Annotated in this window: 49 protein-coding genes, 5 tRNA genes, 6 rRNA genes, 1 other RNA gene, 1 pseudogene and 1 other annotated feature (1 of these 63 running past the window's edge); of the genes and pseudogenes, 54 read left to right on the forward strand and 8 right to left on the reverse strand. The window is 42.8% G+C overall.

The genetic code is table 11. The features are described from left to right. Positions 1 to 120 precede the first annotated feature (120 nt). The 11 genes from dnaN (at position 121) to rrf (M1D81_RS00055) (ending at position 13299) form a co-directional block, all read left to right on the forward strand. Positions 121 to 1257 carry a DNA polymerase III subunit beta gene (gene dnaN, locus M1D81_RS00005; protein WP_024424074.1) on the forward strand — a complete coding sequence of 379 codons (1137 nt, stop codon included), beginning with the start codon at positions 121 to 123 and terminating at the stop codon, positions 1255 to 1257. A 150-nt stretch (positions 1258 to 1407) separates the two neighbouring features. Then, positions 1408 to 1623, forward strand: a complete 216-nt coding sequence (gene yaaA / locus M1D81_RS00010; RefSeq protein WP_008360916.1) for a S4 domain-containing protein YaaA — start codon at positions 1408 to 1410, stop codon at positions 1621 to 1623. 16 nt (positions 1624 to 1639) lie between these two features. Continuing rightward, positions 1640 to 2752, forward strand: a complete 1113-nt coding sequence (recF, locus tag M1D81_RS00015) for a DNA replication/repair protein RecF (protein WP_456265965.1) — start codon at positions 1640 to 1642, stop codon at positions 2750 to 2752. A 17-nt stretch (positions 2753 to 2769) separates the two neighbouring features. Further along, positions 2770 to 3015 carry an extracellular matrix regulator RemB gene (gene remB / locus M1D81_RS00020; protein ID WP_056766786.1) on the forward strand — a complete coding sequence of 82 codons (246 nt, stop codon included), beginning with the start codon at positions 2770 to 2772 and terminating at the stop codon, positions 3013 to 3015. Positions 3016 to 3072: 57 nt separating this feature from the next. Continuing rightward, positions 3073 to 4989, forward strand: a complete 1917-nt coding sequence (gyrB, locus tag M1D81_RS00025) for a DNA topoisomerase (ATP-hydrolyzing) subunit B (protein ID WP_456267177.1) — start codon at positions 3073 to 3075, stop codon at positions 4987 to 4989. 232 nt (positions 4990 to 5221) lie between these two features. Further along, positions 5222 to 7720 carry a DNA gyrase subunit A gene (gyrA, locus tag M1D81_RS00030; RefSeq protein ID WP_456265964.1) on the forward strand — a complete coding sequence of 833 codons (2499 nt, stop codon included), beginning with the start codon at positions 5222 to 5224 and terminating at the stop codon, positions 7718 to 7720. Positions 7721 to 8282: 562 nt separating this feature from the next. Continuing rightward, positions 8283 to 9831, forward strand: a 16S ribosomal RNA gene (locus M1D81_RS00035). Between the two features lie 95 nt (positions 9832 to 9926). Beyond that, positions 9927 to 10003: transfer RNA gene (locus M1D81_RS00040), tRNA-Ile, on the forward strand. A 14-nt stretch (positions 10004 to 10017) separates the two neighbouring features. Beyond that, positions 10018 to 10093: transfer RNA gene (locus M1D81_RS00045), tRNA-Ala, on the forward strand. 98 nt (positions 10094 to 10191) lie between these two features. After that, positions 10192 to 13122 (forward strand): 23S ribosomal RNA (locus M1D81_RS00050). Between the two features lie 61 nt (positions 13123 to 13183). Then, positions 13184 to 13299 (forward strand): 5S ribosomal RNA (gene rrf / locus M1D81_RS00055). The 16S, 23S and 5S rRNA genes sit together here with 2 tRNA genes alongside, the layout of an rRNA operon. Before the next feature lie 11 nt (positions 13300 to 13310). Here the strand turns inward: rrf (M1D81_RS00055) and M1D81_RS00060 are convergent. Continuing rightward, a complete protein-coding gene (locus M1D81_RS00060; RefSeq protein ID WP_456265963.1) occupies positions 13311 to 14279 on the reverse strand; it encodes a YaaC family protein in 969 nt (322 codons plus the stop codon). A 121-nt stretch (positions 14280 to 14400) separates the two neighbouring features. Between M1D81_RS00060 and guaB the strand changes: the two genes are divergently transcribed. Both guaB and M1D81_RS00070 read left to right on the forward strand, forming a co-directional pair. Further along, positions 14401 to 15867, forward strand: a complete 1467-nt coding sequence (guaB, locus tag M1D81_RS00065) for an IMP dehydrogenase (protein WP_024426749.1) — start codon at positions 14401 to 14403, stop codon at positions 15865 to 15867. Positions 15868 to 16027: 160 nt separating this feature from the next. Beyond that, entirely contained in the window at positions 16028 to 17353 is a 1326-nt protein-coding gene (locus M1D81_RS00070) for a D-alanyl-D-alanine carboxypeptidase family protein (protein ID WP_456265962.1), read from the forward strand. Positions 17354 to 17411: 58 nt separating this feature from the next. Here M1D81_RS00070 and M1D81_RS00075 read toward each other — a convergent pair. Beyond that, positions 17412 to 18562 (reverse strand): IS3 family transposase gene (locus M1D81_RS00075; RefSeq protein ID WP_456265364.1). Its coding sequence is split into 2 segments (ribosomal slippage): positions 17412 to 18289 and positions 18289 to 18562, totalling 1152 coding nucleotides; the frame shifts between segments, so codons are not numbered across the junction. Positions 18563 to 18683: 121 nt separating this feature from the next. After that, the gene (gene pdxR / locus M1D81_RS00080; RefSeq protein WP_456265961.1) at positions 18684 to 20162 is read right to left on the reverse strand and encodes a MocR-like pyridoxine biosynthesis transcription factor PdxR; all 1479 of its coding nucleotides are present in this window, start codon (positions 20160 to 20162) and stop codon (positions 18684 to 18686) included. 247 nt (positions 20163 to 20409) lie between these two features. Between pdxR and pdxS the strand changes: the two genes are divergently transcribed. The 5 genes and pseudogenes from pdxS to M1D81_RS00105 all read left to right on the forward strand — a co-directional run bounded on the left by pdxS (position 20410) and on the right by M1D81_RS00105 (position 24651). Then, positions 20410 to 21294 (forward strand): pyridoxal 5'-phosphate synthase lyase subunit PdxS, encoded by an 885-nt coding sequence (gene pdxS / locus M1D81_RS00085; RefSeq protein WP_456265960.1) that lies wholly within the window; start codon positions 20410 to 20412, stop codon positions 21292 to 21294. Between the two features lie 19 nt (positions 21295 to 21313). After that, positions 21314 to 21904: a pyridoxal 5'-phosphate synthase glutaminase subunit PdxT gene (gene pdxT / locus M1D81_RS00090; protein ID WP_456265959.1), complete on the forward strand. Its 591-nt coding sequence runs from the start codon at positions 21314 to 21316 to the stop codon at positions 21902 to 21904. 53 nt (positions 21905 to 21957) lie between these two features. After that, positions 21958 to 22174, forward strand: a binding site (T-box leader). A 49-nt stretch (positions 22175 to 22223) separates the two neighbouring features. Then, positions 22224 to 23498: a serine--tRNA ligase gene (gene serS / locus M1D81_RS00095; protein WP_456265958.1), complete on the forward strand. Its 1275-nt coding sequence runs from the start codon at positions 22224 to 22226 to the stop codon at positions 23496 to 23498. A 596-nt stretch (positions 23499 to 24094) separates the two neighbouring features. Beyond that, a pseudogene (locus tag M1D81_RS00100) lies at positions 24095 to 24430 on the forward strand (methyl-accepting chemotaxis protein); the annotation flags it as partial. A 128-nt stretch (positions 24431 to 24558) separates the two neighbouring features. After that, positions 24559 to 24651 (forward strand) — tRNA-Ser (locus tag M1D81_RS00105). Positions 24652 to 24740: 89 nt separating this feature from the next. Here M1D81_RS00105 and M1D81_RS00110 read toward each other — a convergent pair. From M1D81_RS00110 to M1D81_RS00125, 4 genes are all read right to left on the reverse strand, one after another. Then, positions 24741 to 25400, reverse strand: coding sequence for a deoxynucleoside kinase (locus M1D81_RS00110; RefSeq protein ID WP_003218104.1), 660 nt, complete (start codon positions 25398 to 25400; stop codon positions 24741 to 24743). Next, positions 25397 to 26020: a deoxynucleoside kinase gene (locus M1D81_RS00115; protein WP_024425759.1), complete on the reverse strand. Its 624-nt coding sequence runs from the start codon at positions 26018 to 26020 to the stop codon at positions 25397 to 25399. The genes M1D81_RS00110 and M1D81_RS00115 overlap by 4 nt, the downstream gene beginning before the upstream one ends. Before the next feature lie 85 nt (positions 26021 to 26105). Beyond that, a complete protein-coding gene (locus M1D81_RS00120) occupies positions 26106 to 27353 on the reverse strand; it encodes a glycosyl hydrolase family 18 protein (RefSeq protein WP_456267176.1) in 1248 nt (415 codons plus the stop codon). 99 nt (positions 27354 to 27452) lie between these two features. Beyond that, positions 27453 to 28007 (reverse strand): isochorismatase family cysteine hydrolase, encoded by a 555-nt coding sequence (locus M1D81_RS00125; RefSeq protein WP_024426742.1) that lies wholly within the window; start codon positions 28005 to 28007, stop codon positions 27453 to 27455. Positions 28008 to 28086: 79 nt separating this feature from the next. Here M1D81_RS00125 and tadA point away from each other — a divergent pair, with 79 nt between their 5' ends. From tadA to rsmI, 25 genes are all read left to right on the forward strand, one after another. Next, positions 28087 to 28563: a tRNA adenosine(34) deaminase TadA gene (gene tadA / locus M1D81_RS00130; RefSeq protein ID WP_024426741.1), complete on the forward strand. Its 477-nt coding sequence runs from the start codon at positions 28087 to 28089 to the stop codon at positions 28561 to 28563. A gap of 76 nt (positions 28564 to 28639) precedes the next feature. Next, positions 28640 to 28904, forward strand: an RNA gene (gene ffs / locus M1D81_RS00135) — signal recognition particle sRNA large type. A gap of 330 nt (positions 28905 to 29234) precedes the next feature. After that, a complete protein-coding gene (dnaX, locus tag M1D81_RS00140; RefSeq protein WP_456265957.1) occupies positions 29235 to 30947 on the forward strand; it encodes a DNA polymerase III subunit gamma/tau in 1713 nt (570 codons plus the stop codon). A 26-nt stretch (positions 30948 to 30973) separates the two neighbouring features. Further along, positions 30974 to 31297, forward strand: coding sequence for a YbaB/EbfC family nucleoid-associated protein (locus M1D81_RS00145; RefSeq protein ID WP_008342011.1), 324 nt, complete (start codon positions 30974 to 30976; stop codon positions 31295 to 31297). A gap of 15 nt (positions 31298 to 31312) precedes the next feature. Beyond that, positions 31313 to 31909, forward strand: a complete 597-nt coding sequence (gene recR, locus M1D81_RS00150) for a recombination protein RecR (protein ID WP_003218094.1) — start codon at positions 31313 to 31315, stop codon at positions 31907 to 31909. Positions 31910 to 31927: 18 nt separating this feature from the next. Continuing rightward, positions 31928 to 32152 carry a YaaL family protein gene (locus M1D81_RS00155; RefSeq protein ID WP_024425764.1) on the forward strand — a complete coding sequence of 75 codons (225 nt, stop codon included), beginning with the start codon at positions 31928 to 31930 and terminating at the stop codon, positions 32150 to 32152. 66 nt (positions 32153 to 32218) lie between these two features. Next, positions 32219 to 32482, forward strand: a complete 264-nt coding sequence (locus tag M1D81_RS00160) for a pro-sigmaK processing inhibitor BofA family protein (RefSeq protein WP_024425765.1) — start codon at positions 32219 to 32221, stop codon at positions 32480 to 32482. 320 nt (positions 32483 to 32802) lie between these two features. Beyond that, positions 32803 to 34351, forward strand: a 16S ribosomal RNA gene (locus tag M1D81_RS00165). A gap of 95 nt (positions 34352 to 34446) precedes the next feature. Beyond that, positions 34447 to 34523: transfer RNA gene (locus M1D81_RS00170), tRNA-Ile, on the forward strand. A gap of 14 nt (positions 34524 to 34537) precedes the next feature. Then, positions 34538 to 34613, forward strand: a tRNA-Ala gene (locus M1D81_RS00175). A gap of 98 nt (positions 34614 to 34711) precedes the next feature. Beyond that, positions 34712 to 37642, forward strand: a 23S ribosomal RNA gene (locus M1D81_RS00180). A 61-nt stretch (positions 37643 to 37703) separates the two neighbouring features. Further along, a 5S ribosomal RNA gene (gene rrf / locus M1D81_RS00185) occupies positions 37704 to 37819 on the forward strand. Positions 37820 to 37990: 171 nt separating this feature from the next. Beyond that, the gene (locus M1D81_RS00190) at positions 37991 to 38182 is read left to right on the forward strand and encodes a sigma factor G inhibitor Gin (protein WP_024425620.1); all 192 of its coding nucleotides are present in this window, start codon (positions 37991 to 37993) and stop codon (positions 38180 to 38182) included. Positions 38183 to 38309: 127 nt separating this feature from the next. Continuing rightward, positions 38310 to 38924 (forward strand): 5-bromo-4-chloroindolyl phosphate hydrolysis family protein, encoded by a 615-nt coding sequence (locus M1D81_RS00195; protein ID WP_048239524.1) that lies wholly within the window; start codon positions 38310 to 38312, stop codon positions 38922 to 38924. A gap of 18 nt (positions 38925 to 38942) precedes the next feature. Next, entirely contained in the window at positions 38943 to 40007 is a 1065-nt protein-coding gene (locus M1D81_RS00200; protein ID WP_456265956.1) for a toxic anion resistance protein, read from the forward strand. A 77-nt stretch (positions 40008 to 40084) separates the two neighbouring features. Continuing rightward, a complete protein-coding gene (locus M1D81_RS00205; protein WP_456265955.1) occupies positions 40085 to 41494 on the forward strand; it encodes an aminotransferase class I/II-fold pyridoxal phosphate-dependent enzyme in 1410 nt (469 codons plus the stop codon). Next, positions 41491 to 42129 (forward strand): dTMP kinase, encoded by a 639-nt coding sequence (gene tmk / locus M1D81_RS00210; protein WP_048239529.1) that lies wholly within the window; start codon positions 41491 to 41493, stop codon positions 42127 to 42129. The genes M1D81_RS00205 and tmk overlap by 4 nt, the downstream gene beginning before the upstream one ends. Positions 42130 to 42208: 79 nt before the next feature. Further along, positions 42209 to 42538, forward strand: coding sequence for a cyclic-di-AMP receptor (locus M1D81_RS00215; protein ID WP_024425625.1), 330 nt, complete (start codon positions 42209 to 42211; stop codon positions 42536 to 42538). Between the two features lie 12 nt (positions 42539 to 42550). Next, positions 42551 to 42991 (forward strand): YaaR family protein, encoded by a 441-nt coding sequence (locus M1D81_RS00220; protein ID WP_456265954.1) that lies wholly within the window; start codon positions 42551 to 42553, stop codon positions 42989 to 42991. 11 nt (positions 42992 to 43002) lie between these two features. Further along, a complete protein-coding gene (holB, locus tag M1D81_RS00225) occupies positions 43003 to 43992 on the forward strand; it encodes a DNA polymerase III subunit delta' (protein WP_456265953.1) in 990 nt (329 codons plus the stop codon). A gap of 2 nt (positions 43993 to 43994) precedes the next feature. Beyond that, on the forward strand, positions 43995 to 44822 hold the full coding sequence (locus M1D81_RS00230; RefSeq protein ID WP_024425628.1) for a PSP1 domain-containing protein: 828 nt from the start codon (positions 43995 to 43997) through the stop codon (positions 44820 to 44822). A gap of 14 nt (positions 44823 to 44836) precedes the next feature. Continuing rightward, positions 44837 to 45190: a DNA replication initiation control protein YabA gene (gene yabA, locus M1D81_RS00235; protein WP_024425629.1), complete on the forward strand. Its 354-nt coding sequence runs from the start codon at positions 44837 to 44839 to the stop codon at positions 45188 to 45190. A gap of 55 nt (positions 45191 to 45245) precedes the next feature. Beyond that, positions 45246 to 45989, forward strand: coding sequence for a tRNA1(Val) (adenine(37)-N6)-methyltransferase (locus M1D81_RS00240; RefSeq protein ID WP_024427205.1), 744 nt, complete (start codon positions 45246 to 45248; stop codon positions 45987 to 45989). Continuing rightward, a complete protein-coding gene (locus M1D81_RS00245; RefSeq protein WP_456265952.1) occupies positions 45976 to 46275 on the forward strand; it encodes a GIY-YIG nuclease family protein in 300 nt (99 codons plus the stop codon). The genes M1D81_RS00240 and M1D81_RS00245 overlap by 14 nt, the downstream gene beginning before the upstream one ends. After that, positions 46250 to 47131, forward strand: a complete 882-nt coding sequence (rsmI, locus tag M1D81_RS00250) for a 16S rRNA (cytidine(1402)-2'-O)-methyltransferase (protein ID WP_024425632.1) — start codon at positions 46250 to 46252, stop codon at positions 47129 to 47131. The genes M1D81_RS00245 and rsmI overlap by 26 nt, the downstream gene beginning before the upstream one ends. Positions 47132 to 47176: 45 nt before the next feature. On the opposite strand, the gene M1D81_RS00255 is transcribed toward rsmI, so the two are convergent. Further along, positions 47177 to 47467, reverse strand: a complete 291-nt coding sequence (locus M1D81_RS00255; RefSeq protein ID WP_087975202.1) for an AbrB/MazE/SpoVT family DNA-binding domain-containing protein — start codon at positions 47465 to 47467, stop codon at positions 47177 to 47179. Between the two features lie 520 nt (positions 47468 to 47987). On the opposite strand from M1D81_RS00255, the gene metG reads away from it, so the two are divergent. The 11 genes from metG to ridA all read left to right on the forward strand — a co-directional run. Continuing rightward, positions 47988 to 49988: a methionine--tRNA ligase gene (gene metG / locus M1D81_RS00260; protein WP_456265951.1), complete on the forward strand. Its 2001-nt coding sequence runs from the start codon at positions 47988 to 47990 to the stop codon at positions 49986 to 49988. An 81-nt stretch (positions 49989 to 50069) separates the two neighbouring features. After that, the gene (locus tag M1D81_RS00265; RefSeq protein ID WP_034624441.1) at positions 50070 to 50837 is read left to right on the forward strand and encodes a TatD family hydrolase; all 768 of its coding nucleotides are present in this window, start codon (positions 50070 to 50072) and stop codon (positions 50835 to 50837) included. Between the two features lie 244 nt (positions 50838 to 51081). Continuing rightward, positions 51082 to 52284, forward strand: a complete 1203-nt coding sequence (locus M1D81_RS00270) for a ubiquitin-like domain-containing protein (protein ID WP_456265950.1) — start codon at positions 51082 to 51084, stop codon at positions 52282 to 52284. Between the two features lie 161 nt (positions 52285 to 52445). Further along, positions 52446 to 53006, forward strand: coding sequence for a ribonuclease M5 (gene rnmV / locus M1D81_RS00275; protein WP_017359323.1), 561 nt, complete (start codon positions 52446 to 52448; stop codon positions 53004 to 53006). Continuing rightward, complete coding sequence (gene rsmA / locus M1D81_RS00280; protein WP_456265949.1) at positions 52999 to 53877, forward strand: 16S rRNA (adenine(1518)-N(6)/adenine(1519)-N(6))-dimethyltransferase RsmA; 879 nt, start codon at positions 52999 to 53001, stop codon at positions 53875 to 53877. Before rnmV ends, rsmA begins: the two co-directional genes overlap by 8 nt. Before the next feature lie 134 nt (positions 53878 to 54011). Beyond that, positions 54012 to 54896 carry a sporulation peptidase YabG gene (gene yabG / locus M1D81_RS00285; protein ID WP_456265948.1) on the forward strand — a complete coding sequence of 295 codons (885 nt, stop codon included), beginning with the start codon at positions 54012 to 54014 and terminating at the stop codon, positions 54894 to 54896. Positions 54897 to 55110: 214 nt separating this feature from the next. Next, a complete protein-coding gene (gene veg, locus M1D81_RS00290) occupies positions 55111 to 55368 on the forward strand; it encodes a biofilm formation stimulator Veg (RefSeq protein WP_024425637.1) in 258 nt (85 codons plus the stop codon). 162 nt (positions 55369 to 55530) lie between these two features. Beyond that, positions 55531 to 55716 carry a small, acid-soluble spore protein, alpha/beta type gene (locus M1D81_RS00295; RefSeq protein ID WP_012008653.1) on the forward strand — a complete coding sequence of 62 codons (186 nt, stop codon included), beginning with the start codon at positions 55531 to 55533 and terminating at the stop codon, positions 55714 to 55716. Between the two features lie 146 nt (positions 55717 to 55862). Beyond that, positions 55863 to 56732, forward strand: a complete 870-nt coding sequence (gene ispE, locus M1D81_RS00300) for a 4-(cytidine 5'-diphospho)-2-C-methyl-D-erythritol kinase (RefSeq protein WP_019743558.1) — start codon at positions 55863 to 55865, stop codon at positions 56730 to 56732. Positions 56733 to 56787: 55 nt separating this feature from the next. Continuing rightward, a complete protein-coding gene (purR, locus tag M1D81_RS00305) occupies positions 56788 to 57621 on the forward strand; it encodes a pur operon repressor (RefSeq protein ID WP_034624436.1) in 834 nt (277 codons plus the stop codon). Positions 57622 to 57659: 38 nt separating this feature from the next. Then, a protein-coding gene (ridA, locus tag M1D81_RS00310; RefSeq protein WP_024425639.1) for a 2-iminobutanoate/2-iminopropanoate deaminase crosses the window boundary here: on the forward strand, positions 57660 to 57671 show its 5' portion. 366 nt of this gene lie beyond the right edge of the window; 12 of the gene's 378 nt are visible here — the first part of the coding sequence; it begins with the start codon at positions 57660 to 57662; its stop codon lies beyond the right edge, outside the window.

Consider the following 57671-nt stretch of genomic DNA (forward strand, 5'->3'; position numbering starts at 1 on the left):
GGCTGTCTTTCCTTTCTTTTTCTCGACTTATCCACATATTCACAAGCCCTACTATTACTTCTACGATTTTTATTAATAAAATATATATACATGTCATTAAGAAAATTTAGGAGGACCACTATGAAATTCACGATTCAAAAAGATCGTCTTGTCCAAAGTGTCCAAGATGTATTAAAGGCCGTATCCTCTAGAACAACGATTCCTATTTTGACAGGGATTAAAATTGTTGCGTCTGATGAAGGGGTTTCTCTAACAGGAAGCGATTCTGATATCTCAATTGAATCTTTCATTCCTCAAAGAGATGGAGATTTAGAGGTTATCACCATTGATCGTCCGGGAAGTATTGTGCTTCAAGCCCGCTTCTTTAGTGAAATTGTAAAGAAACTGCCTATGTCTACTGTCGAAATTGAAGTAGAACAAAATCATCTGACTATCATCCGCTCTGGTTCAGCGGAATTTAACTTAAACGGCTTAGATGCTGAAGAATATCCGCATCTTCCGCAAATTGAAGAGCATCATGCATTTCAAATTCCGACAGATCTGCTTAAAAACTTAATTCGTCAAACTGTTTTTGCAGTGTCCACCTCAGAAACACGGCCTATCTTGACAGGTGTAAACTGGAAGGTGGAAAAAGGTGAATTAATATGCACGGCGACGGATAGCCACCGTCTCGCTTTAAGAAAAGCGAAGTTAGATATTAACGAGGAAAGTTCGTATAATGTCGTGATCCCAGGGAAGAGTTTAACAGAGCTAAGTAAAATTCTTGATGATGGACAAGATCTTGTGAGCATCGTCATTACAGAAACCCAAGTTCTTTTTAAAGCACAAAACGTGCTGTTCTTCTCAAGGTTGCTGGATGGAAATTATCCAGATACAGCCCGTCTGATCCCGCAAGAAAGTAAAACGGATGTCGTGGTCAACACGAAAGAATTCCTTCAAGCCATTGATCGTGCATCACTTTTGGCAAGAGAAGGACGTAATAATGTCGTGAAACTGTCAGCTGATCCTGAACAAAGCCTTGAAATCTCTTCTAATTCGCCTGAGATCGGTAAAGTGGTGGAGACGGTTCAAGCAGATGACATTAAAGGGGAAGATCTTAAAATCTCCTTCAGTCCAAAATATATGCTGGATGCGTTAAAAGTATTAGAGGGAACAGATATTCATGTAAGCTTTACTGGTGCAATGAGACCGTTCCTGCTGCGTACGCCGAATGATGATTCTATCTTGCAATTGATTCTCCCGGTAAGAACGTATTAATTCAATCTAAAATGGCTGCTGTGTGAGTGCACAGCAGCTTTTCTTCTCGTTTTCCATGCTTTCTTTCATCCCAGTTCGCTTTCTCCCTTTCCTTCTTGTCTTGTTTTTTAGTACAATTAGATATTAGTGATATTGAAAGAGGTCGATACAATGCCTAATCTTATAACCATTGAAACAGAAATGATTACATTAGGGCAGTTTTTGAAATTAGCCGAAGTCATCCAATCTGGCGGAATGGCGAAATGGTTTTTAAGTGAACATGAGGTGTTCATTAATCAAGAGCCAGATAATAGACGGGGACGCAAACTATACCCAGGAGATGTTGTCGAGATTGAAGGTTACGGCACATTTCAAGTTGTGAATTAGAAACGGGTGACAATACATGTACATTCAAAGTCTGGTGTTAACTTCATACCGAAACTATGAACACACCGAGCTTCAATTCGACAATAAGGTGAATGTCATGATCGGTGAGAATGCCCAAGGTAAAACGAACTTGATGGAAGCGATCTATGTATTGTCGATGGCAAAGTCTCATCGTACGTCAAATGATAAAGAACTTATCCGATGGGACCAAGACTATGCTAAAATAGAAGGTAGAGTCATTAAAAAAAATGGCCCACTCCCAATGCAGCTCGTGATCTCAAAAAAAGGGAAAAAGGGCAAGGTCAATCACATTGAACAACAGAAGCTCAGTCATTATGTTGGTGCGTTAAACACCATCATGTTTGCGCCAGAGGACTTAAGTCTTGTGAAGGGCAGCCCGCAAATCCGCAGAAGATTCCTCGACATGGAGATTGGACAAGTTTCTGCTGTCTACTTGCATGATTTATCGCTCTATCAAAAAATCCTCTCTCAGCGGAATCATTACTTGAAACAATTGCAGACAAGAAAGCAAACGGATCAAGCGATGCTGGAGATTTTAACAGAGCAGTTGATTGATGCGGCAGCGAAAGTGGTCAAAAGACGACTGACTTTTACGAAACAGCTCGAAAAATGGGCGCAGCCGCTGCATTTTGGGATTTCTAGAGAGCTAGAAACACTCACGCTCCAATACCAGACGGCAATAGAGGTATCAGAAGCGTCAGACTTGTCGAAAATAAAGAATAGCTATGAAGAATCGTTTCAGAAATTAAGAGAGAGAGAAATAGACCGAGGGGTGACACTGTGGGGTCCTCACAGAGATGACCTGCTTTTCTTTGTGAATGGTCGGGATGTTCAGACATATGGTTCTCAAGGGCAGCAAAGAACAACAGCTCTTTCACTAAAGCTGGCAGAAATTGATCTGATACATGAAGAAATCGGAGAATATCCTATTCTTCTGCTTGATGATGTGTTATCTGAACTTGATGATTACAGACAGTCTCATTTGCTCCATACCATTCAGGGACGTGTACAGACCTTCGTCACTACAACAGGTGTTGAAGGCATCGATCACGCTACCCTGAAAGAAGCGGAAATTTTCAGAGTAGCCAGTGGAAAAGTAATTGACTGATAAATGAGGTGTGAGTCTTGTATATTCATTTAGGTGATGATTGTGTTGTTTCTACACGAGAGATTGTCGCAATTGTTGATTACAAAATGAGGTCGTCTTCTGTTGTAGAAGAATTTCTGCAAAAACAGGAGAAACATATCATTTCGTTATCACAAGGGACACCCAAATCCATTGTCGTCACAACTGAATCTGTTTATTACTCTCCTCTTTCCTCAAGCACGCTCAAAAAACGTGCTTCGTTTGTGGTTGAAATTGAAGTCTAAAAGCTCAATTCATATAAATATATCGTTTAAGAAAAGTGTAGGTGAATGTACGTGGCAATGGAACAGCAACATAATAGTTATGATGAAAATCAGATACAGGTGCTTGAAGGACTAGAAGCTGTTAGAAAACGTCCAGGAATGTACATTGGGTCAACCAATGCAAAAGGACTTCACCATCTTGTATGGGAAATTGTCGACAACAGTATTGATGAGGCATTAGCTGGTTATTGTACAGACATTACAGTGCAAATTGAAAAAGATAACAGCATTACAGTAAAAGATAATGGCCGCGGGATTCCTGTTGGAATTCATGAGAAAATGGGGCGTCCTGCCGTAGAGGTCATTATGACTGTTCTTCACGCTGGCGGTAAATTTGACGGCAGCGGTTATAAAGTATCTGGCGGTCTGCATGGTGTAGGGGCATCTGTTGTAAATGCATTATCTACTACCTTAGACGTGACTGTATACCGTGATGGGAAAATTCATTATCAGCAGTTTAAACGCGGTGTTCCAGTGGGAGATTTAGAGGTTATTGGTGAAACAGATGTAACCGGGACAACAACCCACTTTGTGCCAGATCCAGAAATTTTCACGGAAACCATTGAATTTGATTACGATACACTTGCTAACCGTGTTCGTGAGTTAGCTTTCTTAACAAAAGGTGTAAACATCATCATTGAAGACTTGCGTGAAGGCAAAGAACGGAGAAATGAATACTGCTACGAAGGCGGTATTAAGAGCTATGTAGAACATTTAAACCGTTCAAAAGAAGTCGTTCATGAAGAACCTGTGTACATCGAAGGTGAGAAAGACGGAATCACGGTTGAAGTGGCATTACAATACAACGATTCCTATACAAGCAATATCTATTCCTTCGCCAACAACATCAACACGTATGAAGGCGGAACACATGAAGCTGGCTTTAAAACCGGTCTAACGCGTGTCATCAATGACTATGCTCGTAAAAATGGCGTATTCAAGGATGGGGATTCGAATTTGAGCGGTGAAGATGTGCGAGAAGGCTTAACAGCCATTATCTCCATCAAACATCCAGACCCTCAATTCGAAGGACAAACGAAGACAAAGCTTGGGAACTCAGAAGCGAGAACCATCACAGACTCCCTTTTCTCTGAAGCACTTGAGAAATTCTTGCTTGAAAATCCTGATTCTGCGAAAAAAATTGTGGAAAAAGGACTAATGGCAGCTCGTGCAAGAATGGCTGCCAAAAAGGCTCGTGAGCTGACAAGACGTAAAAGTGCACTGGAAGTCTCCAGCTTACCTGGGAAACTGGCCGACTGTTCCTCTAAAGATCCTTCCATCTCTGAACTCTATATTGTAGAGGGAGATTCTGCGGGCGGATCTGCTAAACAAGGCCGTGATCGTCACTTCCAAGCGATCTTACCGTTAAGAGGGAAGATCCTAAACGTAGAAAAAGCTCGTTTAGATAAAATTTTATCGAACAACGAGGTTCGTTCAATGATTACAGCGTTAGGAACTGGAATCGGAGAAGACTTTACTTTAGAGAAAGCACGCTATCACAAAATTGTGATCATGACAGATGCCGATGTGGATGGAGCACACATTCGAACGCTGCTCTTAACATTCTTCTATCGCTACATGCGTGAAATCATTGAAAACGGTTATGTGTATATTGCGCAGCCGCCTTTATATAAAGTGCAGCAAGGAAAACGTGTGGAGTACGTGTATAACGATAAACAGCTGGATGAGCTGTTAAAATCACTTCCTCAAACACCAAAGCCTGGACTTCAGCGTTATAAAGGTCTTGGAGAAATGAATGCTGCTCAGCTTTGGGAAACAACAATGGACCCTGATGCGAGAACACTTCTTCAAGTCACACTTGAGGATGCGATCGATGCTGATGAGACATTTGAAATGCTGATGGGAGATAAAGTAGAACCGAGACGAAACTTTATCGAAGAAAATGCGCAATACGTGAAAAACCTTGATATTTAGATAGATCCCTCCTGAGAACAACCTTATTTCTTGTTTGGAATAAGGTTGTTTTTCAAGAAATAGGGGCGTGTAACGAATGTCCTGGTTTTCCGTGTTTTCGTTGATTTTCTAGTAAATAAATGTGTATAAAGCCGAGATTATTGATATAATGGAGAATAGTCTTGTGAAGATAAATACATATTTTACTCCCACATAATTTATTTCATGTGATACGTAAAGGGAGGTTCTTATAGTGAGTGAACAACATACACCAAATGTACGCGAAGTAAATATTAGTCAAGAAATGCGTACGTCCTTTTTAGATTATGCAATGAGTGTTATTGTTTCGCGTGCATTACCAGATGTGCGAGATGGCTTGAAGCCCGTGCATCGGAGAATTTTGTATGCGATGAATGACCTAGGTATGACAAGTGATAAACCATTTAAGAAATCTGCACGTATCGTTGGGGAAGTTATCGGTAAGTACCACCCTCACGGTGACAGCGCTGTATACGAAGCGATGGTTCGTATGGCGCAAGACTTCAACTATCGAAATATGCTGGTTGAAGGCCACGGGAACTTTGGTTCTGTCGATGGAGACGGTGCAGCGGCAATGCGTTATACTGAGGCGCGTCTATCTAAAATTTCAATGGAAATCCTGCGTGATATCACTAAGGATACGATTGATTATCAAGATAACTACGATGGCAGTGAAAGAGAACCAATCGTCATGCCTGCTCGTTTCCCGAACTTATTAGTCAACGGGGCAACAGGTATCGCTGTAGGGATGGCAACCAACATTCCGCCTCACCAGCTAGGTGAAGTGATTGATGGGGTACTGGCGATAAGTCAAAACCCAGAAATGACAACACAGGAACTAATGGAGATCATTCCAGGACCAGACTTCCCAACTGCGGGACAAATCATTGGCCGAAGCGGAATCCGCAAAGCATATGAAACAGGCCGGGGTTCTATTACATTACGTGCAAAGTCTATCATCGAAGAAACATCCAGCGGTAAGCAGCGGATTGTCATTAATGAAATTCCATATCAGGTCAACAAAGCACGTTTGATCGAAAAAGTCGCTGATCTTGTGCGCGATAAAAAGATCGATGGCATTACAGATCTCCGTGACGAGTCTGATCGTAATGGAATGCGGATCGTGATTGAACTGCGAAGAGACGCGAACGCCCACGTTCTATTAAACAATCTTTATAAACAAACGACACTTCAAACGTCATTTGGGATCAACTTATTGGCACTAGTTGATGGACAGCCGAAAGTCTTGTCCCTCAAACAATGTCTTGAATATTATTTAGAGCATCAAAAAGTGATTATTCGCAGAAGAACAGCATATGAACTTCGTAAAGCCGAAGCAAGAGCTCATATTCTAGAAGGTTTAAGAATTGCCCTTGACCACTTAGATGAAGTCATTGCATTAATTAGAAGCTCTCAAACTGCTGAAATCGCGAGAAATGGCTTAATGGAGAACTATAGCCTGTCCGAAAAACAAGCACAGGCCATTCTTGATATGCGTCTTCAGCGCTTAACTGGTTTGGAAAGAGAAAAGATAGAAGAAGAATACAAAGGACTTGTTGATTTGATTGCTGAGTTGAAAGCCATTTTAGCAGACAATGAGAAAGTTCTTGAAATCATTAGAGAAGAGTTAACGGAAATCAAAGAACGTTTCAATGATACGCGCCGTACTGAAATTGTGACAGCAGGTATTGAAACAATTGAAGACGAAGATTTGATTCCTGTTGAAAACATCGTGATTACGCTGACTCATAATGGTTATATCAAGCGTCTGCCTGCATCAACATACCGCAGTCAAAAAAGAGGCGGTAAAGGTGTTCAGGGCATGGGAACCAATGAGGATGATTTCGTAGAACAGCTGATTTCAACATCTACCCATGATACGATCCTCTTCTTCTCTAATAAAGGGAAGGTTTATCGTGCGAAGGGATATGAGATTCCTGAATTCGGACGGACAGCGAAAGGGATTCCGATTATTAACCTGCTTGAAGTAGAAAAGGGAGAGTGGATTAATGCCATTATTCCAGTAAGCGAATTTGATGAAGATTCGTATCTCTTCTTTACAACAAGACATGGTGTATCAAAACGAACATCATTGTCTCAGTTTGCCAACATTCGAAACAATGGACTTATCGCATTAAGTCTTCGTGACGAAGATGAACTGATGGCTGTCCGTTTAACCAATGGAGAAAAACAAATCATCATTGGAACGAAAAAAGGTATGCTGATTCGTTTCGACGAGACAGATGTTCGTGAAATGGGGCGTACGGCAGCTGGCGTGAAAGGAATTACGCTTTCTGAAGATGACATCGTCGTTGGGATGGAAATCCTTGAGCCAGATGCAAACGTATTGATCGTCACCGAAAAAGGGTATGGTAAGTTAACACCTGAAAAAGAATATCGTGTTCAAAGTCGGGGCGGTAAAGGTCTTAAAACATGTAAAATCAGTGACAACAATGGTCCGCTTGTCGCAGTGAAGGCGACGAATGCTGAAGAGGACTTGATGATTATTACAGGGAGCGGCGTGATCATTCGTATGGCCGTTTCAGACATTTCAACAACAGGTCGAGTCACTCAAGGTGTCCGCCTGATTCGTCTAGGTGATGACGAACATGTCGCTACAGTGGCATTAGTTGAACAATCACAAGAAGATGATGAAGAGAATAGTGAAAAAAACGCAGAAACGATAGAGTCAGATCAAGAGCAATCTGAGTAAAAATAAAGCCGGTTCTTCACCGGCTTCTGCGTGTAGACAAACCCTCGCATTCTTTGTCAGTCCTGCGCGCTGGTGCTCACGAATGTCAAATTCGCTCCGCAAAAGTAGCCGTCCTTCCTAGACTGCAAAGGTTTTCTATCACGCTGAAAAGAAGACAAAGAGCTAAAATAAAGATCATTATAGCCCTTTGTCAACAATCTGAAGCCGGTTCTTCACCGGCTTTATTTTTTTCTAAAAAAACATGAGTTTTTTTGAAATTTATAATGCTTTTTTCATAGATATGTGTTAATCTTTCAAAGGAGCAAAAAGAGGCTCTATTTTTTATCTCTTTTACAGTGGAAACTTCTTAAAAAAATAAAATGTTTTTCAAGAAAAATGTTGACTGTTGATAGAGATATATGATATATTTAAGTGGTCGCTTTGAGAGAGTGACACACAAGTTCTTTGAAAACTAAACAAGACAAAACGTACCTGTTAATTCGAGTTTTTATAAAAAAATCCTATGATACTTCATAGGTAGTCAGTCAAACGCTGACGAAAAACAAAACTTCGGTTTTGTACTTTTTCGGAGAGTTTGATCCTGGCTCAGGACGAACGCTGGCGGCGTGCCTAATACATGCAAGTCGAGCGGACAGAAGGGAGCTTGCTCCCGGATGTTAGCGGCGGACGGGTGAGTAACACGTGGGTAACCTGCCTGTAAGACTGGGATAACTCCGGGAAACCGGAGCTAATACCGGATAGTTCCTTGAACCGCATGGTTCAAGGATGAAAGACGGTTTCGGCTGTCACTTACAGATGGACCCGCGGCGCATTAGCTAGTTGGTGGGGTAATGGCTCACCAAGGCGACGATGCGTAGCCGACCTGAGAGGGTGATCGGCCACACTGGGACTGAGACACGGCCCAGACTCCTACGGGAGGCAGCAGTAGGGAATCTTCCGCAATGGACGAAAGTCTGACGGAGCAACGCCGCGTGAGTGATGAAGGTTTTCGGATCGTAAAGCTCTGTTGTTAGGGAAGAACAAGTGCGAGAGTAACTGCTCGCACCTTGACGGTACCTAACCAGAAAGCCACGGCTAACTACGTGCCAGCAGCCGCGGTAATACGTAGGTGGCAAGCGTTGTCCGGAATTATTGGGCGTAAAGGGCTCGCAGGCGGTTTCTTAAGTCTGATGTGAAAGCCCCCGGCTCAACCGGGGAGGGTCATTGGAAACTGGGAAACTTGAGTGCAGAAGAGGAGAGTGGAATTCCACGTGTAGCGGTGAAATGCGTAGAGATGTGGAGGAACACCAGTGGCGAAGGCGACTCTCTGGTCTGTAACTGACGCTGAGGAGCGAAAGCGTGGGGAGCGAACAGGATTAGATACCCTGGTAGTCCACGCCGTAAACGATGAGTGCTAAGTGTTAGGGGGTTTCCGCCCCTTAGTGCTGCAGCTAACGCATTAAGCACTCCGCCTGGGGAGTACGGTCGCAAGACTGAAACTCAAAGGAATTGACGGGGGCCCGCACAAGCGGTGGAGCATGTGGTTTAATTCGAAGCAACGCGAAGAACCTTACCAGGTCTTGACATCCTCTGACAACCCTAGAGATAGGGCTTTCCCTTCGGGGACAGAGTGACAGGTGGTGCATGGTTGTCGTCAGCTCGTGTCGTGAGATGTTGGGTTAAGTCCCGCAACGAGCGCAACCCTTGATCTTAGTTGCCAGCATTCAGTTGGGCACTCTAAGGTGACTGCCGGTGACAAACCGGAGGAAGGTGGGGATGACGTCAAATCATCATGCCCCTTATGACCTGGGCTACACACGTGCTACAATGGACAGAACAAAGGGTTGCAAGACCGCAAGGTTTAGCCAATCCCATAAATCTGTTCTCAGTTCGGATCGCAGTCTGCAACTCGACTGCGTGAAGCTGGAATCGCTAGTAATCGCGGATCAGCATGCCGCGGTGAATACGTTCCCGGGCCTTGTACACACCGCCCGTCACACCACGAGAGTTTGCAACACCCGAAGTCGGTGAGGTAACCTTTATGGAGCCAGCCGCCGAAGGTGGGGCAGATGATTGGGGTGAAGTCGTAACAAGGTAGCCGTATCGGAAGGTGCGGCTGGATCACCTCCTTTCTAAGGATATATGGAGCAGCGTGCGTTTTCGTCTTGTTTAGTTTTGAAGGAACTTGCAAAAGATCCTACAACATCATATCTTCGATATGAAAGATGGGCCTGTAGCTCAGCTGGTTAGAGCGCACGCCTGATAAGCGTGAGGTCGGTGGTTCGAGTCCACTCAGGCCCACCATCTTCTATTAAATCGGGGCCTTAGCTCAGCTGGGAGAGCGCCTGCCTTGCACGCAGGAGGTCAGCGGTTCGATCCCGCTAGGCTCCACCAACGTGTTCTTTGAAAACTAGATAACAATAAGTAATACATTCACATTGAATGCAATGCAAAGTTCATCACACATAGTGATTCTTTCTAAAGTAAGAAATGGTTAAGTTAGAAAGGGCGCACGGTGGATGCCTTGGCACTAGGAGCCGATGAAGGACGGGACGAACACCGATATGCTTCGGGGAGCTGTAAGCAAGCTTTGATCCGGAGATTTCCGAATGGGGAAACCCACTGCTCGTAATGGAGTAGTATCCATACTTGAATACATAGAGTATGAGAAGGCATACCCGGGGAACTGAAACATCTAAGTACCCGGAGGAAGAGAAAGCAAATGCGATTCCCTGAGTAGCGGCGAGCGAAACGGGAACAGCCCAAACCAAGAGGCTTGCCTCTTGGGGTTGTAGGACACTCTATACGGAGTTACAAAGGAATGATATAAGCGAAGAGGTCTGGAAAGGCCCGCCAAAGAAGGTAACAGCCCTGTAACTGAAATGTCATTCTCTCCAGAGTGGATCCTGAGTACGGCGGAACACGTGAAATTCCGTCGGAATCCGGGAGGACCATCTCCCAAGGCTAAATACTCCCTAGTGACCGATAGTGAACCAGTACCGTGAGGGAAAGGTGAAAAGCACCCCGGAAGGGGAGTGAAATAGATCCTGAAACCGTGTGCCTACAAGTAGTCAGAGCCCGTTAACGGGTGATGGCGTGCCTTTTGTAGAATGAACCGGCGAGTTACGATCCCGTGCAAGGTTAAGCAGAAGATGCGGAGCCGCAGCGAAAGCGAGTCTGAATAGGGCGCATGAGTACGTGGTCGTAGACCCGAAACCAGGTGATCTACCCATGTCCAGGGTGAAGTTCAGGTAACACTGAATGGAGGCCCGAACCCACGCACGTTGAAAAGTGCGGGGATGAGGTGTGGGTAGGGGTGAAATGCCAATCGAACCTGGAGATAGCTGGTTCTCTCCGAAATAGCTTTAGGGCTAGCCTCAAGGTAAGAGTCTCGGAGGTAGAGCACTGATTGGACTAGGGGCCCCTACCGGGTTACCGAATTCAGTCAAACTCCGAATGCCGATGACTTATCCTTGGGAGTCAGACTGCGAGTGATAAGATCCGTAGTCGAAAGGGAAACAGCCCAGACCGCCAGCTAAGGTCCCAAAGTATACGTTAAGTGGAAAAGGATGTGGAGTTGCTTAGACAACCAGGATGTTGGCTTAGAAGCAGCCACCATTTAAAGAGTGCGTAATAGCTCACTGGTCGAGTGACTCTGCGCCGAAAATGTACCGGGGCTAAACGTATCACCGAAGCTGCGGACTGTTCTTGCGAACAGTGGTAGGAGAGCGTTCTAAGGGCTGTGAAGCCAGACCGGAAGGACTGGTGGAGCGCTTAGAAGTGAGAATGCCGGTATGAGTAGCGAAAGACGGGTGAGAATCCCGTCCACCGAATGCCTAAGGTTTCCTGAGGAAGGCTCGTCCGCTCAGGGTTAGTCGGGACCTAAGCCGAGGCCGAAAGGCGTAGGCGATGGACAACAGGTTGATATTCCTGTACCACCTCCTCACCATTTGAGCAATGGGGGGACGCAGGAGGATAGGGTAAGCGCGGTATTGGATATCCGCGTCCAAGCAGTTAGGCTGGGAAATAGGCAAATCCGTTTCCCATAAAGGCTGAGCTGTGATGGCGAGCGAAATTTAGTAGCGAAGTTCCTGATTCCACACTGCCAAGAAAAGCCTCTAGCGAGGTGAGAGGTGCCCGTACCGCAAACCGACACAGGTAGGCGAGGAGAGAATCCTAAGGTGATCGAGAGAACTCTCGTTAAGGAACTCGGCAAAATGACCCCGTAACTTCGGGAGAAGGGGTGCTTCTTAGGGTGTTAAAGCCCCGAGAAGCCGCAGTGAATAGGCCCAGGCGACTGTTTAGCAAAAACACAGGTCTCTGCGAAGCCGTAAGGCGAAGTATAGGGGCTGACGCCTGCCCGGTGCTGGAAGGTTAAGAGGAGCGCTTAGCGTAAGCGAAGGTGCGAATTGAAGCCCCAGTAAACGGCGGCCGTAACTATAACGGTCCTAAGGTAGCGAAATTCCTTGTCGGGTAAGTTCCGACCCGCACGAAAGGCGCAACGATCTGGGCACTGTCTCAACGAGAGACTCGGTGAAATTATAGTACCTGTGAAGATGCAGGTTACCCGCGACAGGACGGAAAGACCCCGTGGAGCTTTACTGCAGCCTGATATTGAATGTTGGTACAGCTTGTACAGGATAGGTAGGAGCCTTGGAAACCGGAGCGCTAGCTTCGGTGGAGGCATCGGTGGGATACTACCCTGGCTGTATTGACCTTCTAACCCGCTGCCCTTATCGGGCAGGGAGACAGTGTCAGGTGGGCAGTTTGACTGGGGCGGTCGCCTCCTAAAATGTAACGGAGGCGCCCAAAGGTTCCCTCAGAATGGTTGGAAATCATTCGCAGAGTGTAAAGGCACAAGGGAGCTTGACTGCGAGACCTACAAGTCGAGCAGGGACGAAAGTCGGGCTTAGTGATCCGGTGGTTCCGCATGGAAGGGCCATCGCTCAACGGATAAAAGCTACCCCGGGGATAACAGGCTTATCTCCCCCAAGAGTCCACATCGACGGGGAGGTTTGGCACCTCGATGTCGGCTCATCGCATCCTGGGGCTGTAGTCGGTCCCAAGGGTTGGGCTGTTCGCCCATTAAAGCGGTACGCGAGCTGGGTTCAGAACGTCGTGAGACAGTTCGGTCCCTATCCGTCGCGGGCGCAGGAAATTTGAGAGGAGCTGTCCTTAGTACGAGAGGACCGGGATGGACGCACCGCTGGTGTACCAGTTGTTCTGCCAAGGGCATCGCTGGGTAGCTATGTGCGGACGGGATAAGTGCTGAAAGCATCTAAGCATGAAGCCCCCCTCAAGATGAGATTTCCCATTCCGCAAGGAAGTAAGATCCCTGAAAGATGATCAGGTTGATAGGTCTGAGGTGGAAGCGTGGTGACACGTGGAGCTGACAGATACTAATAGATCGAGGACTTAACCTATATTCTAATGTGAAGCATGAACATTGTTATCTAGTTTTGAGAGAACATTCTCTCCATCAGGTTTGGTGGCGATAGCGAAGAGGTCACACCCGTTCCCATACCGAACACGGAAGTTAAGCTCTTCAGCGCCGATGGTAGTTGGGGGTTTCCCCCTGTGAGAGTAGGACGCCGCCAAGCTTCTATAAGGATCAGTTCCAGTCGGAACTGGTCTTTTTTGTTTTTTCTTCTAACAGCATCATGATGTAAGCTGGGAACTTCTCTTCTGCAATCTCCATGTAGCGTTCAATCATGACGTAATCATCGCTAATGTATTGAGACAGCAGCTCGTACCACCATTCTGTTTCGTAGCGGGCAATCATACTAAGGTTATACATCAATAAGTAATGGCTGATGATCTCAGGAATGCCTAGAAAAGCATCTCGTGTTGACGGTATAAACCATTGATCCATTTCTAAATCATAATGAAGATGAGTAGCAAGTGCTGGGTTTTCTTCAAAAAATACATCAAACGTCAGTTTTTTAGCCTCTCTCTGTTTGAGTTTCCAGCTTGTATGGAACTCAAAGTATTCAATAAAGCGTTCAGCAGACATGTTATAAAGTAATGGAATATGATCTTGAATCATCATTCCGTTAGCCTTTTCCACTTTAACTAATGTCGAGGGCTGCTTTTGAAATTCAAGAATATGACTCATTTCAGGTATTTTAGACAGGAGATGGATCATCGTAAATCGCTCATCTTCAAGACCATTTAATTGAAATAGATGCTTTAACACATGCATACATAGCCCATTTCTTTGGATTTTTACCTCATCTTCACTAAAACGGTAATGTTGTTTCTTTCTCTTTCTCGATGTTACGCCATGAGCTAAAACAGAAGTTTGAGAAGGATAATGGGGATCAACTGTCAGCAAGCATGCTTTTAGCAGTTGTGCCATTCCATAAAACAATAAAATGGGTTTAAGTTCTAGAGGCGCGATCGCAGCCTGTTCATAGAACGTATGGCCATGTTTTAGAAAATAAATAAATCGTTCACAGTTTTTATAGGCTTGCTGGTTTGCATCTTGAATGTTCCGTTTCTCATATTGTTGAAATAGAAACTTTTGGGAGGTTTCGAGCGAGTAAAAACGTTTTAAATCCTTCCATCCTGAACTTTTCATCTTCTTCCTCAACTCTCTTTATATTTTCTAAAAATTGCAACTGTTTGTTGCTTCCTTGACATGCTGTTTGCTAGTTGATAATCTACATATAATATTTTGCCGAAAAGAGGGGGATTTACTAATGTGGGAAAGTAAATTTTCAAAAGAAGGTTTGACGTTTGACGATGTTTTGCTTGTTCCAGCAAAGTCTGAAGTACTTCCGCGTGATGTCGATTTATCAGTGGAGCTAACAAGCACATTAAAGCTAAACATTCCAATTATCAGTGCGGGAATGGACACAGTGACGGAATCACAAATGGCGATTGCAATGGCACGTCAAGGTGGTCTTGGTATTATTCATAAGAACATGTCCATTGAACAGCAAGCAGAACAGGTGGATAAAGTAAAACGTTCAGAGCGCGGCGTTATTACAAATCCATTCTTCTTAACACCAGAGCATCAAGTATTTGATGCAGAGCATTTGATGGGTAAATACCGTATTTCAGGTGTGCCGATTGTCAATAACGAACAAGACCAAAAGCTTGTTGGTATTATTACGAACCGTGACCTTCGTTTTATTTCGGATTATTCAATGAAGATTAGCGACGTGATGACAAAAGAGGAACTTGTGACAGCTTCTGTTGGTACAACATTAGAAGAAGCTGAAAAAATCTTACAGCAATACAAGATTGAAAAATTACCTCTTTTAGATGACGAAGGAACGTTAAAAGGTCTCATCACAATCAAAGATATTGAAAAAGTGATTGAATTCCCTAACTCCTCTAAAGATGCACATGGCCGTTTAATTGTGGGTGCCGCTGTTGGTGTCACTGGCGATACAATGACACGTGTGAAAAAATTAGTCGAAGCCAATGTGGATGTCATTGTCATTGATACAGCACACGGTCATTCTCAAGGTGTTCTAAACACTGTATCGAAAATCCGTGAAACGTATCCTTCTCTTAACATCATTGCTGGTAATGTTGCAACAGCTGAAGCAACAAAAGCATTGTTTGAAGCAGGAGCAGATATTGTGAAAGTCGGTATTGGACCAGGATCTATTTGTACAACACGTGTTGTTGCAGGTGTCGGTGTACCCCAAATCACAGCGATCTATGACTGTGCAACAGAAGCAAGAAAACATGGTAAAGCTATTATTGCAGATGGTGGAATTAAATATTCAGGTGATATCGTGAAAGCATTAGCATCTGGCGGACATGCTGTTATGCTGGGAAGTCTTCTAGCTGGTACATCTGAAAGCCCGGGAGAAACAGAAATTTTCCAAGGCAGACGCTTCAAAGTTTATCGTGGTATGGGTTCTGTCGCTGCAATGGAAAAAGGAAGTAAAGATCGTTACTTCCAAGAAGATAATAAAAAATTCGTTCCTGAAGGTATTGAAGGCCGTACACCATACAAAGGGCCAGTCGTTGATACAGTGTATCAACTAGTTGGCGGTATTCGTTCTGGGATGGGTTATTGTGGAACACAGGATTTACGCACTCTTAGAGAAGAAGCACAGTTCATTCGTATGACAGGTGCAGGGCTTCGTGAGAGTCATCCACATGATGTACAAATTACAAAAGAATCACCAAACTACACAATTTCTTGATAAATTGTGACAATCAAATTACATTTGACAGGGTCTATGACTCTGTCTATTTTTTTTGTCTTTATTGTGATAAAATTTATACTGTTGTGTTGAGATAAGCCCTTGTGGATTACATATATATGAAAAACGTCGAAAAAAGATGAATACGGAGGTATGACGATTGAACAGCAAGATGTTGAAACAGCTTATGGTCTCTATCCTTGCATTGGCATTGATTGTTACAGCATTTACACCAATGTCCAAAGCAAAAGCAGCTGAAGATCCATTCAGTGTGAATGCGAAAGCAGCGATCCTTATTGAAGCTTCTACAGGTAAAATTCTTTATAGTAAAAACGCAGATCAAAGACTGCCTATTGCAAGTATGGCAAAAATGATGACAGAGTATCTATTACTAGAGGCAATTTCTGAAGGAAAAGTGAAATGGGATCAAAAGTATACGCCAGATGATTATGTATACGAAATTTCTCAGGACCGCAGCTTATCCAACGTTCCTTTGAGAAAAGATGGGTCGTATACAGTAAAAGAACTTTATCAAGCAACGGCTATTTATTCGGCAAATGCAGCAGCGATTGGTTTAGCAGAAGTGATCGCTGGATCAGAATCGAAGTTTGTTGAAAAAATGAACGCAAAAGCAAAAGAACTTGGTTTAACAAACTACAAATTCGTGAATGCAACTGGTCTGGAAAATAAAGACTTACATGGCCAACAGCCAAAAGGTACAGGTCCTGAAGAAGAAAGTGAAGTATCTGCAAAAGATATGGCTTTGCTTGCACAGCATCTCATCAAAGACCATCCAGAAATTCTTGAAACAGCAAGTATTGCGAAAACAAAGTTCAGAGAAGGCACGGACGATGAAATGGACATGCCTAACTGGAACTTCATGCTGAAAGGACTTGTGAAGGAATATAAAGGTGTTGACGGTCTGAAAACAGGATCTACAGATTCAGCCGGTTCTAGCTTCACAGGTACAGCAAAACAAGGTGACATGCGTGTCATCGCAGTTATCTTGAATGCAAAAGGTAATCTTCATACAGCACGTTTCGACGTGGCAAAAAAACTGTTCGACTATGCGTTTAAAAACTTCACGATGAAAGAAATGTACAAAAAAGGTCAACAAATTAAAGGACATGAAAACATCGAAGTGGATAAAGGCAAAGATAAAGAAGTACCTGTTGTGACGAAAGAAGCATTTTCTGTGCCAGTAAAAAATGGTGACGAAAAGAGCTATAAAGCAAAAGTAAATATCGAGAAAAAGAACCTAGAAGCTCCTATTAAAAAAGGAACGAAGGTTGGCATGCTGACGACTTCTTATTCTGGTGATGAGAAGGACTACGGCTATTTAAATAAAGACCAATCAGGTGTTGAGCTTGTGACGAAAACAGGCGATGAAAAAGCAAACTGGTTCATCCTTGCAATGCGCGGTGTAGGTGGATTCTTCGCTGGCATTTGGGGCGGAATCGTTGACACAGTAAAAGGCTGGTTCTAATAAAAAAACTGCTCTCTAGGGACTGACCCCCGTTTTTGAGACAGGGATCAAAACACCTTTATACAGCCAATTGCCGATAGTTTATCGGTGATTGGTTGTTTAGTTTCGTTTGAATACGAATGTTGTTATAATAATAAATGTATTCTTTGACAGTGCGTTCTACGATGTTGGTCGTAGTTCGATCAATGCTGTTAAGATAGAACGTTTCAGACTTTAGTGAGGAATGAAACGATTCGATGGAGGCATTATCAGCGGGTGTCCCTTTACGGGACATGCTCATGGTAATGCCTTTTATATGAACAGCTTTCTGATACTCGTAAGATGTATACACAGAACCTTGGTCGCTATGTAACACGCAGTTCTCAGGCAGTGCTGGGAGCTGATCAAGTGTGTTTAAGATAAAGTCTGTGTCCTGCTTATCACCAATCGTAAAAGCAATCACTTCTCCATTATATAAATCCAATATACTGGAAAGGTACAATTGTTTCTGTCCATAAGGCAAATACGTGATGTCCGTTACTAGTTTTTCAAGAGGGCGATCAGACTGAAAGTTCCGATCGAGTATATTACCAGCCACGGCATAGGGTTGCCCATTCTTCTTACGCTTTTTCATTTTAACCCGGCATTGCCACTGGTTTTTCTGCATGATACGTTGAACAGTTTTATGGTTAATACGCATTCCCACTTTTAGTATGGCTGTAATTTTTCGGTATCCATATCGATACTTGTGCTCTCGGCACAACGTGCCGATTTGTTTCTCTAGTTGTCTTTTAGAATGATTCTGAGTCAGATTCTTTTTCCATCTATAGAACGAAGCGCGTGAGATGCCTAAATGGACACAGATGTCCTGTACTGTCATCTTTTTGCGCAATTCTTCTACCAGTTTGATTGACGTTTCCTTATCAACTTCCTTTCCAATTCGTTGTACTTTTTTAAAACTTCATTCTGTTGACTCAGATAGCGATTTTCTGCCCGCAGTCTCTCTAATTCGGAAGAGTACTCGGGACCCTTTCCATAGGTATATTGTTTTCCAACAGGCTGTTCGAACCGGTGTGTATCCCCAGCCTTATGCCACCTCACCCATGTTTGAACCTGCGTTTTATTTTTGATATTCAATTCTTGCATGATCTCTTTCATAGGTACGCCTGCCAATCTCATGTCTACAGCCTTCTGTTTGACTTCAACCGGATAACTCACTCTTGTCCCCATAGAAAAACACCTCCATGTTTTATATCGGATCACAACGATCCGTTTTCAAACTTGAAGGTGTTTTTTATTTGTCTCATCTTATGGGGTCAGTCCCCTATTCATGAGAGCAGTTTTTTTATCGTTAAAAGAAGAGCGATTGCTTCTGATTTTGAGGAGTGGACAAGGCTTGCTGAAAAATACCACATAACTTTTCCACGCCCTCGGTCAGTGCTTTTTCATTCACATAGGAAAAGCTGAGGCGGATATAATTCTGTTTCGGCTCTCCAGGATAGCAGACAGAGCCAGGCAGAAAAGTAATTTGCTGCTTACGGGCCTCATGTAACAGTGCTCGTGTATCGACCCAGGAAGGAAAGCTGAGCCATAAATTGAGCCCGCCTTGTGGAATTTGCCACGTTACATCTTTCGGTGCGTGCTTCGTTAACACATCCATCATCAAATCGCGTCTCACCTTCAAGGCGGTTCTTAGCTTCTTCGTATGATCAATCATTTTCTTCGATGTCAGAAACGGCAAGATGGCCTTTTGTGTGAGAAGAGGGCTGCCTAAGTCATTATTAGCCTTTGCAGCTAATAAACGGTTAAATATCGAGCCTGACGCGGTGATAATCCCTATTCTGCATCCTGGAGCCAGTGTTTTACTTAATCCTCGTAAATAAATGACGTGTCCATCATGGTCCAAGCCTTTAATAGGTGCTGGCGGCTTCTTTTCAAAATAAAGCTCACGATAAGGATCATCTTCTACAATGAGACAATCTATGCTTTGAGCCAGTAAGAGAAGCTGTTTTCTACGCTTCATCGACATACTGGCCCCTGTTGGGCTGTGGAAAGTAGGAATCGTATAGATCAGCTTCGGTTTATATTTATCAATAATGCTTTGAAGCTGCTTCATGTTCATTCCTTCATGATCGACAGGGACGGTAATGATTCTTGCTCCTCTGCCCATAAAGACATCAATGGCCCCTGGGTAGGTCGGTGCTTCCATGACAACCACATCATCCGGCCCAATAAACGTACGTGCCACCAAATCAAGCCCTTGCTGAGAACCACTTGTTACAAGGATATTTTCAGGGGTAGACGGCACATCCAACTTTTCTAAAAAGGACTGAATGACTTGTCGCAGCTGAAGATCACCTTGTATTTCACCATACTTCGACATGATTTGAGGATGTCTGGCTAGCACATGCTGCATTTCTTTTTCTAAATATCGGTTTGGCAAAAGACCTGGATCGATCATAGAGGAAGAAAGGTTAATGGCTTCTTCGACATAGTGATACTGGGCGAATTGAGACCGTGGTAAATAATCTGGAATCGACAACTGCCAATCGAAAGAAGTAGATGATGGAACCGGGGTCTCTGCCTGCTCTTGCTGCTCATCCACAAAAGTGCCTTTACCTTGCACCGTCGTTAAATATCCATCGTCCTTTAATCGGGTGTATGCCTTAGCTGCCGTGACAAGACTTACATTCAGCTGCTTCGCTAAATCACGGACAGTTGGCAGCTTTTCCCCTTGTTGAAGCAAACCCGATTGAATGTGATCGATGATAGAAAAGTAAATTTGATTTGAAAGAGATGTATCAGAGTGTCGATGGATATCAATATGCATGAAACCCCTCCATAGAATATAAAATTGTTATACATGATTTTTAATTGTTATAGCTGCATTATAGCATGTAAATCACTCTTGAAAGAGAAAATGGCATGTTTTTAGCTGAAAATCCTTTATAAACAAGGGGTTATTCTTTTTTATCGGCTGGTTGAATTGTTATACTATTCTCTTTATTGTTATGCTTTCTCGCTTGTATGATAAAGATGTTGAATCAAATCGAATAGACAAATGGGAGGAAACTATTGTGAGCAATAAGGGAACTGAACGAGTGAAACGTGGAATGGCAGAAATGCAAAAGGGCGGCGTCATTATGGATGTCGTTAATGCGGAGCAGGCAAAAATTGCAGAAGAAGCAGGTGCGGTAGCAGTCATGGCGCTAGAACGAGTACCAGCTGATATCCGTGCAGCAGGCGGTGTTGCCCGTATGGCAGACCCAAGAATCGTAGAGGAAGTCCAAAATGCAGTAACGATTCCAGTCATGGCAAAAGCACGTATCGGCCACATCGTCGAGGCTCGTGTTCTTGAAGCACTTGGTGTTGATTATATCGATGAGAGTGAAGTGCTGACGCCCGCAGATGAGGAATTCCATTTAAATAAAAATGAATACACAGTACCTTTTGTCTGTGGATGCCGCGATTTAGGTGAGGCAACCCGCCGTATCGCAGAAGGCGCTACTATGCTTCGTACAAAAGGAGAACCTGGGACAGGCAACATCGTAGAAGCTGTTCGTCATATGAGAAAGGTCAATGCTCAGATTCGTAAAGTATCGGCTATGAGTGAAGATGAACTGATGACAGAAGCCAAGAATCTTGGCGCGCCTTATGAATTATTGCTGCAAATCAAAAGAGACGGCAAGCTGCCAGTTGTGAACTTTGCAGCAGGAGGCGTTGCGACACCAGCAGATGCTGCATTAATGATGCAGCTTGGCGCAGACGGTGTATTTGTCGGATCTGGTATTTTCAAATCAGACAATCCAGCTAAATTTGCAAAAGCGATTGTTGAAGCAACGACTCATTACACTGATTACCGTCTCATTGCAGAACTTTCAAAAGAGCTTGGAACAGCCATGAAAGGAATTGAAATTTCAAATCTACTGCCAGAAGAACGTATGCAAGAGCGTGGCTGGTAATTAAGGAGCGCAAATGAACATGCTGACAATTGGTGTACTTGGGCTTCAAGGAGCGGTGAGAGAGCATATTCAATCGATTGAAGCCTGCGGCGCAGAAGGAAAGATCATCAAACGTGTAGAAGAGCTAGAATCCGTTGACGGTTTGATTATCCCTGGTGGAGAAAGTACGACGATGAGGAGACTTATGGATACGTACCAATTCATTGAACCGATCAAAGCGTTCGCTGCTCAAGGGAAACCGATTTTCGGGACATGTGCCGGTTTGATTATGCTGGCAAAGCATATCGAAGATCGAGAAGATGCTCATCTTGGCCTGTTAAATGTATCTGTTGCACGGAACTCTTTTGGCAGGCAGGTAGACAGTTTTGAAGCAGATTTAAAAGTAAAAGGACTGGATGCGCCGTTTACAGGGGTATTTATCCGTGCGCCTCATATGATCAGCGCAGATAATGACGTAGAAATCATGGCTGAATATGATGGCAGGATTGTGATGGCGAAAGAAAACAATCTCTTAGGCTGCTCTTTTCATCCAGAGCTGACAGACGACCACCGGTTAACACAGCTGTTTGTAGATATGGTGAAGTCCTACAAAACGAAGCTTACTGTATAAAACGGTTGAAAAGAGATAAAACTTATAGTACATTAAAATCACAATCAAAGATCGAAAAAGCGTTGACGGGAAATAGTAAGAAGCCCCTCTTTCTCAGAGAGCCGATGGTTGGTGAGAATCGGTGAAAGATGCATTCTGAATCCATCCTTGAGCGAAATGCTGAAACACGAGAAGTAAGCATTTACGGTGATACCGTTACAGAGGAAAGAGGAAAGCATGCTTCTGCATGTTTTCAATCAGGGTGGCAACGCGAGAGCTCTCGTCCCTTTCATGGGATGAGGGCTCTTTTTATTTTTCGATAAAAAAAGGAGTGTTACACATGCTGGATATTAAACAACTGCGCACGGACTTTGATCAAATCAAAGAAAAATTGGCACACCGAGGCGAAGATTTAGCGGATTTTGATAAGTTTGGTGAGCTAGATCAAAAAAGAAGAGAATTAATCGGGAAAACAGAAGAATTAAAGAGCCGAAGAAATGAAGTATCACAGCAAGTGGCCGTTCTAAAAAGAGAAAAGAAAGACGCCGATCACATTATTCAAGAAATGCGTAAGGTAGGAGATGAGATTAAGAAGCTGGATGATGAGCTAAGAACAGTAGAAGAAAGCCTGCAGCACATCCTGTTCTCAATTCCAAATATCCCTCATGACTCTGTACCAGTTGGTGAAACAGAAGACGACAACGTGGAAGTGAGAAAATGGGGCGAACAGCCAGCCTTCTCATTTGAGCCAAAACCACATTGGGACGTAGCTGATGAACTCAACATCCTTGATTTTGAACGTGCAGGAAAAGTGACAGGAAGCCGTTTCGTTTTTTATAAAGGGCTTGGCGCCCGCTTAGAGCGCGCATTATATAACTTTATGCTTGATTTACATGTGGATGAGTTTGGTTTTACTGAAGTGCTTCCACCTTATATGGTCAACAGAGCAAGTATGACAGGAACTGGGCAGCTTCCAAAATTCGAAGAGGATGCCTTTAAAATACGTGAAGAAGATTACTTCCTCATTCCAACAGCTGAAGTGCCGATTACCAACATGCATCGTGACGAAATTCTCGAAGGTGACCAGCTGCCAATCAACTATGCAGCATTCAGTGCTTGCTTTAGATCAGAAGCTGGATCTGCCGGAAGAGATACACGTGGACTCATCCGTCAGCATCAATTTAACAAGGTAGAGCTTGTGAAATTTGTCAGACCAGAAGATTCTTATGAAGAATTAGAGAAACTAACAAATCAAGCAGAAAAAGTTCTTCAGCTACTGAACCTGCCATACCGCGTCATGAGTATGTGTACTGGAGATTTAGGCTTCACAGCTGCGAAGAAATACGATATCGAAGTGTGGATTCCGAGCCAGAATACGTACCGTGAAATTTCTTCTTGCAGTAACTTCGAAGCATTCCAGGCAAGACGTGCAAACATTCGTTTCCGTTCAGAGCCTAAAGCGAAGCCAGAACATGTCCACACATTAAATGGATCTGGATTAGCGGTAGGAAGAACCGTAGCAGCAATTTTAGAAAACTATCAACAAGAGGACGGCACAGTGATCATTCCTGAAGTACTGCGTCCTTATATGGGAAATAAAGAAGTGATGAAATAAGATGCCGTCAAGGCATCTTTTTCTTTTTACCAAAAGTCCTACAGTTTTCCTGAATTTAGCCGATAAAAAAATTAAAAGCTTCTAGGAAAGAAGGAATAACCTTGAATAAGCTTGACTATTATGTAGAAATGGCTCATTTACTTAGAAAGGTACTAGATGAAAGTATTCTTTTCGGCATCACAGATACAGAAAAGATACTTTGTTATTACCCGTCTAACACAATAGATTTTGGTATGAAAGTTGGAGACCCATTGAACTTAGAAGACCAAAATGTGGCGACGACATTAAGAGGACAAGAATATGACGGTCATTTACCAGAGCATTTATATGGTTATGAAATTGCTGTAAAAGGTTACCCGATTTTTGATGAAGACAGAAAAGTAATTGGCTCTTTTTTAGTGGCATTTTCACATCATCGTGAAAAGAAATTAAGTGGTTATATGGAGCAAATCAATAAAGTAGCGAAAGAACTCCAAGGTGGAATTGAGCAAATTGCTGCACATTCACAAGAACTGGCTGCCACAAGTTTAGAAATAAGCGAACAGGCAGGAAGAGCGGAAGAGAAATCTGCGAATATTGAAGAAGTCGTCAAAACCATCGGCGGAATTGCTAGACAAACAAATCTGCTCGGTTTAAATGCTGCAATTGAAGCCGCAAGAGCAGGAGAGAACGGAAAAGGGTTTGCTGTCGTTGCTGATGAAGTTCGCAAATTATCAGATGGCTCGAAGGAAGCGGCTGAAACCATTAATACATTTTTAAAAGAAATCCAAGACAGCATTGGCACTTTGTCTGAAAACATCTCACAAATCAGCAGCTCAACAAATGAACAAGCCAAACAAGTGACAGACTTTACGAAGATTATCGAGTCATTAAATGAGTTTAAAGTAGAGATGAATCAGTTTATTGAAGAAATTAGACAGGATACGAAATAGATCACGAGCAGCCGTTAATGGCTGCTTTTTTATAGGCAAATATCATGCCGAAATCACATATTGAAATTTTTTTCGAAAAGATGTTGACTTCAAATAAAATGATATGGTATATTAGTTCTTGTCGATACGGAGGAATACCCAAGTCCGGCTGAAGGGATCGGTCTTGAAAACCGACAGGGGTGTCAAAGCCCGCGGGGGTTCGAATCCCTCTTCCTCCGCCATATTGATTTTTTACCTTAGTTGAATTGAACGCAAGCATAAAAATTGGAAATTGTCAAACCGCTGCATTTCGCGAATGCAGCGGTTTTTTTTATTTTGTTTTAGAGCGATTTTTTTGAATAACAGAAGCTATTTCATGAAGAATGGGATCAAGTGAGCTTTCATCATGAAGTAAGTCGTAATCTTCAATATTAATTTTAATCACTGGGCATAAATCAAATTGTTCGATCCATTCCGTGTATCGAGTGTACATTTCTTCCCAATAAGCCCGGTCAGTTTGAGTTTCCATCTCTCTGCCGCGTTCCTCAATACGATGTAAAATATGATCTAAATCCCCGTGTAGATAGATGAGGACATCAGGGTGAGGGAAGTAAGGTGTCATCACCATCGCCTCAAATAGGCTTGTATACGTTTCATAATCAACCTCAGACATCGTACCTTTGTCCGCATGCATTTTTGCAAAAATGCCAGTATCCTCATAAATGGAACGATCTTGTACATATCCTCCGCCAGATTCAAAAATCCGCTTTTGCTCCTTAAAACGCTCAGCTAGGAAATAGACCTGTAAGTGGAAGCTCCATCTTTGGAAATCTGAATAAAAAGGCTCTAAATATGGGTTATCATCTACTTTTTCAAGAGAGGTTTGAAACCCTAGCTTGTCCGCTATTGTTTTGGTCATAGTTGATTTGCCGACACCAACAGTCCCGGCAATTGTGATGACTGCGTCCTTTGGTATTTCGATATTGTTCATAGCACTTGCTCCTTTATGTTCTGTACAATTTGCTGGTAATCTTGCTGTGAGGAAACGAAGTCTGTATGATCTCCTTCAATTGTAATGATAGGAAGCCCTGGCTCAGTCTGTTTTAAATGTTCAATAGCCAGCTCGTAATCTTCAATGAGTGTTTTTAAATAAGCTGGGTCAATGTCTTCTTCAAAAGAGCGTCCTCTCATCTGTATTCTTTCAAGTAAGGTGGGAAGGCTGGCTTTTATATAGATCATGGCATTTGGTTTAGGAAGATCGTCTGTTAGCAGGTGATAGATCTTTCTGTATTTATCCATGTGCTTTTTTGATAATGTTCTTTCTGCAAATATCATATTTTTATAGACGTGATAATCAGTGACAACTGGCTGCTGTTTATTCACATAGTTTTCTTCAATTGATTCTAACTGTTTGAACCGATTGCATAAAAAGAACATCTCAAGCTGAAAGCTCCATTGTTCCATATCTTCATAAAATTTATCTAAGAATGGATTTTCTTCTACAATCTCTTTTACTAAAGGAAATTGAAATTCCTTCGCAAGCATTGTAGCCAAAGTTGTTTTTCCGGCTCCAATCGGGCCTTCCACTGCAATAAAAGGGGCAGGATACATAGGCGTTCTCCTCTATCTATAAAGTTAAAGTTGTCAAACCAATGTATATTGTACCATACCCCTTCTAATAGATAGAGTGAATGGATTACGATGTCGTTCTTTTTTCAATATTAAATTGATCTGATAATAAGAGCCAATTTTGTGGGAAAGATAGACCTAATTTCCAATAAGCAATGCCGTTCAAATTTAGCTCTTTGATGAGGTTGAACTTTGCTTGAATTGATCTAGCGTCTTCGAACCAGACCTCATGCTCTTTGTTGTTGGCATCTGTATAACGAAAATGGGGTGCTTGTGCTGTTTCGTCGTATAAGATAGAGACATTGTGCTCTCTAGCAAGTGCAATTGCTTGTTGAGGACTGACGGCTTTGGCTATGGGGCCGCCCTGGACGAAAGGAAGTGTCCAATCATAGCCGTATAAATTCTGCCCCATTACAATTTTATTGGCAGGTATGACAGTTAGTGCATATTCAATGACTTGGCGGACAGGTCCAATTGGAGAGACAGCTTGTGGAGGGCCGCCGCTGTATCCCCATTCATAGGTCATCAACACAACGTGATCGACGATCTTACCGATCGCTTCATAGTCATGGGCTTCATACCATTTGCCCTTTTGCTGACTACTTGTTTTTGGTGCAAGTGCAACAGATATTGTCCATCCTTCTTGATGGAAACGGGCTGTTGCTTCTCTTAAAAATTGAATATAAGCATCTTTATCAACAGGGCGTAAATATTCAAAATCAAAATGGATTTCCTTGAATTGATACTTTTTGGCAACACGAACAATTTCATTTAAAAATGCCGTTTTGACAGATTGGTTAGTTAAAAGAATACGCCCAAGTTCATCACTGAATTTTTCATTCTCTAGATTTGTCACCACCATGGTTAATACAGTTCTGTTCTGAGCGGCAATCTGGGGTAGTTGGTCTAACGGTGGTTCTCGCAGTGTCCCATCTCTTTGTGCTTGAAAACTAAAGACGTCTAAATGGGTTAAGTATGGGGAGGCCTCTCTAGCTGCCTGCTTTAAGTTTTCACTGACTTGATTTCCCCGTGGTTCAATATAAGCATTGGAATTAATGTTCTTTTTCGGTCTTTGTGGAATATAGAGCAAGAAACGAATAGGCAGTATCGCTTCAGGCCGAATTCTGTTCACGCGTGCCAATTCTTCCACTGAGATTTGAAACCGTCTACCAATTTGATATAGTGTGTCATTTTGTTTGACCTCATAAAATTGACCTCTAATTGGAATGACAATTGTTTGTCCAATGACGAGTTGATTTGGTGCTTCGATTTCGTTAGTACGGATGATTTCATTGACTGTCGTTTTAAAACGCATAGCAATGTCGTTTAAAGTATCTCCTCTTTTGACAACATAAATTTGAATAGTCAACGCCCCCTTTGTTATTGCTAACAATTTATGAGGGTTATAGCTAAATCATGTTTGATTTTCATTCGTGATTTCCTTAGCGGTAGTGATTTTGGCTAGAAGAACGTTCTCCATCATCGTTAAAGCGTAGTCGTTATCTCTGTCGTCGTTTGAAGCGATACAATCTTTAGGTACAATTAGATTGTATTCTCGCATGTATGCGTCATTTGCAGTGAACAAAACGCAAATGTTTCCGGCAATCCCAGTTAGAATAATGTCCTCAACACCTAATTCATTTAAGAGTGTCTCTAGTGCAGTACCGTAGAAGGCAGAATGCTTAGGTTTGATTAAGAAGTAATTATCTTTAGATGGTGTCATTTTCTCTAAAATAGGAGCGCTTCTTTCGTTTTTGCATGTTTCCATAACAGCTTGGATATCAGCCTTCCAAAGTCCGTAGTGATCGTTGATATAAATGATTGGCCAATTTTCCTTGAAAGCATGTTGTTTAAGAGCTAAAATTTTATTGGTCATTTGCTCTGTTTTTTCTGCAAGCACATGTCCCATTTCAAAATCAAAATCATTAATCATGTCGATAATAAGCAGCGCCTTTTTTTGCTTTGACAAAATAAGACCCCCTTTAAAAGATTGTGATAATATGTTAACCTCAATTTCCTTTTAAAAAACATGAAAAGAGAGCCGTGCCATGACGAAAGATGAAAAGTTTATGCAAGAAGCCATTTCTGAAGCCTTAAAAGCAGAACAAATAGGGGAAGTGCCGATTGGTGCGATCATTGTTGTTGATGATCAAATCGTGAGCCGGGCTCATAATTTAAGGGAAAGTGAGCAGCGTTCGATTGCACATGCAGAATTACTTGCTATTGATGAAGCATGTAAAGCGACAGGGAGCTGGCGTTTAGAAGATGCTGTGCTTTACGTTACGCTTGAGCCATGCCCAATGTGTGCGGGTGCTATTGTTCTCTCTAGAGTGAAAAAGGTCGTTTTTGGTGCATACGATCCAAAAGGTGGATGCGCAGGTACTTTAATGAATTTACTGGATGATGAACGGTTCAATCATCAGTCTGAAGTCATCGGTGGTGTACTTGAAAATCAGTGTGGTGAGCTGTTAAGTCAGTTCTTCAGAAATCTCCGTCAGCGAAAGAAACAAGCCAAAAGTAAATGAATGGATGTCGTTTGCAATTTGAGCTATAAGAAGGTATACTTATGTCTGCGTCACTAACAATTTAATATTCATTTTGCCGTGCTAAGCGGGGAGGTAGCGGTGCCCTGTACTCGCAATCCGCTCTAGCGAGGCCGAATCCCTTCTCGAGGTTCGTTTACTTCAAGGTCTGCCTTAAATAAGTGGTGTTGACGTCTGGGTCCTGCGCAATGGGAATTCATGAACCATGTCAGGTCCGGAAGGAAGCAGCATTAAGTGAAACCTCTCATGTGCCGCAGGGTTGCCTGGGCCGAGCTAACTGTTTAAGTAACGCTTGGGGTAGCGAATCGACAGAAGGTGCACGGTAAATCAATATTAAATGTAACTCATCTAGTTTAACTAGGTGAGTTTTTTGTTGCTGTTCAAAGAATAGCTTAACTGCTTTGGTTATACAAATAGATAAAAAGTCTTTTTGGAGCCATTTGTTTTTTTCACTAATCGCAAAAAGAACTGGTGTTCTGTTTGGAGTTTCAGGTCTTTTTACAAAGCTAGAAAATACGTTTTTAATACATGGAAAGTAGAAAATCTCTAGTTGAAATCATCTTTTTGGCATATTAGAAAATAAAGGTGTGCTTTTGAATTGATCGGTGCATCATGTATAATGAAAAGGATGATAAATGGAGGAGGGCGTATTTGTGAGTTATCAAGCTTTATATCGAGTGTTCAGACCTCAAGTTTTTGAGGATGTTGTTGGACAAGAACACATCACAAAAACGTTGCAAAATGCCCTTTTGCAGAAAAAGTTTTCTCATGCTTACTTATTTTCAGGTCCTAGAGGAACAGGTAAAACAAGTGCTGCCAAAATCTTTGCTAAGGCAGTGAACTGTGAAAAGTCACCTGTTAGTGAGCCGTGTAATGAATGTGATGCCTGTAAAGGGATTACAAACGGTTCAATTTCAGACGTGATTGAAATAGATGCTGCCTCGAATAACGGGGTAGATGAAATCCGGGATATACGTGATAAAGTGAAATTTGCTCCTTCGGCGGTTACATATAAGGTTTATATTATAGATGAAGTACATATGCTCTCTATCGGTGCATTTAATGCTCTCCTTAAAACGCTGGAAGAACCGCCTGCTCATTGTATCTTTATTTTGGCTACCACAGAGCCCCATAAGATTCCTCTTACCATCATATCTCGTTGTCAGCGATTTGATTTTAAACGAATCACGACTAAAGATATTGTTGGAAGAATGGAGAAAATTGTAGATGCAGAAGGCCTTGACGTACAGGAGGGTTCGCTCGAGATTATTGCTAGTGCAGCTGATGGCGGTATGCGTGATGCACTAAGCCTCTTGGATCAAGCGATCTCATTTAGTGGTGAACAATTGACAATTGACGATGCGCTGCTCATTACAGGTGCTGTATCTCAGCATTTCATTAGTCAGCTTGCTGAAGCAATTTTTGATCAAAATATTGCCACAGCGTTAGATACATTAAATGAATTGCTTCAGCAGGGGAAAGATGCTGCTAAATTAATAGAGGATATGATTTTTTACTTTAGAGATATGCTGCTTTATAAAACGGCACCAGATCTCGAGGGGGTACTTGAAAAGGTAAAGGTCGACGAAAGTTTCGTGGCGCTGTCAGATCGTGTGACACCTCAGTTTCTGTATGAAACAATTGAAGTCCTGAATAAAAGCCACCAAGAAATGAAATGGACGAATCATCCAAGGATTTTCTTTGAGGTAGCTGTTGTAAAGCTGTGTCAGTCAACAGCAGGATTGACACAAGGTCATGCTGAAGCTGATTTAACGGCGCTAACAGATAAAATAAACCGGCTGGAACAGGAATTGTCAAGGCTAAGAACCGAAGGTGTACCAATGTCTCCATCTCATAGCCCTCAAGAAAAAAGGGAAGCGCCTCGACCACAAACAAGTAACAAAAATGGCTATCGTGCTCCTGTCGGCCGAATTCATGAGATTCTAAAAGAAGCGAAACGGCCTGAGTTAGAAAAAATTAAAGGCAAATGGGGAGAGCTCCTTGCCCAGTTGAAACAGCAGAATAAGGTGTCTCACGCTGCGTTATTAACGGACAGTGAGCCAGTTGCGGCTGCTTCGCATGCCTTTGTTTTAAAATTCAAATTTGAAATACATTGTAAAATGGTTGCTGAAGATAAAAGCGGTGTTCGGACCAATCTTGAACAACTGCTAGAGTCTATGTTAGGAAAAAGAGTGGAATTAGTTGGCGTTCCTGACGCTCAATGGGGTAAAATAAGAGAAGAATTTTTAAGAGATCATCAGCCGGATGAACAAGCAGATGGTCAGGGAACTTCTACTGAAGAGGATCCATTGATTGCGGAAGCAAAAAAATTAGTAGGAACTGATTTAATTGAAATTAAAGATTAATAAAAATGAAAGAGAGTGGTGTTCATATGCGCGGTGGAATGGGAAATATGCAAAAAATGATGAAACAAATGCAAAAAATGCAAAAGGATATGGCGAAGGCTCAAGAAGAGCTTGCAGAAAAAGTTCTTGAAGGTACAGCTGGTGGCGGTATGGTCACTGTCAAAGTAAATGGACAAAAAGAAGTCGTTGATGTAGCAATTAATGAAGAAGTTGTTGATCCAGAAGATATCGATATGCTTCAAGATCTTGTACTTGCTGCGACAAACGATGCATTGAAAAAAGTCGATGAGCTAACGAATGAAACGATGGGTCAATTCACAAAAGGAATGAACATGCCAGGTTTATTCTAGGAGGAATAACTGAAGATGCAATATCCTGAACCAATATCAAAGCTGATTGACAGCTTTATGAAATTGCCAGGAATCGGACCGAAAACTGCGGTCCGTCTGGCTTTTTTTGTTCTTAGTATGCAGGAAGATGTCGTACTAGATTTTGCGAAGGCGCTTGTAAATGCAAAGCGTAATTTAACTTATTGTTCGGTATGCGGTCATATCACAGACCAAGATCCTTGCTATATTTGTGAAGATACAAGAAGAGATCAATCTGTTATCTGTGTAGTGCAGGATCCAAAAGATGTAATCGCAATGGAAAAAATGAAAGAATACAACGGCTTATATCATGTGCTTCATGGTGCCATTTCGCCAATGGACGGAATTGGCCCAGAGGATATTAAAATTCCTGACCTATTAAAAAGATTGCAAGACGATCAAGTGACAGAGGTGATCCTTGCAACCAATCCAAACATTGAAGGAGAAGCAACAGCCATGTATATCTCCAGATTGTTAAAACCATCAGGAATTAAACTCTCTCGCATTGCTCACGGACTTCCAGTAGGCGGGGATTTAGAGTATGCGGATGAAGTTACACTGTCTAAGGCTCTAGAAGGCAGACGTGAGATGTAGGAAGGAGAAGTACGGTACATGGGTTTTCTTCGCAGAAAATCAATTCGAAAAGAATTCGATGAGAAATTAATTCAACAGCTTTTTAAGCAAAAGGAAGAATGGAACAGACAAAAAAAGCTTGTCGCAAATAGCGTTGAGCCTTCACCGGACATTCTATTCGAATTAAAGCTTGCTCAAGCGAAGTACTTTTTCTATCTGAGAGAAGCGAAAAAGAGGAATTTACGTTTAAACAACTGGAAATAGCAGGTCTATTATACATAGTCCTCTCATATGCTTGTACTATTCATATGAAGAGGAGATGAGAGGATTATGGAACCTGTTATTGTGATCGGGTCAATTTTGCTAGCTGTGCTATTGTTGTTTATGTCAGGTGTGCAGGCGAATCCATTCAAATGGTTAGGGCTTATCGGAGTGAAGTTTATAGCAGGCGCTCTTTTTTTATTTTGCCTCAACCTATTTGGCGAGAGTCTAGGATTACATGTCTCTATTAACCCTGTAACGAGTGGAATTAGTGGTTTATTGGGTATTCCGGGCGTAGCAGCTTTAATCGTTATTGAAAAGTTTATTATTTAATGAAAAATATTATTGACTTTGATTCGATAGGGTGGTAAATTAATATACGTCGCTGATGACGAAGAAACGAAAAAACATAACAACAAAAAAGTTGTTGACACTAACAACTTGGATGTGATAAGATGTTCTAGTCGCTTCTGAAGCGGTAAACAAGTTCTTTGAAAACTAAACAAGACAAAACGTACCTGTTAATTCGAGTTTTTTATAAAAAAATCCTATGATACTTCATAGGTAGTCAGTCAAACTGGCGAGGCAGGAAATGATCACATGCTAAGTTCGCTACATCGTGTAGCAACGCATGTGTGATATGCATCCTGCATACCTCGGAGAGTTTGATCCTGGCTCAGGACGAACGCTGGCGGCGTGCCTAATACATGCAAGTCGAGCGGACAGAAGGGAGCTTGCTCCCGGATGTTAGCGGCGGACGGGTGAGTAACACGTGGGTAACCTGCCTGTAAGACTGGGATAACTCCGGGAAACCGGAGCTAATACCGGATAGTTCCTTGAACCGCATGGTTCAAGGATGAAAGACGGTTTCGGCTGTCACTTACAGATGGACCCGCGGCGCATTAGCTAGTTGGTGGGGTAATGGCTCACCAAGGCGACGATGCGTAGCCGACCTGAGAGGGTGATCGGCCACACTGGGACTGAGACACGGCCCAGACTCCTACGGGAGGCAGCAGTAGGGAATCTTCCGCAATGGACGAAAGTCTGACGGAGCAACGCCGCGTGAGTGATGAAGGTTTTCGGATCGTAAAGCTCTGTTGTTAGGGAAGAACAAGTGCGAGAGTAACTGCTCGCGCCTTGACGGTACCTAACCAGAAAGCCACGGCTAACTACGTGCCAGCAGCCGCGGTAATACGTAGGTGGCAAGCGTTGTCCGGAATTATTGGGCGTAAAGGGCTCGCAGGCGGTTTCTTAAGTCTGATGTGAAAGCCCCCGGCTCAACCGGGGAGGGTCATTGGAAACTGGGAAACTTGAGTGCAGAAGAGGAGAGTGGAATTCCACGTGTAGCGGTGAAATGCGTAGAGATGTGGAGGAACACCAGTGGCGAAGGCGACTCTCTGGTCTGTAACTGACGCTGAGGAGCGAAAGCGTGGGGAGCGAACAGGATTAGATACCCTGGTAGTCCACGCCGTAAACGATGAGTGCTAAGTGTTAGGGGGTTTCCGCCCCTTAGTGCTGCAGCTAACGCATTAAGCACTCCGCCTGGGGAGTACGGTCGCAAGACTGAAACTCAAAGGAATTGACGGGGGCCCGCACAAGCGGTGGAGCATGTGGTTTAATTCGAAGCAACGCGAAGAACCTTACCAGGTCTTGACATCCTCTGACAACCCTAGAGATAGGGCTTTCCCTTCGGGGACAGAGTGACAGGTGGTGCATGGTTGTCGTCAGCTCGTGTCGTGAGATGTTGGGTTAAGTCCCGCAACGAGCGCAACCCTTGATCTTAGTTGCCAGCATTCAGTTGGGCACTCTAAGGTGACTGCCGGTGACAAACCGGAGGAAGGTGGGGATGACGTCAAATCATCATGCCCCTTATGACCTGGGCTACACACGTGCTACAATGGACAGAACAAAGGGCTGCAAGACCGCAAGGTTTAGCCAATCCCATAAATCTGTTCTCAGTTCGGATCGCAGTCTGCAACTCGACTGCGTGAAGCTGGAATCGCTAGTAATCGCGGATCAGCATGCCGCGGTGAATACGTTCCCGGGCCTTGTACACACCGCCCGTCACACCACGAGAGTTTGCAACACCCGAAGTCGGTGAGGTAACCTTTATGGAGCCAGCCGCCGAAGGTGGGGCAGATGATTGGGGTGAAGTCGTAACAAGGTAGCCGTATCGGAAGGTGCGGCTGGATCACCTCCTTTCTAAGGATATATGGAGCAGCGTGCGTTTTCGTCTTGTTTAGTTTTGAAGGAACTTGCAAAAGATCCTACAACATCATATCTTCGATATGAAAGATGGGCCTGTAGCTCAGCTGGTTAGAGCGCACGCCTGATAAGCGTGAGGTCGGTGGTTCGAGTCCACTCAGGCCCACCATCTTCTATTAAATCGGGGCCTTAGCTCAGCTGGGAGAGCGCCTGCCTTGCACGCAGGAGGTCAGCGGTTCGATCCCGCTAGGCTCCACCAACGTGTTCTTTGAAAACTAGATAACAATAAGTAATACATTCACATTGAATGCAATGCAAAGTTCATCACACATAGTGATTCTTTCTAAAGTAAGAAATGGTTAAGTTAGAAAGGGCGCACGGTGGATGCCTTGGCACTAGGAGCCGATGAAGGACGGGACGAACACCGATATGCTTCGGGGAGCTGTAAGCAAGCTTTGATCCGGAGATTTCCGAATGGGGAAACCCACTGCTCGTAATGGAGTAGTATCCATACTTGAATACATAGAGTATGAGAAGGCATACCCGGGGAACTGAAACATCTAAGTACCCGGAGGAAGAGAAAGCAAATGCGATTCCCTGAGTAGCGGCGAGCGAAACGGGAACAGCCCAAACCAAGAGGCTTGCCTCTTGGGGTTGTAGGACACTCTATACGGAGTTACAAAGGAATGATATAAGCGAAGAGGTCTGGAAAGGCCCGCCAAAGAAGGTAACAGCCCTGTAACTGAAATATTATTCTCTCCAGAGTGGATCCTGAGTACGGCGGAACACGTGAAATTCCGTCGGAATCCGGGAGGACCATCTCCCAAGGCTAAATACTCCCTAGTGACCGATAGTGAACCAGTACCGTGAGGGAAAGGTGAAAAGCACCCCGGAAGGGGAGTGAAATAGATCCTGAAACCGTGTGCCTACAAGTAGTCAAAGCCCGTTAACGGGTGATGGCGTGCCTTTTGTAGAATGAACCGGCGAGTTACGATCCCGTGCAAGGTTAAGCAGAAGATGCGGAGCCGCAGCGAAAGCGAGTCTGAATAGGGCGCATGAGTACGTGGTCGTAGACCCGAAACCAGGTGATCTACCCATGTCCAGGGTGAAGTTCAGGTAACACTGAATGGAGGCCCGAACCCACGCACGTTGAAAAGTGCGGGGATGAGGTGTGGGTAGGGGTGAAATGCCAATCGAACCTGGAGATAGCTGGTTCTCTCCGAAATAGCTTTAGGGCTAGCCTCAAGGTAAGAGTCTCGGAGGTAGAGCACTGATTGGACTAGGGGCCCCTACCGGGTTACCGAATTCAGTCAAACTCCGAATGCCGATGACTTATCCTTGGGAGTCAGACTGCGAGTGATAAGATCCGTAGTCGAAAGGGAAACAGCCCAGACCGCCAGCTAAGGTCCCAAAGTATACGTTAAGTGGAAAAGGATGTGGAGTTGCTTAGACAACCAGGATGTTGGCTTAGAAGCAGCCACCATTTAAAGAGTGCGTAATAGCTCACTGGTCGAGTGACTCTGCGCCGAAAATGTACCGGGGCTAAACGTATCACCGAAGCTGCGGACTGTTCTTACGAACAGTGGTAGGAGAGCGTTCTAAGGGCTGTGAAGCCAGACCGGAAGGACTGGTGGAGCGCTTAGAAGTGAGAATGCCGGTATGAGTAGCGAAAGACGGGTGAGAATCCCGTCCACCGAATGCCTAAGGTTTCCTGAGGAAGGCTCGTCCGCTCAGGGTTAGTCGGGACCTAAGCCGAGGCCGAAAGGCGTAGGCGATGGACAACAGGTTGATATTCCTGTACCACCTCCTCACCATTTGAGCAATGGGGGGACGCAGGAGGATAGGGTAAGCGCGGTATTGGATATCCGCGTCCAAGCAGTTAGGCTGGGAAATAGGCAAATCCGTTTCCCGTAAAGGCTGAGCTGTGATGGCGAGCGAAATTTAGTAGCGAAGTTCCTGATTCCACACTGCCAAGAAAAGCCTCTAGCGAGGTGAGAGGTGCCCGTACCGCAAACCGACACAGGTAGGCGAGGAGAGAATCCTAAGGTGATCGAGAGAACTCTCGTTAAGGAACTCGGCAAAATGACCCCGTAACTTCGGGAGAAGGGGTGCTTCTTAGGGTGTTAAAGCCCCGAGAAGCCGCAGTGAATAGGCCCAGGCGACTGTTTAGCAAAAACACAGGTCTCTGCGAAGCCGTAAGGCGAAGTATAGGGGCTGACGCCTGCCCGGTGCTGGAAGGTTAAGAGGAGCGCTTAGCGTAAGCGAAGGTGCGAATTGAAGCCCCAGTAAACGGCGGCCGTAACTATAACGGTCCTAAGGTAGCGAAATTCCTTGTCGGGTAAGTTCCGACCCGCACGAAAGGCGCAACGATCTGGGCACTGTCTCAACGAGAGACTCGGTGAAATTATAGTACCTGTGAAGATGCAGGTTACCCGCGACAGGACGGAAAGACCCCGTGGAGCTTTACTGCAGCCTGATATTGAATGTTGGTACAGCTTGTACAGGATAGGTAGGAGCCTTGGAAACCGGAGCGCTAGCTTCGGTGGAGGCATCGGTGGGATACTACCCTGGCTGTATTGACCTTCTAACCCGCTGCCCTTATCGGGCAGGGAGACAGTGTCAGGTGGGCAGTTTGACTGGGGCGGTCGCCTCCTAAAATGTAACGGAGGCGCCCAAAGGTTCCCTCAGAATGGTTGGAAATCATTCGCAGAGTGTAAAGGCACAAGGGAGCTTGACTGCGAGACCTACAAGTCGAGCAGGGACGAAAGTCGGGCTTAGTGATCCGGTGGTTCCGCATGGAAGGGCCATCGCTCAACGGATAAAAGCTACCCCGGGGATAACAGGCTTATCTCCCCCAAGAGTCCACATCGACGGGGAGGTTTGGCACCTCGATGTCGGCTCATCGCATCCTGGGGCTGTAGTCGGTCCCAAGGGTTGGGCTGTTCGCCCATTAAAGCGGTACGCGAGCTGGGTTCAGAACGTCGTGAGACAGTTCGGTCCCTATCCGTCGCGGGCGCAGGAAATTTGAGAGGAGCTGTCCTTAGTACGAGAGGACCGGGATGGACGCACCGCTGGTGTACCAGTTGTTCTGCCAAGGGCATCGCTGGGTAGCTATGTGCGGACGGGATAAGTGCTGAAAGCATCTAAGCATGAAGCCCCCCTCAAGATGAGATTTCCCATTCCGCAAGGAAGTAAGATCCCTGAAAGATGATCAGGTTGATAGGTCTGAGGTGGAAGCGTGGTGACACGTGGAGCTGACAGATACTAATAGATCGAGGACTTAACCTATATTCTAATGTGAAGCATGAACATTGTTATCTAGTTTTGAGAGAACATTCTCTCCATCAGGTTTGGTGGCGATAGCGAAGAGGTCACACCCGTTCCCATACCGAACACGGAAGTTAAGCTCTTCAGCGCCGATGGTAGTTGGGGGTTTCCCCCTGTGAGAGTAGGACGCCGCCAAGCTTCTATAAGGATCAGTTCCAGTCGGAACTGGTCTTTTTTGTTTTTTAAGAAAAGGAACAAACACTCGATCTGACATGGATACATATACTAAACTACCATCTAAAACATTCTTAATTTTGTATACAATTGAAAGCGCTAGGGCATACTGAAGCTATAAGTGGAGGTGTCACAATGAGCAAAAAAGAGCGAGAAGCGATTTGTTTGATTTGTGAAGAGAAAAAAACAAAGGGAATTTATTTATATCATCAGTTTTTGTGCCGAGAATGTGAGAGAAAGTTAATTTCTACATCGACCTCGGATCCTAGCTATGCCGATTATGTTAGAAAGCTTAAAAATCTTCATACGCCGCCTTTGTATTCATAGACCATTAGATGGTCTTTTTTTTGAGCTATGAAGGATTGGGCCTGTTTTTTGGAACTTAGTTTGGACATCATCCGTAATTAATAATAAGATAAACAGAGAGCCTGATTATTCATAGGAGTCGATGAACATGAAATCAATCTTTTATACATTTATATGGGCCATCCTCTCTACTTTTTTTTCGCTTGTGATTTTAACCGTCAGTATTGGGGTTTTCCATCATCATGCTGGATTATCGATACTGTATGCGATGATGGGGTGGGGCGTGATGTTTGCAGGGAGCAGATGGGTTGCTTTCCAGTTGTTTTTAAAGAAACACGGACTGTCTCGTAGTGATTATGTATATATCAAACAGCATTTAAAAGAAGCAGGACAAAAGCTCGTACGTTTAAAGAAGGCTTTATTTGCTGTGAAGAACGTACAGACGATCAAACATAATTATGAAATTCTCCGACTTGCACGACGAATCTATACGATTACAAAAAAAGAGCCGACCCGATTTTATGATGCACAGCGTTTTTATTTCGAAAGCTTGGATTCTGTCGTTGAACTAACTGAAAAATATGCACTATTGTATAACCAGCCTGATCGCAGTCATGAGCTGGAAATGACACTAAGTCAAACTCGAGTGACGCTGACAGAACTGCAAAAGCAATTGACGAATGATTTGCAGCAAGTATTAGGAAGAGACATAGAAGCCCTTCATATTGAGCTTGAAGTAGCAGATAAAATGATAAAGAAATAATGAAAGGAGTCAAACGCAATGAAACCAGAAGATCACATCACATCATCATCTGCTTCCACTACAGATCTTCAGTTTCGGGTGTTTGATACCTTATCCGATGAGGAGAAACAAGAAGCCATACAGCGTGCTGAGCAGATCCCTGACAATCCGCAAAAGCTGCTTTTCTATGGTACACGTGTTCAGGAACGATTACTGGAACAATCACAACAAATGATGAAATATGTGGAGAAAAAAGATATCGATCAAATAGGAGACGTGCTTGAGGCCTTTTTGCACCAGCTGCATGTAGTAGAACCGGAGGACTTACTGCCAAAGAAGCAGGGCTTTTTTTCGAAGTTATTTCGGCGGGAGAAGCGTTCTACTCAGGAAATCATATCGCGTTTTCAACATGCAAAATCACAGATCGAGAGATTATCAGCAAGGCTTCGTTACGCAAAAGGCGGATTAATCTCGGATCATATGTTATTAGAGCGTTTATTTGAAGAAAATCAAACTTTTTTCCAAGAGATGACGCTGCAGGTTGCAGCAGTTGAAGCGAAAATGACAACTTTAGAGAAGCGGATCATATCAGAAACGGAGCAGACCGGTAATCGGACTATAGAGGAGCAATTGATGAGTCAGGAAGTCAATGCAGAAGAATATATGGAGAGGCTGAAGGAACGGAAATATGATTTGCTGCTAAGCCGGCAAATTGCGTTGCAATGTAATGCCCAAATTCGAATGATCCAGCATACCAATCATACATTGGCCAATCACATTCAATCAACTGTTTCAGCATCTATTCCTCTATGGATCAACCAAATGTCGATTGCATTAACGCATATTCAGCAGCGTGCCAATTCAGCTCTTGAGAATCGAATCCAAAAAACATATGAAAAGGTATCAAAGCAGCAGGGGGAGCTTCTTGAAGAGGCAGCTTTTGCACCTATAGATACATTGAAAAAGGTTCAACGCCAATTAGCTGAAACCTTACAGGAAACGTTACAGGTGAAAGAGCTTGGAAGCCATGAGCGAGCCCAATTGAAAAACAGCATGTATGAGGCCGAACAGCAGCTGACGAATTACCAGCCAATAAAGGAATGAGAATCCATCTTTCGGTTCCCTTGTATGAACGTTATAATAGATATAAGATATCGTTAAAGTGAAAAGGGTCGATTTGTTTGAAAACACCTTTATATACAGCATTAGTACAACATGCGGAAAAGAAACCTTATTCTTTCCACGTTCCAGGACATCACAATGGAGATGTCTTTTTTGATGAGGCACGGACTTATTATGACTCAATTCTTCAGCTGGATGTAACAGAGCTTGAAGGATTAGATGATCTTCATCATCCAACTGGTGTGATTCAAGAGGCTGAACATTTATTGGCAAAGCTATATGGATCAGATCAAAGCTTTTTCCTTGTGAATGGGACAACTGTCGGAAATTTAGCGATGGTGATGGCAGCCTGTCGTGCGGGAGATGAGATTTTCGTCCAGCGAAATTGTCATAAGTCTGTTTACCATGCGATTGAGCTTGCAGGAGCCACGCCTATTCTGATAGAAGCTGAGGTAGATCCACATCTGCATGTTCCAACACATGTGACAGATGAAACAGTCAAAAAAGCCATAGTCAAACATCCTAATTGCCGGGCGATCGTTTTGACTTATCCAAACTACTACGGACATGCAGCTGATTTATCAAAACTGATACACATGTGCCACGAAGCAGGCATGATCGTTTTAGTTGATGAGGCACATGGTGCACATTTTGTATTAGGCGGCGCTTTTCCCCCATCGGCTCTTTCCTATGGAGCTGACGTGGTGGTACAATCAGCACATAAAACCCTTCCGGCCATGACGATGGGATCCTACCTTCATCTTCAGGGAGGGCGAATGGATGCAAAACGTTTGAAAACATTCCTCACGATGCTTCAAAGCAGTTCTCCATCCTATCCAATTATGGCCTCATTAGATGTGGCAAGAGCTTATGTCGAGGAGATCAAGAAAAAAGGGATCTTGGATGGAATCATGAAAGGGCTGGCAGAGCTGAAAGATGAGTTCAACCGTATACGTCAGCTTGAAGTGGTCGAGTCTGAGTTGCTTTCTAACGATCCGTTAAAATGTGTGATTCGTTCAACAAAAGGGCTGACTGGTTATGAACTAAAACGAGTACTTGAATCAGTGGAGGTTCACCCAGAGCTTGCCGACGAACATCAGGTTTTACTTGTCTTTGGTTTAGAACAGAAGAAGGATATCCCTTTTAAACGGATAGAGCGGGCCCTTAATCAAAGCGATTCATTGCTCAAAGGAAAAGATCATTTCCAAAGAGAGGCCCTGGCTGATGACAACGATGAGCATAGACAAGATATAGAAGCTGTCCCATTTGAACATGCAGCAGGACGGGTTAGTGCAGAATCGGTTATTCCATATCCACCGGGTATTCCTTTGATCGTTAAGGGAGAGCGTATTGAAATCGATCAAATTGCGGCTTTAAGCCGTTTACTTGGACATCAAGTTCATGTTCAAGCCAGTCAGGTGATTCACCAGAGAAAATTATATGTTTATATAGAAGAGGAGACACTATGAGCGGTATGTTTATTACGTTTGAAGGGCCAGAAGGTGCCGGAAAAACGACAGTGATTCAAAAAGTGTATGAAGAAATGGAACGCCAAGGATATGCAGTGATGGCGACACGTGAGCCTGGCGGTATTGACATTGCAGAGCAGATTCGTGAAGTCATTTTAAATGAAAAAAACACAAAAATGGACGCGAAAACAGAAGCTTTGCTATATGCAGCCGCAAGAAGGCAGCATTTGGCTGAGAAGGTAGAACCGGCATTACAGCGCGGGCAGACAGTTTTATGTGATCGTTTTGTCGATAGCTCCCTTGCTTATCAAGGCTATGCGAGAGGACTTGGGATTGAAGAAGTAAAGTCAATTAACGACTTTGCTATCAATGGCACGATGCCGCAAATGACCATTTATTTTTCAATTACACCTGAGGAAGGGCTAAAGCGAATTGATGCCAACCAAGGGAGAGAAAAGAATCGATTAGACATGGAGACGCTGAATTTCCACCAGCTGGTCAGAGAAGGTTATGAACTGCTTATTGCACAATCGCCAGAACGATTCCGTGTAGTGGATGCGTCTCAGCCGATGCAGGCTGTCTATGAAGAAGTCCTTCAATTGATTCAGGACACATTAAAGCAAAATCAAATATGACCTAATTCCCAATCGTTGTTATAATATAGAGGAAGACATCGGCATGTCATCTGTGCCTAAAATAAAGGAGGCCAATCAAATGAAATTAATTGTTGCCGTTGTACAGGACCAAGATAGCAGCAAGTTGTTGAAAATATTGACTGAACATCATTTCGGCGTGACAAAATTAGCTTCAACTGGTGGGTTTTTAAAGTCTGGGAATACGACTTTTATTATTGGTTGTGATGATGTCCGGGTGGATAAAGCATTACAGCTTATAAAAGAAAATTGCCGTAAACGTGATCAAATGATCGCGCCTGTCTCCCCAATGGGCGGAAATGCAGATTCATACGTACCATACCCTGTTGAGGTTGAAGTTGGCGGAGCTACTGTTTTTATTCTGCCAGTTGAACAATTTCATCAATTTTAAGGATGGGTTGCTGTGAAAATTAATCAAGATATGCGGCTGCGTTTAGAAAAGCGTGAACTTCAAGCGATGAAAGGAAGTCAGACATCTGCCTCCTTTAAAGCTTCGATGGAGACGCAAAGCGGCAAACTGCGCTTAGAACAGCTGACGGTCATGCTGAGTGATATTGAAGTGTTCGGAAAAAAGCTCGCAAAGTCACGAAACCTAAAGGATTTGGCTAGGTTTAAAGGTCTGGTGAAGCGCTTTGTAAAAGAGACAGTCGATAATGGATTAAATATAGAAACATCAAGAAGCTTTGACATTTATGGCAACACACGTACACTTGCTTTAGTCAAAGCCTTAGATGAGAAGCTGGTTGAATTAACCGAGGAAATGATGGATCAAGAGAAACCATCTATTGATTTGCTTGAACGTATTGGAGAAATAAAAGGTTTATTGATTAACCTTTACACATAGAGAGTGATAACATGGCAATTAGCTGGGATGACATGAATGATTTGCAGCCGCGCGTCATGCGGCTGATTTTTAATAGTATTGAGAAAAACCGACTTACTCATGCCTACTTATTTGAAGGAAAAAAAGGAACCGGAAAACTGGATGCAGCGATGCTTTTGGCTAAGAGCTTTTTTTGTTTGGAATCAGGAGTGAAACCATGTGAATCCTGTCAAAACTGCAAAAGGATTGAATCAGGAAACCACCCGGATTTACATCTTGTGCAGCCTGATGGCCAATCAATTAAGAAGGCGCAAGTGCAGGCACTGCAGGAGGAATTTACAAAAGCCGGTGTAGAATCTCACCGCAAAATGTATATTATTCTTCATGCGGACAAAATGACGGTCAATGCCGCGAACAGTTTATTGAAGTTCCTAGAGGAGCCTAATCGGGAAACGATGGCGGTTTTAATCACTGAGCAATCGCATAAAATGCTGGATACGATTATTTCAAGATGTCAGATGCTCAGCTTTCAGCCGCTGCAGCCACAATCCTTGGAGCAGCAGCTTTTACAAGAAGGCGTATCTCAGCATCTCGCAAGGCTTTTGTCGAATTTAACCAATAATTTAGCAGAAGCACTCGAATTAAGTCGAAATGATCAGTTTGCAGAGTCTAGAGCAAAAGTGATAAAATTGTATGAAGTCTTACACCAGCGAAAAGAACATGCATTTTTTTATATACAGGATCAATGGATGCCTTTTTTCAAAGAGAAAGACCTTCAAGAAACAGGTCTGGATATGCTTTTATTTATATATCGTGATGTATTGTCGATTCAAATAGGAAATGAAGATAAAGTCATTTATCAAGACTTATTCCAGACAATGAAGCAGCATGCGCTGCATTCCACACAGCAGATGGTGACCAGCCAGATCCTTGCTGTATTAGAAGCGAAAAAGAGACTTCAATCCAACGTGAATGCCCAAGGGCTGATGGAGCAATTGGTGTTGATGTTGCAGGAGGGATAAGCTTGTACAACGTAATTGGTGTTCGCTTTAAAAAAGCGGGCAAAATCTATTATTTCGATCCTAATGGATTTCATATAGAAAATGATAGTTGTGTCATTGTAGAAACGGTTAGAGGGGTTGAGTACGGACAAGTGGTCATCGCCAACAAAAAAGTAGATGAACACGATGTGGTTCTCCCTTTGCGTAAAGTCATTCGTGTAGCAGACGAACGTGACCGGCTCATCGTTGAGGAAAACAAAGAAGCAGCGATGACAGCCTTTGATACATGTCTTCAGAAAGTAAGTGAACATGGGTTGGAAATGAAATTGGTTGATGTTGAATTTACATTTGACCGAAACAAGGTCATCTTCTACTTCACAGCAGATGGCAGAGTTGATTTCCGTGAGCTAGTGAAGGATCTTGCATCAATCTTCAAAACGAGAATTGAACTTCGCCAGATTGGTGTAAGAGACGAGGCAAAAATGCTTGGCGGCATTGGTCCTTGCGGGCGAATGCTTTGCTGTTCGACATTCTTAGGAGACTTTGAACCAGTGTCTATTAAGATGGCAAAGGATCAAAACTTGTCGTTAAATCCGACAAAAATTTCAGGCCTATGCGGACGTTTGATGTGCTGCTTGAAATATGAGAATGATGAGTATGAAACAGCGAAAGAACAATTACCGGATATCGGCGAAACGATTCAGACATCTAATGGCTCTGCAAAGGTAGTAGGGCTCAATATTTTAGAACGAATTTTGCAAGTTGAATTAACCGGGCAAGAAAAAGTGATAGAATATACATGGGAAGAATTATTACAAGAAGGCGTTGTATCTGCACAAACAACTGAGTAACGAGGTGTGCCACCTTGGATAAAAAGGAACTATTTGATACGGTGATTAATTTAGAAGAACAAATCGGTTCTCTTTATCGCCAGTTAGGTGATTTGAAAAATCATATCGGTGAAGTGATTGAAGAAAATCATCAGCTGCAAATGGAGAATCAGCACTTGCGTGAACGTCTGGATCAGTCCGATCGAGACAAATCGTCTGAGGCAGAGAATGATTCTGCCCAGAAGCCAAGTCATTCTGATATAGGAGAAGGTCATGATAACCTGGCCCGGTTATATCAGGAGGGCTTCCATATTTGTAATGTACATTATGGGAGCATTCGTAAAGAGGGAGACTGTTTGTTCTGTCTGTCATTTTTAAATAAAAAATGAGAAAAGGCTTCCGCTGAATCGGGAGCCTTTTTCACAGGAAAAGAAAGGATACATCATGGTTTCGTTAAGAGAAGATGAACGTTTAGATTACCTGCTCGCCGAAGATATGAAGATTATTCAAAGTAAAACTGTGTTTGCCTTTTCATTGGACGCAGTGTTATTAGCTAAATTTGCGTATGTGCCAATCCAAAAAGGGGAGATCATTGATCTTTGTACCGGAAATGGCATCGTGCCATTGCTGCTTTCAACTCGTTCTAAGGCATCGATTACGGGGGTTGAAATTCAAGAACGGCTGTTTGATATGGCAAAAAGAAGTGTGGAGTATAATCAACTTGCGCACCAGATTGAATTGATTCATGGTGATTTGAATGATATGCCGGAACGCTACGGCAACCATAAAGTTGATGTGATTACATGTAACCCGCCATATTTTAAAACACCCTCTAAGGATGAAATCAATGAAAATGAATATTTGGCGATTGCACGGCATGAGATTCATTGTACATTAGAAGATGTTATTCGTGTTTCTTCCACGCTGCTAAAGCAAGGGGGGAAACTGGCGATGGTTCATCGACCAGGACGGCTGCTTGAGATTGTTGAATTAATGAAAAAATACCGAATTGAGCCGAAACGAATTCAATTTGTTTATCCCAAACAAGGGAAAGAAGCCAATACTATCTTGGTAGAGGGCATAAAAGATGGAAAACCAGATCTGAAAATTCTCCCGCCTCTTTTTGTTTATGGGGAAGATCAGGAGTATACAGATGAAATCAGGACGATACTGTATGGAGAAGCATAATCATTATTTCTATGTATTAAAATGTGCAGATGGCAGCCTGTATGCGGGTTATACAAATGATTTACAAAAAAGACTGATGACCCACAATAGTGGAAAAGGAGCAAAGTATACAAGAGCGAGACGGCCGGTTGAGCTTATTTATCATGAATGTTTTGCAACCAAAAGAGAAGCCATGCAGCAAGAATATCGTTTCAAAACGTGGACGCGGAAAAAGAAAGACATTTATATAGAAGAAATGCGAATGGAAAAGGAGGCGGCACATGAAAAAGACACAGAAAAGCTTTGATGGTCAATCTGGCATGGGTATTCTTTATCTTGTCCCAACCCCGATCGGAAATCTAGAAGATATGACATTCCGAGCGATACAAACATTAAAAGATGTAGACTATATTGCCGCAGAAGATACAAGGCAAACGAAAAAGCTTTGTCATGTATACGAGATTGATACACCCTTAACCAGTTATCATGAGCATAACAAAGACAGCAGCGGTCACAAGTTAATCGAATGGCTAAAAGAAGGGAAAAGTATCGCACTTGTGAGTGATGCCGGTTTACCGACGATTTCAGATCCAGGGGCTGAAGTGGTTCGAGATTTTACTAGCATCGGAGGCTATGTCATTCCGTTACCTGGTGCAAATGCTGCACTAACAGCACTCATTGCATCAGGAATCGCGCCTCAGCCATTTTTCTTTTATGGTTTTCTCGACCGTCAAAAAAAAGAAAAGAAAAAGCAGCTTGAAGCCTTGAAGAAACGTCAAGAAACGATCATTTTCTATGAAGCGCCCCATCGGTTAAAAGAAACGCTGACTTTAATGAAGGAAGTGTGGGGGAATCGGAACATCGCAATTACGAGAGAACTGACGAAAAAATTCGAAGAGTTTATTCGCGGGGATTTAGAATCTGTGCTGACATGGGCTGCGGAGAATCAAATTCGAGGTGAGTTCTGTCTTGTGGTACAAGGAAATGATCAAGCTGAAGAAGAGCTGAATGAAGAAGCTTGGTGGACGTCCTTATCTGAAAAAGAACATGTGATCCATTACATAGAGGAAGGATTAACGTCGAAGGAAGCCATTAAACGTACAGCTGTCGAACGTGGTGTACCAAAGCGCACGATATACGATGCTTATCATATTGAACAATAAAGAAAGGTTCTTGCAAACGGTGCAAGAACCTTTTTTATATGAACCTTATTTTTGTGATTGAAGTTGGTTTTGAATTTCGTTAATGATTTGCTCTGCGCCTTCACGGCTAAGAACTAATTTACCATTAGCAAGTTTAAGGTTATCGTCTGATACTTCACCTGTTACTTGGCAAGTCATGTTTGGTTTATATTTTTTTAAGATAATTTTTTCATCATCAACATAAATTTCCAAAGCGTCTTTTTCAGCGATTCCTAGCGTACGGCGAAGTTCGATTGGAATCACCACGCGTCCTAATTCGTCAACTTTACGTACAATACCTGTAGATTTCATCTTCATTCTCCTCCCAAAAAGTTCTTATTCTTAAAATAATATTATCTTCGTCATTATTCGACAAATTCCTTACATTCCTAGCATAACAAGGTTTCCATAAATCGTCAATCATTTTGTTTACTATTGTTTGTAAAATATGACTCTTAAAGTCAAAAGACCTTGAAACTACTGGTGTATAAGGATTTTGTAGGCTTTTCCTATGAAAATATAAGAAATGACGAGATCAGATTAACAAGACTTTTGCCCTAATTTAGCCAATTGTAAATCTGGAAATAGATTTAATACGACAATATTCGACAAAATGTCGACGGGTTTGTCGTTTTTTTCGAAAAACTCATCTTTTTCGATCATTTCATCTTGTTCTATGTATATATGCTTGATCTTAAAGGCTAAGATGGTATCATAGAGAAAGCACAAGTGCAAAATTGAATGAATTGATCTGACACATTTTCATGTAATGATGATAACCGCTCTCGTCCATTGGGCGGGAGTTTTTGACATTTACACACACGCAGGAGGTTCCGACATGCCGGAAAAGAAAAAAACGTTTTATCTGACAACACCTATTTACTATCCGAGCGGAAAATTACATATTGGACATGCTTATACGACAGTAGCAGGAGATGCTATGGCTCGTTATAAACGTCTTCAAGGCTATGATGTGATGTATTTAACAGGTACAGATGAGCACGGACAAAAAATTCAGCAAAAAGCTGAAGAACAAAATATCACACCGATCGAGTATTTAGATCCAGTCGTTGAAGACATTAAATCATTATGGAAGAAACTCGACATTTCGAATGATGACTTCATCCGTACAACAGAAAAAAGACATACGAAAATCATTGAGCAAGTCTTCCAAAAGTTGCTTGATCAAGGCGATATTTATTTAGATCAATATGAGGGCTGGTACAGTATTCCTGATGAGACATTCTATACGGAAACACAGCTTGTTGATGTTGAGCGTAATGAGAAAGGGGAAGTCATTGGCGGGAAAAGCCCTGACAGCGGCCACCCTGTTGAATTAATTAAAGAGGAATCATATTTCTTCCGTATGAGTAAGTATGCGGACCGTTTGCTCGATTATTACGAAAAAAATCCATCGTTTATTCAGCCTGAATCAAGAAAGAATGAAATGATTAATAACTTCATTAAACCAGGTTTAGAGGATTTAGCAGTATCAAGAACAACCTTTGATTGGGGAATTAAAGTTCCTAACAATCCAAAGCACGTCATTTATGTATGGATTGATGCGTTATTCAACTATTTAACTGCGATTGGCTATGGAACAGATCAAGATGAAAAATATAAAAAATATTGGCCTGCCAACGTACATCTCGTAGGAAAAGAAATTGTACGCTTCCATACGATTTATTGGCCGATTATGTTGATGGCATTAGATCTGCCTCTGCCGAAACAAATTTTCGCACACGGCTGGCTGCTCATGAAAGATGGCAAAATGTCTAAATCAAAAGGGAATGTGGTAGATCCGGTCACATTAATTGATCGCTATGGCCTCGATGCCCTTCGTTATTACCTGCTTCGCGAAGTACCATTTGGTGCAGATGGTGTGTTTACACCAGAAGGATTCGTGGAACGTGTAAACTATGACCTTGCCAATGATTTAGGTAACTTGCTTAATCGTACAGTTGCGATGGTCCAAAAATATTTTGACGGCACATTAAGCAGCTATAAAGGCCCTGTTAATGAGTTCGATGAAGAGCTGAAAGCAGTAGCTGAACAAACAGTCAAAGCCTATGAAGAAGCGATGGAAAATCTTGAATTCTCTGTGGCTCTTTCAAATGTTTGGACATTAATCAGCAGAACCAATAAATATATTGATCAAACAGCTCCATGGGTGCTGGCAAAGGATGAAACAAAAAGAAAAGAATTGCATTCTGTTATGTATCATTTAGCAGAATCACTTCGAATCACTGCAGTACTCTTAACGCCGTTCCTAACGAAAACACCTGAGAAAATCTTCTTCCAGCTTGGAATTGAAGAAGAGAAGCTCAAAAGCTGGGATAGTATCCTATCATTTGGTGCGATTCAACAAGCGACGGTACAAAAAGGAGAGCCTTTGTTCCCGCGTTTAGAGGTGGAAGAAGAAGTAGCCTACATTAAAGGAAAAATGCAGGGAAGTGCACCTAAGGTAGAAGAAGAGAAAGTGAAAATCGAAGAAACGGAATTACCTGAGCTGGGAGCAGAAATTGCATTTGATGATTTCTCAAAAGTTGATCTTCGAGTTGCACAGGTATTGGAAGCAGCCCCAGTGAAAAAAGCGGATCGTCTTTTAAAGCTTCAGCTTGATTTTGGATTTGAAAAAAGACAAATCGTCTCTGGGATTGCCAAGCACTATCAACCAGAAGAATTAGTAGGGAAAAAGCTCGTTTGCGTAGCGAATCTTACCCCAGTTAAACTCAGAGGGGAAATTTCCCAGGGAATGATTTTAACTGGAGAAACAGGCGGGAAATTGCAGGTTCTTGAAGTAGATCAATCTCTAGCAAATGGAACAAAAATTTTATAAATCAACAAAGGTGTTCCACGTGTAACATTTCGTCGAACACCTTTTGTTTTTTAGGAGAATTGTCGAAAGGAGCAATCAACCATGTTATTTGATACACATGCCCACTTGAATGCAGAACAATACAATGAAGACTTAGAGCAGGTGATCGAAAGAGCGAAAAGCGAAAAAGTTGAGAAAATCGTGGTGGTAGGGTTTGACCGCCCGACAATTACGAGAGCGATGGAATTAATTGAAGAGTATGATTTCATATATGCAGCTATCGGCTGGCATCCAGTCGATGCTATTGATATGACAGATGAGGATTTGGCTTGGATCAAAGATTTATCTCAACACGAAAAAGTGGTTGCGATTGGAGAAATGGGTCTGGATTACTATTGGGACAAGTCGCCAAAAGATGTGCAAAAGGAAGTCTTTAGACGCCAAATTGCTCTTGCGAAGGAAGTGAATCTTCCAATCGTTATTCATAATCGTGACGCAACAGAAGATGTCGTGACGATTTTAAAGGAAGAAGGAGCAGCTGAGGTTGGAGGTATTATGCACTGCTTTACTGGCAGTCTGGAAACTGCAAAAGCGTGTATGGAGATGAACTTTTATATTTCATTCGGTGGACCCGTGACATTTAAAAATGCCAAAAAGCCAAAGGAAGTTGTCAAGGAGATACCGAGTGACAAGCTTTTGATTGAAACAGACTGCCCATACTTAACGCCAGTACCATTTAGAGGGAAACGTAATGAGCCAAGTTATGTCAAATATATCGCAGAACAGATTGCGGAGCTGAGAGAAATCAGCTTTGAAGAGCTTGCTGAATTGACAACAAAAAATGCAAAAAAAGTTTTCCGTATAAACTGACAGTATATGATGTCAATCCTTGTTTAAGCTTGTCCAAATGTGAAACATAACGAAAAAGTTCTACACGTTTGCGCCTCCTCATAGGATAAGTTGTCGATAAGTCTTTCTTCCCTTCCTTCCATAAATCTCCCATAATAGGTTTACAATCGAGCATTTTTGTAGAGTGGGTGGAAGGGTTGACAGGTTTTGAGATACTCTATATAATCTCTCCGAGGAGAAGGAGGCGTTTTTCATCGTACAAAAAATGAAAAATCTGTTTTCTGTGAAGCTAGGAAAAGGCAAGGTTTTATTACTAGTTGTTTGCTTGCTTTTAGCTGGAACTGGAACGGCTTACGGTGCGCATGAGCTCACTAAGCAGTCTATTACCATTTCAATCAATGGTAAAGAGAAGACAATTCGTACACATGAAGACACAGTAGCACAGCTGCTTTCAGACCTTGGCATAAGGACCAAGGCGGAGGATCATATCTCTCCAAGTCTAAATACAAAGATTCAAGACAACATGAACATTGTGTATGATGCGGCTATACCGGTTCATCTGACCCTAGATGGGAAAGAGAAAACGATATGGACAACAGATCAAACGGTTGGAGCATTATTGAAGAATGAGAAGATAGATATTGGGAAGCACGATCAAGTAACTCCAGGGAAGAATGACAAGTTAACAAAGGATATGAATCTTGTGGTTCAGCAGGCCTTCCAGGTCAGCTTAAATGATGGAGGAAAAGATAAAAAAGTGTGGACCACTTCGACTACGGTCGCTGACTTTTTAAAGCAACAAGAGCTGAAGCTCAAGAAGCACGATAAGATCAAGCCTGCGTTACATAGTAACCTTTCTAAAAAGAGCGCAGATATAAAGATCACTCGGGTGGAAAAAGTCACCGATGTAGTGGAAGAGAAAATTGCTTTTGATACCAAACATAAAAAGGATCATTCTCTTGAAAAAGGGAAAGAGAAGGTACTTAAAAAAGGTGAAGAAGGTAAATTGAAGAAGCACTATGCCATTGTGAAAGAAAACGGCAAAGTGGTGTCTAAAGAATTGATTAAAGAAGTGACCGAAAAAGATAGTAAGGACCGTTTAGTGGCTATTGGTACACAAGTGGCCAAAAAGGAGCCTGCAGCGTCCCCTGCGGTTTCACGAAGCAATGAATCGTCAGGAAAAGAATTTTATGTGGCGTCAACAGCCTATACAGCGAGCTGTGCTGGATGTACGGGCAGAACGTCTACAGGCTTTAATTTAAAAGCAAATCCGGGTGCAAAGGTCATAGCAGTTGATCCGAGTGTCATTCCGCTGGGCTCAAAAGTGTATGTGGAAGGCTATGGATATGCCGTTGCATCAGACACTGGATCTGCTATAAAAGGGAATAAAATTGATGTGTTCGTCCCAAGTAAGTCGGCAGCTTATCAATGGGGAAATAAACGAGTGAAGATTAGAGTACTCAAATAAACACATCAAATCATTTATATGAACAGAGGGCTTTGCGCACCCTCTGTTTTTTTGGTTATAATAGAAGCACTGTTTTCTAATTAATTAGACGCAAAAGCAGCATGAAAGGTTTCGTTTTTTTAACCAAAAAATGTAGATTGTTTTTGCAAGCGGAGGAATACATGAAAATCAAAGAAATCATTGTGGTGGAGGGTCGTGATGACACTGCCAGAGTGAAGATGGCGGTTGATGCAGATACGATCGAAACAAACGGATCCGCCATTGGCGATACAGTTATTCAACAAGTGCGTCTTGCTCAGGAGACGAGAGGGGTCATTATTTTAACAGATCCTGATTTTCCTGGTGAGAAGATCCGTAAAACCATCGCAGAGGCGGTTCCTGGCTGTAAGCACGCTTTTTTGCCAAAGCATCTTGCGAAGGCGAAGCGGGATAAAGGAATTGGTGTCGAGCATGCTTCCTTGGACAGTATTCGGGAATGTCTTGCCCATGTCCATGAAGAAATGGAAGAATCGGAAAGTGACATTACATTAGACGACTTATTTGACGCAGGCCTTATCGGAGGCGAAGCATCGAAACGCCGCCGCGAACGACTAGGAGTGCTTTTAAATATAGGATATACCAATGCGAAGCAGCTGCAAAAGCGCCTTCACATGTTCCAAATAACCAAACATGATTTTATTGCGGCCTTAAAGACCGTCATGCAGGAGGAAGCAGATGAATAAAGATATTGCGACACCCGTCAGAACGAAGGAAATACTGAAGAAGTACGGTTTCTCTTTTAAAAAGAGCTTAGGGCAGAACTTCTTAATTGATACAAATATTTTAGATCGCATTGTCGATCACGCGGAGGTTACAGATGAGACCGGCGTCATTGAAATTGGACCTGGTATCGGCGCATTGACAGAGCAGCTTGCTAAACGTGCAAAGAAAGTCACCGCTTTTGAAATCGATCAGCGTTTATTGCCTATTTTAAACGATACGCTTTCTCCATATGATAATGTCACGATCATTCATCAAGATGTATTAAAGGCGGATGTGAGAAAGGTCATCGAGGAAAATTTTGCTGACTGTAAAGAAGTGATGGTCGTAGCCAACCTTCCATATTACGTGACAACCCCGATTATTATGAAATTGCTTGAAGAAAACCTTCCATTGAAAGGGATTGTGGTCATGCTGCAAAAAGAAGTAGCAGATCGTATGGCAGCTGCCCCTTCATCTAAGGAATACAATTCACTGTCTATTGCAGTTCAATTTTATACGGAAGCAAAAACGGTGATGGTTGTGCCTAAAACGGTTTTTGTTCCTCAGCCAAATGTCGATTCGGCTGTGATTAAGCTGACTGTTCGTGAAACGCCTGCTGTCTCAGTAGAAAATGATGCGTTTTTCTTTCAATTGATTCGAGCGAGCTTTGGCCAGCGCCGGAAAACATTGATGAATAATTTGATGAACAATCTACCCGATGGAAAAAAACATAAAGTCATTATCGAAGAAGCACTTCAAACAGCAGATATTGATGGAAAGCGCCGCGGAGAATCATTATCCATTGAGGAATTTGCCCGTTTGTCGAATGTTTTACAAAAAGCCCTTTCGTAAGGGCTTTTTTCTTTTGTTTTTCACCACTTCAACTGTTCGGGCATAGGCTAGAAAGAACAGCATATATGAAAGACGATCATGTGTAGTGCAAGACGATACCAACAGGATATGAGCCTGATTGTGGAGTGAACAGCATGCAATTTCAAATAGGAGATATGGTGACGAGGGCATCCTATCAAATGGATATTATGTTTCGAATCATACGAATTGATGAGACAGATCAGCACGAAGCCACTGCCATATTGCATGGGAATGAAGTAAGGCTGATTGCTGATGCTAAGATGTCGGATCTCGTCTTGATTCAAAAAGAGGAGCAGCTGACAAGGGAGAAGAACGACGAACGGAAAATTAACGAATCGCTCGACTTACTAAGACAGGATTATCAGCTGCTGCGTGAAAAACAAGAGTATTATACTTCTGGACAATATCAGCATCAGGAGCAGTATTTTCACATGCCTGGAAAGGTCCTTCATTTAGATGGAGATGCTTCATACTTAAAGAAATGCTTAGATGTATATGAACGAATTGGTGTGCCTGTATATGGAGTGCATTGCCATGAGAAGAAAATGCCAAGCGTGATCGATTCGTTACTTGATCAATATCGGCCTGATATTTTGGTCATTACAGGGCATGATGCCTATTCCAAGCAAAAGGGCGGCGTAAATGATATTGGTGCTTACCGCCATTCTCGTCATTTCGTTGAGACGGTTCAAAAAGCAAGAAAGAAAATTCCTCATTTAGATCAGCTTGTGATCTTTGCAGGCGCCTGCCAATCTCATTTCGAATCATTGATCCAAGCAGGTGCCAATTTTGCAAGCTCACCTTCACGTGTGAACATCCATGCACTCGATCCCGTCTATATCGTTGCGAAGATCAGCTTCACTCCATTTGTAGATCGAATCAACGTATGGGATGTGCTTCGTAATACATTAACAAGAGAAAAAGGTCTCGGAGGCATCGAGACGAAGGGCGTTTTAAGGGTAGGTATGCCATATAAAAGAGACCATGAATCGACATAACCCGACTGATTTTCAGTCTGGTTTTTTTATTGTGTAAAAAGAAACTTCAAATGGATACATAATTCACCGGAATTTGAGAAAAATAGGGAGGAGAAAAGGTAGAAGTTTGTCAAAATTATTTTGTTGACAATGGCTCGTGTTGGTTGATATAATTTAATTTTTATTTGACAAAAATGGGCCGTTGTTGTATAATTATCTCAGTGAGGTGGATGCAATGGCGAAGACTTTGTCCGACATCAAAAGATCGCTTGATGGTAACTTAGGTAAACGTTTGACGTTAAAGGCTAACGGAGGCCGCCGTAAAACAATTGAGCGTTCGGGCATTTTAGCTGAAACGTACCCTTCTGTATTTGTGATTCAATTAGATCAAGATGAGAATTCGTTTGAAAGAGTTTCTTACAGTTATGCAGATATACTGACTGAGACGGTCGAATTAACGTTCGATGATGCCGCTAGCTCAGTCGCCTATTAATGGGCAGTGAACTTCTTGTTTACTGCTTTTTGTTTTGCCTTTTTTCTGAATGGGAGTCTGTCCATTTTTTGAAAGGGGTAAAAGAAAGGATTCGATACAAAATAAGAAAGCCACAAAAGCAGTGGCACTGATTCGAATTCTCGACTAAAGGGGCTGTTTCGTTTGGGTAGACGCCGAGGCATTATGTCAGATGAGTTCAAATACGAGCTGGCGAAGGATCTTGGATTTTATGATACCGTCAAAAATGGAGGCTGGGGAGAAATTCGTGCGCGTGACGCAGGTAATATGGTCAAACGTGCCATCGAATTAGCTCAGCAGCACATGGCTCAGGATGAGAATCAACGATAGAAAAATGGTCAGGGATACCTCAGGTGTCTCTGGCTTTTTTTGTTGAAAAAGTCAGTGTGCTGGGCGCAAAAGCCAATATTCATCAGACCCATCAAATGTGATACAATATTGATACTTATGTTTAGATGGAGAAGTAGGTGAAATGTTTGCGTATTTTAGAAAAAGCACCGGCAAAAATTAATCTCTCACTTGATGTTCATGGAAAAAGACCGGATGGATATCATGAAGTAGAGATGGTGATGACAACAATAGACCTTGCAGATCGACTTGAGCTGACGGAGCTGGACAAAGACGAAATCCGTGTATCATCTCATAATCGATTTGTGCCAGATGATCAGCGTAACTTGGCTTATCAGGCGGCTAAATTACTCAAAACAAGGTTCGGTATTCAAAAAGGAGTATCGATTGTCATCACAAAAGCAATACCTGTTGCAGCAGGTTTAGCTGGAGGCAGCAGTGATGCTGCAGCAGCGCTTCGCGGTTTAAACCGTTTGTGGAAGTTAAATCTCACGTTAGATGAACTGGCTGAGCTTGGAGCGGAGATCGGCTCAGATGTGTCTTTTTGTGTACACGGAGGCACAGCACTAGCGACAGGACGTGGAGAAAAACTGAAGCATATCGCGACACCGCCGCATTGCTGGGTGATTTTAGCGAAGCCGGTGATTGGGGTATCTACAGCTGAAGTTTATAGACAATATGACGCAAGCAAAGTAGAACACCCAAATGTACAGCGTATGATTGAAGCCATTGAAGCGAAAGATTATAAAGAGATGTGCGGCTCTCTCGGTAACGTTCTGGAGTCTGTGACATTAAAGATGTATCCAGAAGTAGATATGATCAAAAGACAGATGAAGCGTTTCGGTGCTGATGCTGTATTAATGAGTGGAAGCGGCCCAACTGTATTTGGCTTGATTCAATATGAATCGAAGGTACAAAGAATATATAACGGACTGAGAGGATTTTGTGATCAAGTATACGCTGTCCGCATGATCGGCGAACAAAATGCCCTTGATTAAATCCGTATATTAAGTTATATTATTCATAAATTATTCGGGTTCTGGGGGTAAGTTCATGAAGTTTCGTCGAAGCGGCAGATTGGTGGACTTAACAAATTATTTGTTAACCCACCCGCACGTACTAGTACCGTTAACTTTTTTTGCAGAGCGATATCAATCTGCGAAGTCCTCCATTAGTGAAGACTTAACGATTATCAAACAGACCTTCGAACAGCAGGGAATAGGCACATTGCTTACTGTACCTGGCGCTGCTGGCGGAGTGAAATATATTCCTAAAATTCACCTAAAAGAAGCAGATGACGTAGTAAACGATATCGGAGAGGCATTATCAACTCCTGAACGTGTACTTCCTGGCGGTTATTTATATTTAACCGATGTTTTAGGCAATCCATCGATACTTGCGAAAATCGGTAAGCTGTTTGCGACCATCTTTGCGGACCGTGCGATTGATGTCGTCATGACCGTTGCGACAAAAGGTATTCCGATTGCCTATTCTGTTGCGGGTTATTTAAATGTGCCTGTTGTGATCGTTAGAAAAGATAATAAGGTAACGGAAGGATCAACTGTCAGTATTAATTATGCGTCAGGTTCTTCTAACCGAATTCAAACCATGTCCCTTGCAAAGCGAAGCTTAGATAAAGGCTCCAATGTGTTGATCATTGATGACTTTATGAAAGCGGGCGGAACCATTAACGGCATGATGAATTTGCTTGAGGAATTTAATGCAAATGTTGCAGGGATCGGTGTTCTTTTAGAAGATGAAGGCGTAGATGAACGTCTTGTCGATGAATATGTCTCGTTGTTAAAGCTTTCTACCATTGATATGAAGCAAAAAATCATTGAGATCAATGAAGGCAATTTCCACGAGTTTTTTCATTCGAAAGCGTAAGCTTTGATTAAACATGTATTTGAATGGGAGAGATTGATATGACAAAAGTT

Source organism: Bacillus sp. JZ105, assembly GCF_053903125.1.

Bases quoted from the DNA above. Each gene is read 5' to 3' on its own strand.
- pdxT (WP_456265959.1), top strand. From the start codon at position 21,314: ATGCTGACAATTGGTGTACTTGGGCTTCAAGGAGCGGTGAGAGAGCAT.
- M1D81_RS00160 (WP_024425765.1), top strand. From the start codon at position 32,219: ATGGAACCTGTTATTGTGATCGGGTCAATTTTGCTAGCTGTGCTATTG.
- M1D81_RS00190 (WP_024425620.1), top strand. From the start codon at position 37,991: ATGAGCAAAAAAGAGCGAGAAGCGATTTGTTTGATTTGTGAAGAGAAA.
- rsmA (WP_456265949.1), top strand. From the start codon at position 52,999: ATGAATAAAGATATTGCGACACCCGTCAGAACGAAGGAAATACTGAAG.
- dnaN (WP_024424074.1), top strand. From the start codon at position 121: ATGAAATTCACGATTCAAAAAGATCGTCTTGTCCAAAGTGTCCAAGAT.
- veg (WP_024425637.1), top strand. From the start codon at position 55,111: ATGGCGAAGACTTTGTCCGACATCAAAAGATCGCTTGATGGTAACTTA.
- holB (WP_456265953.1), top strand. From the start codon at position 43,003: ATGGCAATTAGCTGGGATGACATGAATGATTTGCAGCCGCGCGTCATG.
- recR (WP_003218094.1), top strand. From the start codon at position 31,313: ATGCAATATCCTGAACCAATATCAAAGCTGATTGACAGCTTTATGAAA.
- M1D81_RS00195 (WP_048239524.1), top strand. From the start codon at position 38,310: ATGAAATCAATCTTTTATACATTTATATGGGCCATCCTCTCTACTTTT.
- M1D81_RS00060 (WP_456265963.1), bottom strand. From the start codon at position 14,279: ATGAAAAGTTCAGGATGGAAGGATTTAAAACGTTTTTACTCGCTCGAA.
- M1D81_RS00255 (WP_087975202.1), bottom strand. From the start codon at position 47,467: ATGAAGATGAAATCTACAGGTATTGTACGTAAAGTTGACGAATTAGGA.
- pdxR (WP_456265961.1), bottom strand. From the start codon at position 20,162: ATGCATATTGATATCCATCGACACTCTGATACATCTCTTTCAAATCAA.
- yaaA (WP_008360916.1), top strand. From the start codon at position 1,408: ATGCCTAATCTTATAACCATTGAAACAGAAATGATTACATTAGGGCAG.
- M1D81_RS00265 (WP_034624441.1), top strand. From the start codon at position 50,070: ATGTTATTTGATACACATGCCCACTTGAATGCAGAACAATACAATGAA.
- metG (WP_456265951.1), top strand. From the start codon at position 47,988: ATGCCGGAAAAGAAAAAAACGTTTTATCTGACAACACCTATTTACTAT.
- serS (WP_456265958.1), top strand. From the start codon at position 22,224: ATGCTGGATATTAAACAACTGCGCACGGACTTTGATCAAATCAAAGAA.
- M1D81_RS00120 (WP_456267176.1), bottom strand. From the start codon at position 27,353: ATGCGTTTTAAAACGACAGTCAATGAAATCATCCGTACTAACGAAATC.
- recF (WP_456265965.1), top strand. From the start codon at position 1,640: ATGTACATTCAAAGTCTGGTGTTAACTTCATACCGAAACTATGAACAC.
- rnmV (WP_017359323.1), top strand. From the start codon at position 52,446: ATGAAAATCAAAGAAATCATTGTGGTGGAGGGTCGTGATGACACTGCC.
- M1D81_RS00115 (WP_024425759.1), bottom strand. From the start codon at position 26,020: ATGTATCCTGCCCCTTTTATTGCAGTGGAAGGCCCGATTGGAGCCGGA.
- M1D81_RS00200 (WP_456265956.1), top strand. From the start codon at position 38,943: ATGAAACCAGAAGATCACATCACATCATCATCTGCTTCCACTACAGAT.
- tmk (WP_048239529.1), top strand. From the start codon at position 41,491: ATGAGCGGTATGTTTATTACGTTTGAAGGGCCAGAAGGTGCCGGAAAA.
- M1D81_RS00215 (WP_024425625.1), top strand. From the start codon at position 42,209: ATGAAATTAATTGTTGCCGTTGTACAGGACCAAGATAGCAGCAAGTTG.
- M1D81_RS00270 (WP_456265950.1), top strand. From the start codon at position 51,082: ATGAAAAATCTGTTTTCTGTGAAGCTAGGAAAAGGCAAGGTTTTATTA.
- M1D81_RS00110 (WP_003218104.1), bottom strand. From the start codon at position 25,400: ATGAACAATATCGAAATACCAAAGGACGCAGTCATCACAATTGCCGGG.
- gyrB (WP_456267177.1), top strand. From the start codon at position 3,073: ATGGAACAGCAACATAATAGTTATGATGAAAATCAGATACAGGTGCTT.
- M1D81_RS00240 (WP_024427205.1), top strand. From the start codon at position 45,246: ATGGTTTCGTTAAGAGAAGATGAACGTTTAGATTACCTGCTCGCCGAA.
- tadA (WP_024426741.1), top strand. From the start codon at position 28,087: ATGACGAAAGATGAAAAGTTTATGCAAGAAGCCATTTCTGAAGCCTTA.
- M1D81_RS00155 (WP_024425764.1), top strand. From the start codon at position 31,928: ATGGGTTTTCTTCGCAGAAAATCAATTCGAAAAGAATTCGATGAGAAA.
- M1D81_RS00145 (WP_008342011.1), top strand. From the start codon at position 30,974: ATGCGCGGTGGAATGGGAAATATGCAAAAAATGATGAAACAAATGCAA.
- rsmI (WP_024425632.1), top strand. From the start codon at position 46,250: ATGAAAAAGACACAGAAAAGCTTTGATGGTCAATCTGGCATGGGTATT.
- guaB (WP_024426749.1), top strand. From the start codon at position 14,401: ATGTGGGAAAGTAAATTTTCAAAAGAAGGTTTGACGTTTGACGATGTT.
- yabG (WP_456265948.1), top strand. From the start codon at position 54,012: ATGCAATTTCAAATAGGAGATATGGTGACGAGGGCATCCTATCAAATG.
- purR (WP_034624436.1), top strand. From the start codon at position 56,788: ATGAAGTTTCGTCGAAGCGGCAGATTGGTGGACTTAACAAATTATTTG.
- M1D81_RS00245 (WP_456265952.1), top strand. From the start codon at position 45,976: ATGGAGAAGCATAATCATTATTTCTATGTATTAAAATGTGCAGATGGC.